Source organism: Actinomycetospora cinnamomea, from assembly GCF_003096675.1.
Lineage (GTDB): Bacteria > Actinomycetota > Actinomycetes > Mycobacteriales > Pseudonocardiaceae > Actinomycetospora > Actinomycetospora cinnamomea.
Window position 1 is genome coordinate 1 of record NZ_QEKW01000018.1, and the last position, 57,671, is coordinate 57,671.

Consider the following 57,671-nt stretch of genomic DNA (forward strand, 5'->3'; position numbering starts at 1 on the left):
CCAGCTTGTCGTGCCCACCCAGCACAATCCAGCCATCACCGGCCACCGAGCCGCGCAACGATCACCAACGTCAAGATCACGAAAGATCCGGGCTAGCCGCCGTAACGCCGGTGGCGGCGCGAGTAATCGCGCAGCGCCCGCAGGAAGTCGATGCGACGGAATTGTGGCCAGAGGGCCTCGGTGAAGTAGAACTCCGAGTGCACCGACTGCCACATCAGGAATCCGGACAGCCGTTGTTCTCCCGACGTGCGGATGACGAGATCCGGGTCCGGCTGGCCCGAGGTGTAGAGGTGCTCGGCGATGTGGTCGACGTCGAGGACCTCGGCGAGCTCCTCGATCGACGTGCCCGCCTCGGCGTGGCGCAGCAGCAGCTTGCGCACGGCGTCGGCGATCTCCTGGCGCCCGCCGTAGCCGATGGCGACGTTGACCTGCATGCCGTCGCGGCCCGCGGTGCTGCCCGCGGCGGCCTCGACGCGCTCGGCGATCCGCCGCGGCAGCGCGTCCGGGTTGCCGACGACCCGCAACCGCCACCGGCGGTCCGGGGCCGCGAGCTCCTCGACCGCCCCGGCGATGATCTCGAGGAGCTGGTCGAGCTCCGCGGCGGGCCGGTCGAGGTTGTCGGTCGAGAGCAGGAACAGGGTGACGACCTCGACCCCCGCCTCCTGGCTCCAGTCGAGCAGGTCGACGATCTTGGCCGCGCCCGCGCGGTGGCCCTCGCTGGGGTCGGCCAGCCCGACCTCCCGGGCCCAGCGCCGGTTGCCGTCGAGGATCACCCCGATGTGGCGGGGCGGCGCGCTCGTCGCGCCGCGGCGGCGCAGCCGCCGCTCGTAGAGCGAGTAGGCGACCCGGCGCAGATCGTCCCGGATTCTCACGGCGAACCACGCTAGCCGGTGGCCGGTCGGCGGCGGACCCCCGTGACGGGCCGGTGACGGTCCCGGGACGCCGGAGCGAACGCCGTCACGGTCGGCCGACGATCGCCCGAGCCCGACCTAGGGTGGGAGCCGTGACCCTCATCGACCCCCTCGCCGAGCCGGCTCCGGTCAAGCCGCGCCTGCGGGGCTGGCTTCACCTGTGGTCGTTCGTGGTGGCCGTCGCAGCCGGGATCACGCTGGTGTCACTGGCCGCGGCGACGGTGTCGGCGGAGGCCGCGGCGGCCGTCGCCGTGTACTCGCTGACCGTCTGCGGCGTGTTCGGGATCAGCGCGCTCTACCACCGCCGGACGTGGGTGACCGCACGCGCCCGGACGCTGATGAAGCGCCTCGACCACGCGATGATCTTCATCTTCATCGCGGGCACCTACACGCCGTTCGCGGTGCTCGCGATGCCGCCGCGGACCGGGGCGATCGTGCTGGCCGTCGTCTGGGCCGGCGCGCTCGGCGGGGTCGCGCTGAAGATGGCGTGGCCGCACGCCCCGCGGTGGGTCGGGGTGCCGTTCTACCTGGCCCTGGGGTGGGTCGCGGTGTTCGTGCTGCCCGACCTGCTCCACCGCGGGGGTGTGGCCGCCCTCGTGCTGCTGATCGTCGGCGGCGCCTTCTACAGCCTCGGCGCCGCGTTCTACGCCCTGCGCCGCCCGGTCGGCTGGCCGGCGACGTTCGGCTATCACGAGTTCTTCCACGCCGCGACGATCGTCGCCGCCGCGTGCCACCACGTGGCGATCTGGCTGGTGCTCTACGCCTGAGGGCGGCGCCCCGGATGATCGGCGGGATCAGCCCTGGGGCGGGACGCCGTCGCCGCTCCCCTGGTCCGGGGTGTCGGTGTCCGAGGCGCCGGACGTGTCGGTGTCGTCGAGCACCGGCCCGCGGGCCCGCAGGTCGTCCACGGCGCTCATGGCGCCCCGCAGCTCGTCCAGCCAGGTGCTCGCGTGCTCGCCGACCAGGGCCACGGCCCAGGCCAGGGCGTCCGAGCGCGACCGGGCGACGCCCGCGTCCACCAGGGTGTCGAGCACGAGCCGCTCGGGCTGGCGCAGCCGCGTCATCACGGGCACCGACAGCGTCGTGAACAGCTCCTCGACGTCGCCGATGCGGGCGCCCCAGGCGACCTTGCGCCCGTAGCGGTGCTCGGCCTGGCGCGCGACCTCCATGCGCTCGCCGCGCGTCTCCTCGCGGAAGCGCTCGATGCGCCCGTGCGCGGCCGCTGCGCGCGCCGCCTCGTCGGTGCCCTCGTCGAGGGTCGGCGCCGGGAGCTCGCCGACCACGAGGATCTCCTCCCGGTCGACGGTGACCGTCGGCGCGCCCGTGAACCAGCCGTCGGGCAGGCGCCCGGCGAGCCAGCCGGCGAGGTCGTCGGTGCCGGGCAGGTCGGTCGGGACGCGCCCGCCGCCACGCCGCCCCGGACCGCCGCGTCCCGGCCGTCCCCGGTGTCCACCACGTCCCACCATCATGGCCGTCTCCTTCGCGTGTTGCTGTGCTTACAGCATTACACGGTTGGTGGGTGCGTGGTGTTCACCCGCGGCGAAAGAGCCGCGTGATCAACGGGGAGTTCGCGCGCGTAGAGGCAGCGAACAGCACGTTCGCTGCATCAGGAGGGCTCAGCGGGCGAGGGCCGCCGCGAGGTCGTCGGTGGCCGTGCGGGGGCGGTCGCAGACGAAGCCGCGGCAGACGTAGGCGGCGGGGGCGCCGGCGACGAGCGGGCGCCCGGCGAGCAGCGGCACGCCCTCGGCGTCGGGCTCCCCCGCGACGACGACGGACCCGCCGGGGGCGTGCCGGCGCGCGGTCTCGGCGAGGCGCTCGCGGCCCGCCCGGCCCTCGGTGCCGTCGTCGGAGACGACGGCGACCTGCAGCGGGCCGTGCGCGGCGGTGTCGGCGACCGCGAGCCACCAGCCGGCGAACCGCGCGTGGCGGGCGAGCAGGCCGCCGACCGACGCGACCGCCGCCTCGGCGAGCTCGCGGTAGCGGCCCGACGCCTCGGGCTCGACGAGCACCGACGCGGTGAGCAGGGCGCCCGCGAGCAGCGAGGACCCGCACGGCGTGGCCCCGTCGGTGACCTCGCGGGGGCGGGTCACGAGGGCCTCGGCGTCGTCGGCGGTGTCCCAGAACCGCCCGGTTGGGGCGCCGTCGTCGTCGGTCTCGGCGAAGTGGGCGAGCGTGGTCTCGAGCAGGGTGCGGGCCTCGGCCAGCCAGCGGGCCTCGCCGGTGGCCTGGTGCAGGGCCAGCAACGCCTCCGCGAGGGCGGCGTGGTCCTCGAGCACCGCGGGCGCGTCGCCGACCACGCCGTCGCGGGAGGTCCGGCGCAGGCGCCCGTCGACGACGTGCACGCGCAGCAGCAGCGAGGCGGCGCGCCGGGCGGCGGCGAGCCACTCGCTGCGGCCCAGGGCCGCCGACGCCTCGACCAGCGCGGTGATGCCCAGGGCGTTCCAGGCGACCACGACCTTGTCGTCGCGCTCGGGCTGCGGGCGGCGCGCCCGCGCCGCGAGCAGGGCCTTGCGCACGGCCTGCCAGCGGCCCGCATCGTCGGGGTCGGCCGGCATCCGGAGCGTGGAGCGGTCGCCGGAGAAGGTGCCGACCGGGCCGACGCCCAGCAGCGCCGCCGCCCACGCCGCGTCGTCGGGGCCGAGGACCTCCGCGAGCTCGTCCGGGCTCCACACGTAGGTCGAGCCCTCCTCCCCGGCCGCGTCGGCGTCGAGCGCGGAGGCGAAGCCGCCGTCGGAGGTGCGCAGGTCGCGCAGGAGGAACGCCGCGGTCATGTCGGTGACGCGGGCGGCGGACCCGGAGCCGGTGAGCCGCGCGAGGTGGGCGTAGACGCGCAGGAGCTGCACGTTGTCGTAGAGCATCTTCTCGAAGTGCGGCACGGTCCACGTCGCGTCGACCGAGTAGCGGGCGAAGCCGCCCGCGAGCTGGTCGAACACCCCGCCGCGGGCCATCGCCTCGGCGGTGATCTCGGTCATCGCCAGCGCGTCGGAGTCGCCGGTGCGCTCGTGGTGGCGCAGCAGGAACTCCAGCACGGCCGACGGCGGGAACTTCGGCGCGCCCCCGAAACCGCCGTGCTCCTCGTCGAAGTCGCGTGTCAGCGCGACGACCGCGCCGGCCAGGGTGTCGTGGTCGACCCCCGCCGCGGGCAGCGAGCGCGACACCGACGACAGGCGCCGGGTGATCGAGCGGGCGGCGTCGCGCACGCGCTCGCCGTCGGAGGTCCACGCCCGGACCACGGCCCCGAGCAGCTGCGTGAACGAGGGCATCCCGCCGTACGGCCGGGCGGGGTAGTAGGTGCCGCAGTGGAACGGGTCGCCGTCGGCGGTGAGGAAGCAGGTCATCGGCCAGCCGCCCTGGCCGGTCATGGCCTGGGTGGCCTCCATGTAGACCGCGTCGACGTCCGGGCGCTCCTCGCGGTCGACCTTGATCGCCACGAAGTGCTCGTTGACGTACGCGGCGACCTCGGGATCCTCGAACGACTCGTGCGCCATGACGTGGCACCAGTGGCAGGCCGCGTAGCCCACCGACAGCAGCACCGGGACTTCCCGGCGCCGCGCCTCGGCGAACGCCGCCTGCGACCAGGGCTGCCAGTCGATGGGGTTGTCGGCGTGCTGTCGCAGGTAGGGGCTGGTGGAGCCGGCGAGCCGGTTGGCCATGACCGGATCGTCGCAGTCGGGAAAGGTCAGGGCGACCCGGCGCCCGGCGGTGCGTCCGTCCGGTCCACGCCCCGTTGCGCCGACCGCCCACCCGGCGTCTGATCGCCGTCCGCGGACGCGGCGTCCTCGTCGCTCGGGGTGCCGTCCGGCGTGTCGCCGGGGGTGTCGAACGACTCCGGCACGTTGCGCAGGCGCTTGGTCATCGACCGGATCAGCAGCGCCGTCGCCAGCCCGAGCAGCAGGATGACGACGAGCGCGATCGGCGACGTCTTGCCGAACTCCTCGCCGCGTTCGGCTCCGGGCGGCGCGGGGGGCGGCGCCGGCACCGACAGCGGCAGCAGCGTCCACCAGACGGCGAGCGGGGTCATGCGCCCACCCGCTCGCGCACGCCGGCGAACAGGTCGTCACCGGGCGCGGCGTTGGTCTCCTCGGTGTCGACGATCGAGCGCGCCAGCTCGTAGTCCTCGGTGGGCCACACGCGCTGCTGCAGCTCGAGCGGCACCGCGAACCACCGCGACGTGGGGTCGATCTGCGTGGCGTGCGCACGCAGGGCGTCGTCACGCACCGAGAACCACTCGCCGCAGGCCACCCGCGTGGTCACCCGCGCGCCGTTGTCCGGGCGCGAGTCGTCCCACTTCTCGAGCCACTCCGCGTAGGGCGACTCCATCCCGGCCTCGAGCATGGCCTCGTGGAAGGCGAGCACGCGCGCCTTGGAGAACCCGTGCGAGTAGTAGAGCTTGAGCGGCTGCCACGGCTCGCCGGCCTCGGGGAACCGGTCGGGGTCGCCCGCGGCCTCGAACGCGGCCACCGACACCTCGTGGCAACGGATGTGGTCGGGGTGCGGGTAGCCGCCGTTCTCGTCGTAGGTGACGAGGACGTGCGGGCGGAACTCGCGGACCACCCGGACCAGGGCCTCGGTGGGCACCTCGAGCGGCTCGAGCGCGAAGCAACCCGGCGGCAGCGGGGGCTTCGGGTCGCCCTCGGGCAGGCCCGAGTCGACGAAGCCGAGCCACCGGTGCGCGACGCCGAGGATCTCCGCGGCGCGGGCCATCTCGCGGCGGCGCGTGCCCGGCATGTCCGCGTGGACCTCGGGGATGTCCATCGCGGGGTTGAGGATGCTGCCCGCCTCCCCGCCCGTGCAGGTGACGACCATGACCTCGACGCCCTCGCTGACGTAGCGCGCGCAGGTGGCGGCACCCTTGCTGGACTCGTCGTCGGGGTGGGCGTGCACCGTCATGAGGCGCAGCGGCTGGTCGTGGTGGAGTGCGCTCATCGTCTGTCCGGAGCCGTCCTCGTGCGTCGTTCTCGGGTCGTCCTGGGTCCGTGCGCGGGTCGGTGCGCGGGGTCGTGCCGGGGAACCCTGCAGTGCAACGCCCCCGCCCTCCTCCATCATCCCCGCCACCCCCGACAGCCTGCCGCGGCCCGCCGCCGGCTCCCGGTCCGAGATCTCCGTCGGGGCGCCCTCCGGCGGAGAAAGCGCAGGTGGGCAAGGCCCTTCACCGCCACCTCATCCTGACCTCCGCACGCTCGGACGGGTTCCACACGGCCCTGCGCGTGTTACCGTGGGGCGACACGGCCCGCATGCCGCGGGCCGTGTTTTTCCGTCTGTGGCCCCCGGGCCGCCGACACCGCCCACCCCGGCGCGGTGTCACCAGTGCCCGCGAGGAGAGCAGGCCACCGACCCGCGCAGCGCGGGCCCGGACCTCCGAGGAGTTGATCACCGTGACCGAGACGCAGACGCAGGTGACCTGGCTGACCCAGGACGCGCACGACCGTCTGAAGGCCGAGCTCGACGACCTCGTCGCCCAGCGTCCCGTGATCGCGCAGAAGATCAACGCCGCGCGCGAGGAGGGCGACCTCAAGGAGAACGGCGGCTACCACGCCGCCCGCGAGGAGCAGGGCGTCATGGAGGCGCGCATCCGGCACCTCCAGGAGCTGCTGCACACCGCGAAGGTCGGCGAGACGCCAACCGAGAGCGGCACCGCCGTGCCCGGCACCGTGCTCACCGTGCGGTTCGAGGGCGACGACGACACCGAGACGTTCCTGCTGGGCTCCCGCGAGGAGGGCGCCCACGGCGAGCTCGAGGTCTACTCCCCCAACTCCCCGCTCGGCTCCGCGCTGCTCGGCGCGAAGGCCGGCGACACCGTGAGCTACGACCTCCCCGACGGCGGGTCCATGCAGGTCACGCTGATCTCGGCGGAGCCGTACCGCCCCTGAGGGGGTGACCGGGGGCGCTACTCCGCCGCCACGTCGTAGCCCGCCACCGCCAGTTCCGCGAGGATCGCCGCCCGGTGGTCGTGGCCCCGCGCCTCGAGCGTGAGGGCCACGTCCACCGTGCCGGGCACCGGTCCCGGTCCCGAGCCCGACGCGGTGAGCCGGCGGTGCTCGACGTCGACCACGTTCCCGCCCGCGCGTCCCACGAGCCTCAGGACGTCGGCGAGGTAGCCGGGTCGGTCGGGGAGCCGCACGCGCAGCGCGGCGTAGCGGCCGGCGGCCACGAGGCCCCGGCGTACCAGGTCGACCAGGAGCACCGGGTCGACGTTGCCGCCGGACACCACGGCCACGAGGGGAGCGGGCCAGCGTCCCGGGTACTCGGCCACCGCGGCCGCGGCCGCCGCTCCGGCCGGCTCGACCAGCAGCTTGTCGCGCTCGAGGCAACGGAGCACCCCGCGGGCCAGGGCCTCCTCGTCCACGGTGACGATCTCGTCCACCAGCGCCCGGACGTGCGCGAACGTCACGTCGCCCGGCCGGGAGACCGCGATGCCGTCGGCGATCGTCGCGCCCGCGACGCCCGTCGGGGCGCCCGCGGCCAGCGACGGCGGCCACGCGGCGAGCCCCGCGGCCTGCGCCCCGACCACCCGCACCCCGGCGGGGACGCACGCCGCGGCGATGCCCGCGAGCAGCCCGCCGCCGCCCGTGCACACCACCACGGTGGCGACCTCGGGCACCTGCTCGAGGATCTCCAGCCCCACCGTGCCCTGCCCGGCGACGATGTCCGGGTGGTCGAACGGGTGGATCAGCACCGCCCCGGTGCGCGCGGCGAAGTCGGTGGCGGCCGTGAACGTCTCGTCCAGCGAGTCGACGAGCTCCACCTGCGCGCCGTACTCGCGCGTGGCCTCCACCTTGGGCAGCGGCGCCCCGGCCGGCATGAACACCGTCGCCCGCGTGCCCAGCAGCTGCGCCGCCAGGGCCACGCCCTGCGCGTGGTTGCCGGCGCTGGCCGCGACGACGCCCGCGGCACGCTCGTCGGCGGTGAGCCGCTGGATGCGCCGGTACGCGCCGCGGATCTTGAAGCTGCCCGCGCGCTGGAGGTTCTCGCACTTGAGCAGGACGGGTCCGTTCACCGCCTCCTCGAGCACCCGCGACGGCGTCACCGGCGTCTCGCGGACCACCCCGGCCAGCGCCGCCCGGGCGGCCTCGATGTCGTCCCGTCCCACCAGCTCCACGCCCCCGATCCTGCCGTGCCTCCCCGACGAACGGACCGACGAGTGGGCCGATGAGCGGAACGGGGCGGGGTCGGCGGTGCGTGGCGCGACCGGTCGTCGCTCCGGCGCGGACGCCGGTCGCCCGATGGTGCGCGTCCCGGGTCGTCGCCGCGGACGCCGGTAGCCTCGTGGGGAGAGCGTGAGGTGAAGGGGTGGGAGTGGTGGTCACGGCCGGCCCGGAGTCGCGAGTGCCGCGCGGTTCGCGCGCTGCCCGCGCTCTCCCGCTCGTCCTCGCCGCGCTGCTGGCGGTCGCGGCGCTGGGCACCGTCGGCTCGGCGGGTTGCGACGACCCGGGCTACTACGTGAGCACCCCCGAGGGCGACGTCGCCCTCGTCGGCGGCTGCCTCGCACCCGGCGAGCTCGACCCGCTCGAGACCGACCCCGTCGCCCACGACCCGATGGCTCGCCGCGGGTAGTCCCGCCGCGCCAGGATCGCGGCGTGACCGCATCGACGTTCGACCCCCGCGCCCTGCTCGCCGAGAGCCGTCTCGGGGTCCTCGCCACGATCAGGACGAACGGGCTCCCCCAGCTCTCGCCCGTCATGCCCTTCTACGACCGCGACGCCGACACGCTCTCGGTGTCGATGACCGAGGGCCGCGCCAAGACCGCCAACCTGCGCCGCGACCCGCGTGCGGCGCTCGAGGTCACCAGCGCCGACGGCTGGTCCTGGGCCACCGCCGAGGGGCCGGTGACGCTGACCGGGCCGGGAGACGACCCGCACGGTCCCGAGGTGGAGGCCCTCGTCGCCTACTACCGCCGGGCGGCCGGCGAGCACCCCGACTGGGACGACTACCGGGCGACGATGGTGTCCGACCGCCGCGTGCTCATGGTCATGACCGTCGAGCACGTCTATGGCGCGCGGCTGGGCTGAGGGCCCTACCGCTGAGACCCCTACTTCAGGGCGTCGAGCGCCTGCCGCACGTCGTCGACGAGGTCCTCGACGTCCTCCAGGCCCACCGAGAGGCGCACGAGGTCGGCGGGCACCTCGAGCAGGGACCCGGCCGCCGAGGCGTGGGTCATGGCGCCCGGGTGCTCGACGAGCGACTCCACGCCGCCCAGCGACTCGGCGAGGGTGAACACCCGGGTGGCCGCACAGAACGCCCTCGCGGCCTCCTCGCCGCCGGCGACGCGCGCCGAGACCATGCCGCCGAATCGGCGCATCTGCTTGGCCGCCACCTCGTGCCCGGGGTGGTCGGCGCGGCCCGGGTAGAGCACGGCGGTGACCGCGGGGTGCGCGGCGAGGGCGTCGGCGACGCGCTCGGCGTTGTCGCTGTGGCGCTCCATGCGCACCGCGAGGGTCTTGAGCCCCCGTTGGGTGAGGAAGGCGTCGAACGGCGAGGGCACCGCGCCCATCCCGTTCTGCATGCGCCCGAGCGTCGCGTCGAGCTCGGCGTCGTCGGTGACCACGGCCCCGCCGACGACGTCGGAGTGACCGCCCAGGTACTTGGTCGTCGAGTGCACGACGGCGTGCGCGCCGAGCGCGATCGGCGTCTGCAGGTACGGCGAGGCGAAGGTGTTGTCCACGACCAGCAGGAGGTCGTGCTCGCGGGCCAGCCCGCCGAGCGCCGCGATGTCGGCGATGCCCAGCAGCGGGTTGGTCGGCGTCTCGCACCACAGCACGCGGGTGGTCGGCCGGACCGCCGCGCGCACGGCGTCCGGGTCGGCGGTGTCGACGGCGGTGTATTCGACACCCCAGTCGGCGTAGACCGTCGAGATCAGCCGGTAGGTGCCGCCGTAGGCGTCGAGCGGGATGAGCACGTGGTCGCCGGGGCGCAGGACGCCGCGCAGCAGCGCGTCCTCGGCCGCCATGCCGGACGCGAACGCCCGGGCGTGGCGCGCCCCCTCGAGCGAGGCGAGGGTGGTCTCCAGCGCGGTGCGCGTGGGGTTGCCGGTGCGCGCGTACTCGTAGCCCGCGCGCAGGCCGCCGACGCCGTCCTGGGCGAACGTCGAGGTGGCGAAGATGGGCACGACCACCGAGCCCGTCGTCGGGTCGGGCTCCTGGCCGTCGTGCAGGGCGCGGGTGGAGAAACCGCCGGATCCGCTCACCTCGCCCAGGGTACGAGCGGCTCACTGGCCCCCGTCGTGCCACCCGCCCGTGGCCAGGAACTCCAGGACGTCGGCCCGCGTGACGATGCCCGCCGGCCGCCCGTCGACGATGACGAGCGCGCCGTCGCCCCCGCGCAGCGCGTCCATCGCCTTCGACAGCGGCTCGGTGCCGCCGAGGGTGGGCAGCGGGTCGGACAGGTGCGCCTCGACGGGGTCGGTGAGCGCGGCCCTGCCGTTGAACAGCTTGTCGAGCAGGTCGCGGGTCGTCACCGCGCCCCGCACCTCGGCCGCCATCACCGGCGGCTCGGCCTTGACGATCGGCATCTGCGAGACCCCGAACTCGCGCATGATCGACACCGCGTCGGAGACCGTCTCGTTCGGGTGACCGTGCACGAGGTCGGGCATCGAGCCGTCCTTGCGACGCAGCACGTCACCGACGGTCCACTCGGCGTTGTTCGGGGTCAGGAAGCCGTACGAGGCCATCCAGCCGTCGTTGAACACGGTGGACAGGTAGCCGCGCCCGCCGTCGGGCAGCAGCACCACGACGACGTCGTCCGGACCCGCCTGCTCGGCGACCTTCGCCGCCGCGCACACCGCCATCCCGCAGGAACCGCCGACGAGCAGGGCCTCCTCGCGGGCCAGGCGGCGCGTCATGTGGAAGGAGTCGCCGTCGGGCACGGCGATGATCTCGTCGGGGACACCCCGGTCGTAGGTGGTGGGCCAGAAGTCCTCGCCGACGCCCTCGACGAGGTAGGGACGCCCGTCGCCGCCGGAGTAGACCGAGCCCACCGGGTCGGCACCGACGATGCGCACGCGTCCGTCCGAGACGTCCTTGAGGTAGTGCCCGGTACCCGAGATAGTGCCACCGGTGCCGACGCCGGCCACGAAGTGGGTGATGCGCCCCTCGGTCTGCTCCCAGATCTCCGGGCCGGTGGAGGCGACGTGCGACGCCGGGTTCGCCGGGTTGGCGTACTGGTTGGGCTTCCAGCCGCCGGGCGTCTCCCGGGCGAGGCGGTCGGAGACCGAGTAGTAGGAGTCGGGGTGCTCGGGGGCCACGGCGGCCGGGCACACCACCACCTCGGCGCCGTAGGCGCGCAGGGTGTCGCGCTTCGCCGGGCTGACCTTGTCGGGCACGACGAAGATGCAGTGGTAGCCCCGCTGCTGGGCGATGATCGAGAGCCCGATGCCCGTGTTGCCCGACGTCGGCTCGACGATCGTGCCGCCGGGCCGCAGCTCCCCCGAGGCCTCGGCCGCGTCGATCATCCGCTCGGCGATGCGGTCCTTCACGCTGCCGCCGGGGTTGAGGTACTCGACCTTGGCGAGCACCAGCGGGGCGTCGGGACCGGTCGGCACGACGTTGTTGAGCCGGACCAGCGGCGTGTTGCCGACGAGGTCGGCGACGTGCTCGACGTAGCGCATGCCACCATCCTCCGGCTTCGCGGCCCGCCGCGCCGCCCGCCCCCTCGCTCGTGCGGGGGATCACGTCGCCGGACGCACGGAGGGCGCGCGGTCGTGGCGTCGGTCGTAGTGTCGGTGCATGGTCGACCCTGGCCGCGAGGCCGTCATCGTGTCCGCCGTCCGCTCGCCGATCGGCCGCGCCCGCAAGGGCTCCCTGGCCACGCTGCGACCCGACGACCTCACCGCCCAGGTGGTGCGCGCCGCCCTCGACGCGGTGCCGGCCCTCGACCCCATGGAGGTCGAGGACCTGCTGCTCGGCTGCGGGCTGCCCGGCGGCGAGCAGGGCCACAACCTCGCGCGGATCGTGGCCGTCGAGCTCGGGATGGACACGCTGCCCGGCGCGACGATCACGCGCTACTGCTCGTCGTCGCTGCAGACCGCGCGGATGGCGGCGCACGCGATCCGCGCCGGGGAGGGCGACGTCTTCCTCGCCGGCGGCGTCGAGACCGTCTCGCGGTTCGACAAGGGCAACTCCGACTCGCTGCCCGACACCCACAACCCCCTCTTCGCCGACGCCGAGCACCGCACCGCCGAGGTGGCCGCGGCCGGCGCGTCCGAGTGGCACGACCCGCGCGACGACGGCCTGCTGCCCGACCCCTACATCGCCATGGGCCAGACCGCCGAGAACGTCGCGCTGCGCGAGGGCGTGAGCCGCGAGGAGATGGACCGGTACGCGCTGCGCTGCCAGCAGCTCGCCGCCGAGGGCTGGCAGAACGGGTTCTGGGAGCGCGAGATCACACCGGTCACGCTGGCCGACGGCTCGGTCGTGTCCCGCGACGACAGCCCGCGCCCCGACACCACGTTCGAGGGGCTGCAGTCCCTCAAGCCCGTGTTCCGCCCCGACGGCCGGATCACCGCCGGCAACGCGTGCCCGCTCAACGACGGCGCCGCGGCCCTGGTGATCATGTCCGCCGAGCGCGCCGAGGCGCTCGGCATCACCCCGCTCGCACGCATCGTCTCCACCGCCGTCAGCGCCCTGTCCCCGGAAATCATGGGGCTCGGGCCGATCGAGGCGTCCGCCCGCGCCCTGGCCCGGGCGGGGCTCACCGTGCACGACGTCGACCTGGTGGAGATCAACGAGGCCTTCGCCGCCCAGGTCATCCCCTCGGCCCGCGGGCTGGGCATGGACGAGGACGAGATGGAGGGCAAGCTGAACCGCCACGGCGGCTCGATCGCCGTCGGCCACCCGTTCGGCATGACGGGCGCGCGCATCGCCACGACGCTGATCAACGGCCTGCGCACCCGCGACGCCACCCTGGGCCTCGAGAGCATGTGCGTCGGCGGCGGGCAGGGCATGGCGATGGTGCTCGAGCGCCTGAGCTGACCCACCCCGCACCCGGCGGGGTCGCGTGGCTCGGCGGGGTGGTGGGAGCGAGGGTCACCTCCGCTCCGTGGGACGCACCCAGGGACGCCCTCGCGGCGCGGCCCGCGCTCGGCGTCGGCGCGAGCGTGTGGAGCGAGGGTCACCTCCGGTGCGTGGGACGCACCCAGGGACGCCCTCGCTGCACCGTCGGGGCAGGGCGAGGGAGCGCGACGGAACCGTCAGGACCGGGGCGCCGTCGAACCCCGTGTGAGCCGTCGTCGCAACATCGACTGGGTCGCCGTCCAGCAAGCGGCCCTCCACGACCAGATCCGTCACGCCGATCTCCTCGAGCTCGGGGTCCTGTCGAGCACCATCGCCCGCAAGGTGCAGGCGAAGGTCTGGGGCCGGAGCGCGTTCGGCGTGATCTCCCTGAGCGGTCCGCCGCGCACGCGGGACCAGGAGCTGGCCGCCGCCGTGCTGTACGGCGGACCCGGCGCCGTCCTGTCGGGCGCGGCCGCGGCGCGCCTCCACGGACTCGAGCGTCTGCCCCAGGAGGCCGAGGGCACCGCGCTGGTGCTCGTCGAGCACGGGCGCCACCGCGTGTCGCGCGGTCCGATCACCGTCGAACGCACCCACCGGGTCCCCGAGGCCCAGCTCGTCAGGGATCTGCCGGTGGCGCCCCTCCCCCGTGCCGTGGTCGACGCCGCACGCCGTCTCGGCGACACCGACGCCATCCGCGCCCTGCTCGCCGAGGCGGTCCAGCGCCGCCTCACGACCCCGCGGGAACTGCGATCCGAGCTCGAGGAGGGCTGTGGGCGCGGGACGGCGCGGGTACGCCCGGTGCTCACCGAGATCGAGGACGGGGTGCGCTCGGTCCCCGAGGCGTGGGCGCGGACTCTCGCCGCCTCGATCCCCGACCTGCCGCCGATGATGTGGAACCGACGGATCGTCACCGCGGACAGGGCGTGGCTCGCCGACCCCGACGGCTGGCTGGACGACGTCGGGCTCGCCTGGGAGATCCACTCCTTCCGCCACCACGCCGACCCCGAGGCGTTCGACGCGACGATGCGGCGCCAGGCACGGATGACGGGCCACGACGTGCACGTCGTGGCCCACACCCCGCGCCAGCTCCGCGACGACCGTGCGCAGGTCGCGCGGATCTCCTCGCCGCTTACGCGGCGGCGTCTGGCCGGCCGCGCCCCGCCGTCCGCGTGCTCCGGACCGCGTGACGCACCGAGTGAGGGGAGCGAGGGCGTCCCTCGCTGCTTCCCACGCACTCAGGGCGTCCCTCGCTCATCCGGCGCGCCGCCTCGCGCACGCAGCCGAGGCGTCCCTTGCTGCCTCCCACGCAGCCAGGGCGTCCCTCGCTGCTCGACCGCGCACCCGGCACCGCGCACCCGGCACCGCGCCGCGCACCCCCGAACACACGACGACCCCTCCCGGCGCTGCCGGGAGGGGTCGTCGGTCGGGTGTCAGCTCACTCGCGGAAGTAACTGAGCAGGCGCAGGATCTCGATGTAGAGCCAGACCAGCGTGGTCATGAAGCCGAAGGCGAGGTACCAGGCGAACCGCGCGGGGACGCCGGCCTTGACCGCCTGGTCGGCCTGGTCGAAGTCGAGCAGCAGCATGAACGCGCCGATCGCGATGCAGACCAGGCTGAAGACGATCGCCAGGGCGCCGCCGTCACGCAGGCCCATGCCGCCGGGGATGAAGAAGCCCGCGACGAGGTTGACCAGCATGAGGATCACGACGCCGATGGCGGCACCGATGACCATCTTGGTCAGCCGGGGCGTCACGCGGATGGCGCCGGTCTTGTACACGACGAGCATGCCGATGAACACGCCGAGCGTGGCCAGGACGGCCTGCGCGCCGATGCCGGCGAAGCTGGAGCCGCCCGGCGAGGTGGCCAGGCCCTGGAAGAGCGCGGTGATCGCACCCAGGGCCATGCCCTCGGCCGCGGAGTAGCCCAGCACCAGCCACTTGTTGGTGCTCTGCTTGAAGATGATGACCAGGGCGAGGACGAGGCCGACGACGAAGCCGACCAGGCCGAGCGCGAGGAACCCGCTCCACGCCGTGAGCACACCCGCCACGAGGGCGAGCGCGATGTTGATGGCGGTCTTCTGGACCACGTCGTCGACGGTGAGCGGCCGGTCGTCCGTCGCCGATGTGGCCGGCGGAGTGCCGCCTCCGCCGAACATGCCTCCGGCACCGGCCATGCCGGCCGGGGCGTCGCCGAACCGCGCGTACCCACCCGGTGAGGTGGGCAGGTTGCGGAACGCCGGGTTGCTGCTGGTGCGCACCTCTCGTCCTCCTCCGTAGCGGAGCCTGACCCGATGGCGGATGTCATCGGCCGGGTCGACCGCGGACTGCTCGTCCACCCGGTGCAACGACCGGCAGGGCGGATCGGTTCCCGCCTGGGTAAAAGCGACTTTACCGGGTTGTGCCGGCGACCGAGCGTGTCCGGTCCGCCCCGTGCTGGGGCTCCTCGGCCACCCTATCCCCCCGATCGGCGGCTCCCGCGGCGTCGGACGTGTCGTCGCGCGAGCAACGGGAACCCGTCCCGGGCAACCCGAACGACCCACCCTCAGGAGGGGCGTCGAGCATGGACTTCGGCAAGATCACGGACAAGGCCAAGGAATGGGCCGGCAAGAACCCGGACAAGGCCGACTCCTACGTCGAGAAGGGCGAGGACTTCGCCAACTCGCGCTTCGCCGGCCAGGAGGGGCAGGTCGACCAGGCCGGCCAGAAGGTCAAGGACTTCCTGCACGACGACCAGCAGCAGCCGGCGGGCCAGGAGGCCCCGCCGCCCCCGCCCGGCGAGGAGCCCCCGCCGCCGCGCCCGTGACCCACGGGGAACATGACCACTCGGCCCGGCCCGTCATCCGACGGCGCCGGGCCGTGGTGCGTCCGCCGCCGCGGCGGAGGGTGAGAAAAGAAGGGGCGGAGAAGGGGCCCTCAGGCGCCGGAGAGCTCGCCGTCGAGGCGGATGGCGAGCAGCACCGCGTCGTCGCGCAGCCCCTCGACGCCGAGCACGCCGAGAAGCTGGTCGCAGAGCTCCTCGACCGGTAGATCGGGCGCCTGACCCGCGAGGGTGTCGGCGATGAGCTGCGTCCGCTCGTCCGGGTCGGTGCCCGGCGCCTCGATGAGCCCGTCGGTGTGCAGGACCAGCAGGTCGCCGGAACCGCACTCCACCGTCGTCTCGTCCCGGGTGATCGCGCGCGTCGCGCCGATCAGCGGCGAGAGGCTGCCCGTCAGCAGCTCGACCGTGCCGTCGGCCGCCCGGCGCAGCAGCGGCGGCGGGTGGCCCGCGTTGGAGTAGCGCAGCATCCACCCGCCGTGCTCGCCGCGCTCGAGGCGCGCGTACACCGCGGTGGCCATCGCCGCCATGCCCAGCCCCTGGACGACGTCGTCGCACCGGTCGACGACGTCGGCCGGCCCGAGGCCCTCCCACGCGTAGGAGCGCAGCACCCCGCGCAGCTCCCCCATCGCCGCGGCGGCCCGCAGGTCGTGCCCCACGACGTCGCCGACGGCCAGACCCACCGCGCCGTCGGGCAGCGGGAGCATGTCGTACCAGTCGCCGCCGACCTGCGCGCCGTCGGTGGCCGCGAGGTAGCGGGACGCGATCGACATGCCCGACATGGCGGGCACCGCGGGCAGCAGGCTGCGCTGCAGCGTCTCGGCCGCCCCGTGCTCGCGGGCGTAGAGCCGCGCATTGTCGACGGCGAGACCGGCGCGGGCGGCGAGGTCGGCGGCCAGGTAGAGGTCGCGCTGCGAGTAGCGGCGCCCGTACGGGAGCTCGGTGCCCAGCGTGAGCGCGCCGAGCACCTGCCCGCGGGCGCGCAGCGGGACCACGATCGCCGACCGCGGCCGCAGCGCCTCGTAGCGGTGCAGCAGGTCGGGCTGCTCCGCGATGCCCGCGGGCCGCACGGGCAGCTCGGGCAGCAGCGACGGGGCGCCGGCGGTGAGCGCCTGGCCGATCGGGTCGCGGCCGTCCTCGGTGGGGCTCACCCACCGGCCCAGCGCGCGGACCTCGTCGAGCTTCGACTCGTCGCGGTGGTTGACCGCAGCCCGGCGCACCGAGCTGTTGTCCTCGACCTCGTCGAGCAGGTCGACGCAGCAGAAGTCGGCCATCGCCGGGACGACGATGCGCGCGAGCGCCGAGGCCACGCCGTTGGTGTCCAGGCTCGCCGACATCGCCGAGGTCGACTCGGTGAGCAGGCGCAGCTGCTCGCGGGTCTCCTCCGCGGCGGCGAGCGCGGCACGACGCTCGTTCTCGACCATGACGCGCTCGGTGACGTCGGACTGCACGCCGACGAAGTTGACGACGCGACCGTCCCCGTCGAGCACCGGGGTGATCGACACCTGGTTCCAGAACGCGGTGCCGTCGCGGCGGTAGTTGAGCAGCACCTCGGTGATCGGGCGCTCCTCGGCCAGCGCGGTGCGGATGCGCGAGATCGACGCCGGGTCGGTGTTCGGGCCCTGCAGGAAGCGGCAGTTGCGCCCGAGGACCTCGTCGAGCTCGTAGCCGGTGAGGCGGGAGAACGCGGGGTTGACCCACACCAGTGGGTTCTGCTCCCGCGAGGGGTCGGAGATCGTGAACGACAGCTCGGTGGCCACGACGGCGCGGTCACGCACCATCTCGAGGTGCCGCTGCGCGCCGGCGCCGGAGAGCTGGAGGAACACGACGAGCGCGAGCCGCCGCTGGTCGGCGTTGACGGCCTCCGACAGCGGGAAGCCGGTGACCCACAACAGACGGCCCTCGGCCTCCTCGCGCTCCTCCTCGCTGGCCTCCGAGCCGCGGCGCGCGGCATCGGCGACCGCGACCGGCTCACCGGAGACCGGGATGCCCTGCGCGACCCGCGACAGCGGCGAGGCGGTGTCGCGCATCGGGCGCCCGGACAGGTCGGTGAGGCCCGCCGCCTCGCTCCAGGCGTCGACGTCGATGGGCAGCGTGGCGCGACCGCCGGTGAGCGCCTGGGCGGAGTCGTTGGCGTAGGTGACCAGGCCCTCGCCGAGGTCGATGAGCGCGACGGCGGCCGGGGCGGTGTGCAGGACCTGCGGCAGGTCGGCCTGGGCGGCCGCGTCGGGATCGACGACGGCGTCGCGCACGCGCTGCGCCTGGGCGGCGTAGTCGCTGTCCAGCTCTGGGGCCTCGGTCGCCACCTCGCCGTGGTCGCCGTTCGTCCTGCCCGTCACCTGACGGAGCCTATCGGCCCCGGGGCGTCATCGACCCGGGTGTGACCCCCCGGCGGGGCGACGGAAGCGGAGCGGCAGCTCCGGTCGGACGACGTGGGGGACGCCGAAGCGCCCGTTCGGGGGGACCTGCTCACACCAGGAAGACCTCACGGGGACCGGGGGCCGAGCCGTCGGGCAGTTCGCGGTCGCGTCCGGGACGGCCACCGAACGCCGCGCTGGCGGCGAGCTTACGGGCCTGGACCGTCTCCGACAGCGCGAGCTGCCGCGCACGCCGCCACGGCACCTCGGCCGACTCCGGACCCGCCCAGCTCCAGGCCTGGTCCAGCCAGCGGACGAGGCGGACGCGGTAGGCCGCGCACACGACCTCCGCGGCACGCCCCGCGGCCTCGTGGTCGTCGTCGCCGTCCCCCGACCAGGGCGCGAGCACGCACAGCCCGTGCGGGTCCTCGACGAACCCGACGATCTCGCTCAGCGCCCCGACCACGTCGGCCTCGCGCAGCGCGAGGCCCCCGTCGGGCAGCCCCAGGCGGTGCCGGCGGACCTCGACCACGCCCAGCGCGCGGTACGCCGCGGCGAGCGCGGCCTCCTCGGCGTCCGCGGGGCACACCGGCTCGACGGCGCCGCGCGGGTCGTCCTCGGCTCCCTCGGCACCGTCGGGGTCGTCGGAGTCGTCGGCGTCGTCGGAGTCGTCGGTGGCGCCGGCACCCTCGAGCCGGGCCAGCACCGAGGCGAGCGTCTCGGGGTCGGTGAGGTCCTCGGGGCGGACCACGAGGTCGGCGGGCCGCTCGTCGGACGTCGTGTCCGGGAGCGCGAGGCCCTCCGGCGGCGTGCAGGTGCGCCCGGGCCCGTCGGTGAGCGCGAGGACGTCCACCGAGGCGTGGCGGGCGGCCAGGCGGCGCAGCAGCCCACCCGCGGCGCGGATCTCGTCGCGGGGGTGCGGCGCGACGACGACCAGCCGCCGGCACGCGCGCAGCGTCAGCGGGCGCAGCCCCTCCAGCTCGCGCCACGGCGGGCGCGGGCCCGGAGCCGGGATGCGGCCCGACAGGTCGCCGAGATCAGCCACGGCGCTCACCTCCCCTGCCACGAGTGTGGACGATCTCCTCGCCCGTTCGGAGCAGCACCTCGGGGCGCGCGTCGAGCGGTCAGGTCGGGGCGCCCAAACGATCGCTCCCGCCGTGTCGTGACCGTGGCGCCACCCCGGCGTGACCGCTCTCCGCGGGAACGCTGCGACGGGCGGGTGACGCGGAGGCGACCGGCAGGGGTGCGGGGGGTGACGACGATACGGCGCGCGGGTCACGTCGCCCGGGACGGGCCGGACGGTGGTCGCGGGTGCCCCCGGTGGGGTTCGAACCCACACTGCGGCGATTTTAAGTCGCCTGCCTCTGCCGATTGGGCTACAGGGGCCGAGCGTCGAAGCCGAGCCTAGCCGTCGGGCGGTGCCGCGGAGGCCGGTTCGAGACCGGCGGCCCGCGCCGCGCGGGCCAGGACGTCCTCGAGCATCGCCGGCGTGAGGCGGCCGGTGAAGGTGTTCTGCTGGCTGACGTGATAGCAGCCGAAGAGCGCCAGCGGCCGGGCTGCGCCCCCTCCGGCGGGCTCCAGCACCACGTGCGCCGCGTGCCCGAACGCCGGGCGGGGCCGCGGCACGACCCACCCCGGGTGCCCGCCCGCGGGGTCCGGGGTCTCGAGGACGGGCAGCAACGCCTGCCACCCGAACCCGCCGAGCACGACCACGGCGCGCAGCGTGCCGCGCAGCAGCGCCAGCTCACGGGCGAGCCACGGCCGGCAGCGGTCGCGCTCGGCCGGGGTGGGCCTGTTCTCCGGCGGCGCGCACCGCACGGGCGCGGTGATCCGCGTGCCGTAGAGCTCCAGGCCGTCGCCGATCGCCACGGACGTGGGCTGCGAGGCGAGACCGACGGCGTGCAGCGCGGCGTAGAGGACGTCGCCGCTGCGGTCGCCGGTGAACATGCGCCCGGTCCGGTTGGCGCCGTGGGCCGCGGGCGCCAGGCCGACGATCAGCAGGCGGGCGTCGGTCGCCCCGAACCCCGGTACCGGCCGGCCCCAGTAGGTCTCGTCGCGGAACGCGGCCCGCTTCGTGGCCGCGACCTCCTCCCGCCAGGCCACCAGCCGTGGGCAGGCGCGGCACTCCGCGACGGCGGCGTCGAGCGACGGGAGGTCCTCGACGCGGGCCGGATCGACGGGCGGATCAACCCCGCCAGGCACCGAGCGCCTCCCGCGCGGCGAGGACGGCGACGACCGCGGAGACCGCCGGGGCGGCCACCGAGGGCACCGCCCCGGCGCCCGCGACGAGGTCGACGACGGACGCCGCCAGCAGCACCGCGACGAGCGCGACGACGAGCACGCGGGGCACGGGACCGCGGGCGTCCGGGTCGCGGTCGGCGCGCTCCGCGCGGCTGTCGGCGGCCACGAGCAGCGGCAGCGCGACCGCCGCCGCGAGCCCGAGCGCGGCGCCGACGAGGGCGCCGGCCGGACGGCCGGGCGCGAGGGCCAGGGTCACGGCGTCGACGGCGCTGTAGACCGCGAGGACCACGAACGAGACGGTCATCGCCCGCACCGCGCGCCGCTCGCGGCGAGCGGGGTCGCCGGCGAACTGCCATCGCACCGGCAGCGCCGCCCCGAGCGAGACCGCGAGGTGCGCGGCGAGGGCGGCGACCCCGGGCAGGGTCGGCCCGCCGCCGGTCCACCACGTCGCGACCGCGAGCACCATCGTGTGGATCACCGTGGCCGCGACCAGGGCCCGCACCCGCCGCGCCAGCACGAGCGCGGCCAGTGGCAGGCCGGCCGGCACCGCTCCCGTCGACACGGCCGACGACCCCCGGCTCACCACGCCCTCACCTCCGGCCTCACCACCGCGCGGCCAGGGCCCGCGCGATCCCGTCGAGGATGTCGTGCTCGCTCACCACGAGCTCGGTGACGTCGGTGCGCTCCGCGAGCTCCTCGGCCAGCACGCGCATCACCAGCGACCCGCCGCCGATGACGTCGACCCGGCCGGGGTGCATCGGCCCGAGGGCGGCCCTCTCGTCGCGCGGCATGCCCTCGAGACGCCGCGCGGTCGCCCGGACGTCGTCGAGGCCCAGGCGGGAGAGGTGGATGCGCTCGGGGTCGTAGGTGCGCAGGTCCATGGCGACGGCCGCGAGCGTGGTCGCCGTGCCGGCCACGGCCACCCAGGTCTGGACGTCGGTGACGACGACGTCGGCGAACGCGGGCGCCAGCGTCGCGCGCGTGAACTCCTCGGCCTCGGTGACCTGCTCCGCGGTCGGCGGGTCGTCGTGCAGGAACTTCTCGGTCAGCCGCACGCAGCCCACGTCGACCGACCGCGCACCCACGACCTCGGCGCGCACCGCGTCCCAGGTCCCGGTCACGAGCTCGGTCGATCCGCCGCCGACGTCGGCGACCACGAACGGGCCCTCGTCGGGGTCGAGGTCGGCCACGGCACCGGCGAAGGACAGGCGGGCCTCCTCGTCGCCCGTGATCACCTCGGCGTCCACCCCGACGATCTCGCGGACCGCACCGAAGAAGTCCTCGCGGTTCTCCGCGTCGCGGGTGGCCGACGTCGCGCACACGCGCACGGTGTCGGGGCCGACGGCGACGCCGTGGCGGCGCAGCATCTCGGCGTAGGCCGCGAGGGCCTCGCGGGTGCGGGTGACGGACTCCGGCGCCAGGCGCCCCGTGGCGTCCACGCCCTGCCCGAGGCGGTTGATCCGCATCTCGCGGTGCACGTCGCGCAGCCAGGCCGACCCGTCCTCGCGGACGGTGACGTCGGCCACGAGCAGACGGATCGAGTTGGTCCCGCAGTCGACCGCCGCGACGCGTGGCATGCCGCCCCCCTGCCCTGCCGGCTCCCGGGATCCCCGGGCTGACACCCGCGACGCTAGCGAGGCGGGACACGACGTGCCGGGCGCGGGGCCCTCCGGCTCGGTCGCCGGGCCGTCCCCGGCGGGTGGGGACGCCCGGCGACCGGACCACGGACGGGGCCCGCGCCGCGGACCGCTCGGCCGCGGCGGGCGCTCCGCCCGGCGTGCGGCGGGCCGTCCGCTCCACCGCACCGCCGGTCGGGGGAACCGGCGCGACCATCCTGGGCTCCGCGCGGCGACGACACCAAGCCCCGGCGGGGGTCGTGCCCGGGCCGGGTCGCGGGTTCACCGGACCCGGGACCGGCGCGCGACGGTGCGTGCCGGACGGCGGCTCGCCTCCCGTCGCCCGGTGGGGCACCGGGGGTCAGCCCGTCGGGTCGTGGGCGGGGGTGTCGTCGGCCGGCGCGACGCACGGCCCCGCGTGCCACCAGTGGTCGAGCCGGGCGAGGGTCTCGTCGCCGATCGGGTTGACGCCCGCACCCCGCGCGAGGGTGTGGGCGACGTGCACGTGCAGGCACTTCACGCGCCCGGGCATGCCGCCGGCGCTGACCTCGGTGCCCAGCGGGTCGATCGCGTCGCGGTCGGCCAGGTATGCGGCGTGCGCCGCCGCGTAGCGCGCGGCGAGGTCCGGGTCGGTGCCGAGGCGCTCGGTCTGCTCGCGCATGAGGCCCTCGGCCTCGAGCCGCCCGATCCGTGAGGTCAGGCGCGGGCACGTCGCGTAGTACAGCGTCGGGAACGGCGTGCCGTCCTCGAGCCGTGGCGAGGTCTCGACGACGTCGGGCAGCCCGCAGGGACAGCGGTGCGCCACGCGCCGCAGCCCGCGGGGACGCCGGCCGAGCTGGGCGGCGACGGCCGCGGCGTCGGCGTCGTGCACGTCGGTGGTGCTCGGGCCGGGCGGGGTGGCGCTCACGGAGCGGTGCCCAGCGTCGACCGGGCGACGCGCTCGTACCAGGGCAGCTCGGCCTCCGCGGGCGGCAGGCCCGCGCGCGGCCCGGTCTCGCGCGGGTCGCGCGCGGCGTCGGCGTCGCCGGGCAGCTGCACGCGATAGGGGACCTCGCCGGGCCGGGCGTAGCCGAGGCGCTCGCGGGCCAGCGCCTCGATGTGGGCGGGGTCGCGCAGGGCGGCCCGCTCCTCGGTGAGGACCGCGACCTCGCGCGCCAGGCGGTCCTGCTCCGCGGCGACGGCGGCGAGCTCGTGGCGCTGGGTGACGTAGTTGCGCAGCGGCACGGCGACGGTCAGCGCGAGCGCGCACACCACGACGGCGAGCACGGCCGCCCGGCGGGCGGTCGAGAGGCCCAGCGCGCCCCCGGTGGCCTGGGCGGCCCGGCGGGCGCGGGCCGCGGCGGCCGCGGGACCCGACGGCACGCGCAGGGGGTGGCGGCGGCGCACGACGCGCTGCGGGTCGCGGCGGGGTCCCTGGCGCGCCCGGGTGCGGCCGCGCGGCGCCGCCGGGGCGCCCGCGCCGCCCCGGCCGCGCCCGGTCCCGCGGCGGCGGCCGCGGGACGAGGCGGCCGAGCCCCCCGCCGCCGACCCCGCGGTGTCGCGGTCGGGGAGGTCGCGGGTGGGCTCGGCGGCGGCCACGCGGCTCAGGCGTCCGGGTCGAAGCGCGGGAAGGCCAGGTCGCCGGCGTAGCGCGCGGCGTCCCCGAGGGCCTCCTCGATGCGCAGCAGCTGGTTGTACTTGGCGACGCGCTCGGACCGGGCGGTGGCGCCGGTCTTGATCTGCCCGCAGTTGGTGGCGACGGCGAGGTCGGCGATCGTCGTGTCCTCGGTCTCGCCGGAGCGGTGGCTCATCATGCAGCGGTAGCCGTACTGCTGGGCGAGGCTGACCGCGTCGAGGGTCTCCGAGAGCGTCCCGATCTGGTTGACCTTCACCAGCAGGGCGTTGCCCGCGCGGCGCTCGATGCCCTCCTCGAGGCGCTCGATGTTGGTGACGAACAGGTCGTCGCCGACGATCTGGATGCGGTCCCCGATGTCGCCGGTGAGCTTGGTCCAGCCCTCCCAGTCGTTCTCCGAGAGCGGGTCCTCGATCGACACCAGCGGGTAGGCGTCGAGCAGCTCGCCGTAGTAGGAGCTCATCTGCGCGGCGCTGCGCGTCTCGCCCTCGAAGGTGTAGACGCCGTTCGAGAAGAACTCGCTGGCCGCCACGTCGAGGGCGAGCACGACGTCGCGGCCCGGCGTGTACCCCGCGTCGCGGACGGCGACCATGATCAGGTCGAGGGCCTCGCGGTTGTTCGGCAGCGACGGCGCGAAGCCGCCCTCGTCGCCCAGGCCCGTCGACAACCCCTGCTTCTTGAGCACCTTCTTCAGCGCCTGGTACACCTCCGCGCCCCAGCGCAGGGCCTCGCGGAAGGACTCCGCGCCGATCGGCGCGATCATGAACTCCTGGATGTCGACGCCCGAGTCGGCGTGGGCGCCGCCGTTGAGGATGTTCATCATCGGCACGGGCAGCACGTGCGCGTTGGGGCCGCCGACGTAGCGGAACAGGTCGAGCTCGGCGGACTCGGCGGCGGCGCGGGCGACCGCGAGGCTCACACCCAGCAGCGCGTTGGCGCCCAGGCGGGACTTGTCCGGCGTGCCGTCGAGGTCGATGAGCTTCTGGTCGACGACGCGCTGCTCGGCGGCGTCGATGCCGACCAGGCCGGGCCCGATCTCGTCCAGGACGCCCGCGACGGCCCGCTCGACACCCTTGCCCAGGTAGCGCGAGTCGTCGCCGTCGCGCAGCTCGACGGCCTCGTGCTCGCCGGTCGACGCGCCGGAGGGCACCGCGGCGCGGGTCAGCGTGCCGTCGTCGAGCGCCACCTCGACCTCGACCGTGGGCGTGCCCCGCGAGTCGAGGATCTCCCGTGCGCCGACCTGCTCGATGACCGCCACGGACCTTGCCTCCGATTGCTGCTGGGAGCCGTCTGCCTCGCCGCCCGTGCCCCGTCCGGGGCACGCCACGTCGCCCGCATCGTAGACGCCGGGGTCCGGCGCACCGGCGCGCCACGCACGGTCGGTGTCCCACGCCCGATGGGCTCCGTCTCCCGCCCTCGCGCCGTTCCGTGACGCGGCCTACGGTGACGGGGATGTCCGCCGCACAGCCCGACCCCGCCGACCAGGACGGCCCCCGGGCGGTGTCGGCGGGCTCGTCGGTCGAGGCCTTCCGCCGCGCCGAGGACCTCCTCGAGAACCGGCGCCCCCTCGACGCCCTCAAGGCCCTCGCCCCGCTGCTCGAGGCCGAGCAGGAGGCGGCGTCGGTGCACCTGCTGGCCGCGCGCGCCTACCTGGCGTCCGCGCAGTTCCGGCGCGCCGAGGAGGGCTTCCTGCGCGTGCTGGAGCTCGACCCGGCCGACCACTACGCCCGCTTCGCCCTCGGCCGCACGCTGCAGCGCCAGAGCCGCCTCGCCGAGGCGCGGGCGCAGCTGCGCATGGCCGCGGCGATGGACCCGCGCCCGGAGTACCAGGAGGCGCTCGGCGAGGTCAGCGCCAACATCGCGGTGCGCTCGGACCGCGCCGGCGGTGCGTCCTAGAGCTCCACGGACCCAGCCGCCGGCCCAGCCGCCGACCCAGCCGCCTCCTACGCCTGCGACGCGCCCGCGTACGAGTCCGCCGCCGCGTAGACACGGCGGCCGTACTCGTCGGAGTTGTTGTACGACAGCACCGCCGCGCGCCAGCCCGGACCGGTGGCGAGGTCGCGGCCGCCGGCGCACAGGTACCGCCCGGCGGCGAGCGCGGCGTCGTCGATGTTGTTCGGGTCGGCGACCCCGTCGCCGTTGCCGTCCGAGCGCCACCGCGCCCACGTCGACGGGATGAACTGCAGGGGGCCCACCGCACGGTCGAGGGCCGTGTCGCCGTCGAGGACGCCGCCGTCGGTGTCGCCGATGGTGCGGTTGCCGCCGGTGCCGTCGAGGGGCACGCCGATGATCGGCGGCGTCACCTTGCCGGTGTCCGCGATCGTCGCGCCGCGGTAGCGGCCGTGGTTGGACTCGATGCGGGCCAGCCCCGCGATCGTGACCCACGAGAGGTTGCACTCGGGCTGCTCGCTCTTCACGGCGAGGTCGGCCATCCCGTAGGCCTGCAGGGCGCGGGCGGGGACGTCGACCCGCTCGGAGATCCCGCTCGCCCAGCTCGCGAGCGTCGCCCGCGGCCCGCCCCCGGCCGGGGCGGGCGCCCCGGGCAGCTGCGCGAGCGCGGGCGGGGCGAGCGCGCTGGGCTGCGCGACCGTGCCGAGCTGCACGGGGGCCGGCTCCACCTCGAGGGCGGGGATCTCCTCGGCGCCCGCGTCCTGGCGCCCGAACTGGTGGCGCTGGCTCACGACCACGACCGTGGCGACGGCCGCGAGCAGCAGCAGGAGGACCAGGCCGAGGCGCCCGACGAGCGCGAGCCGGCGCGGAGGGGGCGCCACCTCCGCGTCGCGTCCGCTGCGGACCGTCGATCGACGGGGGCCCGGGACACGATCGCGGGAACCCGGCGTCGGGTCGGTCGGCGCGCTCATCGGGGGGCAGGTTACGCGGCGGTACACGACGGGCCGCGGCCAGTGGGAGACCGGCGCGCCACCGGTCGGGATCAGGTGCGCAGCAGGTCCTGCCCCAGGAAGTCCCCTGGTCCGCGGACCCCGGGCAGGGCGAAGAAGAACCCGCCCCCCTCGGCCATGACGTACTCCTCGAGGGGCTCGCCGTCGAGGCGTCCCTGGACCGCGAGGAATCCGGCCTCCAGGCTGCGCTGGTAGCAGACGAACGCGAGTCCCTGGTCGAGGGCCCCGGCCCCGTCGAAGCCGCGGGTGTAGGAGAAGCCGCGGCGCAGCAGGAGGCTGCCCGCGGTCTCGGGTGTCCTCGGGTTGGCCAGGCGGATGTGGGCGTCGAGGGGCGTGATCCGACCGTCGGGGTCGGCGCGGTAGTCCGGCTCGTCGATCTCCGAGGCCCGCCCGAGCGGCGCGCCGCTGAGCTTGTGCCGCCCGATCAGGGCCTCCTGCTCGGCGAGCGGGGTCCGGTCCCAGAACTCCACGAACATCCGGATGACGCGGACGACGAGGTACGACCCGCCCGCGGTCCAGGCCGGCTCGGGGTCGCCCGCCGCGACCCACACGTAGCGGTCCATCAGCGCGGCGTTCGAGGACGTCAGGTTCGCGGTCCCGTCGATGAAGCCGAGGAGGTTGCGCGGCGAGCCGGTCGTCGACTCCCCCGGCGCCGAGCCGCGCCCGAACCCGTCGAGCACCCACCGCAGGGTCAGCGTGCGCCGCGTCCGGCGCATCAGCTGGCGCAGGGCGAACACGACCGTGTCCGGGTGCCGGGCCTGCACGCTGACGAGGACGTCACCGTGGCTGCGGGCCGGGTCGAGGCGGTCATTGGCCAGGAACGGCATCGTCACCAGTTCCCGGGGGCGCAGGGCGGCCAGGCCGTACCGGTGGTCGAACAGCGAGGCCCCCACCCCGACCACGATCGAGAGATCGTCGGGCGGGGGCTCGGCACCCAGGAGACCCGAGTCCTCGGGGGGCAGCGCCGGATCCCGGACCCGGGGCGGTCGCCCGGACATGAGCCCGTCGATCTCGTCGGTCAGTTCCCGCAGCATCTCCTCGAGGGCGCCGCGGTCGGGCGCGAGGCTGGTGAACGAGGCCAGCAGGCCCGAGGCCGGGACCGGCAGGGACGTGATGCCGGTCTGGGTGTGCCCGTGGAAGGGGACGCGATCGGCCGGGCCCCCGCCCGGTGCCGACCCCGACGAGGACGAGGCGCACCCGGCGAGCAGCGCGCCGCCGCCGAGCGCGGCGCCGGTGGTGAACAGCCGGCGGCGCGACAGCCCGCCACGGTCGCCGGAGGTCACTGGAGGCCCAACACCCCCGGGACCATGGCGACGTCCTCCGACAGTCCGGCGAGCTGGACCTTGAAGGTGTCGACCTGCTGGGTCGTCACCGTCGGCGCCGGGCACAGCGGCGACGGGTACTCGTCGTTCTCCTGGCAGTACGGCACGAACGACCCGTCGGGCCGTCGCAGCGACGCGAGGCCCGCGTCGACGTCGGCGAAGCCCTGGTCGATCGCGGGGAGCACGGCGGGCCGGGAGGCCTGCAACGCCGGCCGCAGGAACCCGATGACCGCGACCGAACCGTCGATGTTGGCCTGGAAATCGGAGAGGTCGGTCTTGGAGTACCGGTCCTCCTCGCCGGTGATCTTGCCCTGGGACACCTCCTCGATCAGCTCCGCGGAGCCCCGGGCCATGTCGAGCGCCGGGATGCGCAAGGTCCGGATCTGCTGGTCGAGGGTCTGCAGGTCGGCGTCGAGCTGGTCGGCGAACGGGACGGCGGCGGCGGTCTGCCCCTGCTCCCAGAGGATGTACTCGATGCGGTGCCACCCGGTGAACTCCGGGTCCTCCACCCCGGCGAAGTCGTCGACCCGGGCGTCGACGGCGCCGTCGATCTCCTCCACGAGGCCGGCGATCGGCTCGATGCGCTCCCAGCCGACGCGCGAGGGCGCGAACGCCGCCTTGGCGGCCTCCAGGTCGCCCGCCCGGACCGCGTCGGTGAGGACACGGGTGCCCGCGACCGTGTCGGCGACCTGCTGCCGGACGTAGTCCTCGTACTGCGCGACCGCCTGGTCGATCATCTGCGTCCGGTCCGGCGCCGCCGGTGCCGCGGCGGGCGCCGCGGGAGCGGGCGGGGCCGGCGGCGCACCCCCGCACGCCGCGAGGACGACGACCGCCGCTCCGAGGACGCCGACGAGCGGCAGGACCTGGCGGGAACCGGTGCTGGGCACGTCGCGCCCCTTCCTGTGTGAAGTTAGGCTCACCTTACATCTGGCCCGCCTGATGACAAGCCGTCCGCGATCGCGAGGATGAGGACCCGTGACACCGGCACGCGGCACCGGCCGCGCCGCGCCCGCGGCCGCGGTCGCCGGGCTCGTCGCCGTGCTGTGCGCGCTGCTGCTGCCCTTCGCCCCGGTGTCGGTGAACGAGCCCACCGTGCGCTGGCCGGTCGACCCGTCGAGACCGGAGTCGACGTTGCTCACCCTGACCGCCTACCGGCCGCTCGCGCTCGACCTGCGGTTCAGCTGCGACGTCGCCCGCCAGGCCGGGGCCGAGGGGTCCGGCGTCGTCGTCTCGACCGCGCTGCCGGGCTCGCCGGAGGCGGGCGTCACCGGGCTGCTCGTCACCGCCGCCGACGGTCGGGTCGCCGTGCGTGCCCTCGACCGCGTGCTGGTCGACGAGCCGCTGCCCACCGGGCCCTGCGCGTACCGGGTCACCGGCCGCAGCGCCGGTCGCCCCACCGACGTGCGCCCGTCCGGCCCCGGCGGTGGGGCGCGTGCCCCGGGCGCGTTCGCCGGACCCGGCGACGCGGAGCTCGTGGTCACCCGCGACGGGCGCGAGCTCGCCCGCGCCGCCGACGACCAGCTCCCCGACGTCGACGTCCTGGTCACCTCGGTCACCACGCTGCCTCCCGACGCCGCCGGGGACCTCGCGGTCCGGCTCCGGGTCGACGACGAGTTCACCAGCAGCCCGACCCCGCTCAAGAACGTGCTGACCGCGGTGCTCGTGCTCGCCCTGCTGGCCGCGGCCGGCCTCCTCGTGGCCGCCGACCGCACCTCGCCCGAGGCCACCCCGCGGCGCTCCCGGCGTCCCCGGTGGCCGGGGCGGCCCCGGGTCGTCGACCTCGCCGTGCCGGCCGTGCTGGCGGTGTGGACGTTCGTGGCGCCGGCCACCGACGACGACGGGTACTTCGCCACGCAGGCCCGCAACGCGGTGCTCTCCGGCGAGGTCGGCAACTACTACCAGTTCTACGACCAGAGCTTCGTCCCGTTCACCTGGGTCTCCCAGGGCCTGGGCGCCTGGCAGCAGCTCGCCGGGTTCGGTCCGGTCCCGCAGCGGGTCCCGGCGCTGGTCCTCGGTGTGCTCACCTGGCTGGTGCTGCGCCGCGTCGCCGCGCCGGCCTTCGAGCAGCCGGCGGGGCCGGCGGCTCCGGGTGAGCCGGACGGGCCGGTGGGACGGTGGCGGGCCCGCGCCGGGCCCGTCGTGCTCGGGGTGGTCTTCCTGGCGTGGTGGGTCCCCTACGACATGGGTGTGCGCCCGGAGGCCGTGGTCGCCCTGTGCGGCGTCGCCGCGATGCACGCCGTGCTGGTCACCGGGCGCGACCACCGGCTGGCACCGGCCTGGGTGGCGTGCGCGCTCGCCGGGGTGGGGTTCACCGCCCACACGACCGGGGTCACCATGGTCGCGCCGCTGCTCGCCGGCCTGCCCGCCCTGTGGCCGGTGCTGCGCGTGCCCGGCGCGCGCGTGGCCACGGCCGGCCGGGTCGTCGCCGTGGCCTCGGGGGCGATGATCGCTCCGCTGCTCGGGTTCGCCGACGGGGCGCTGCGCGACTTCCGGCGCGGGCAGGCGCTCTTCCTGTCGGTGCTGGAGCAGGACGGGTGGACCGCGGAGTTCGAGCGGTACGCGTACCTGCTCGACGAGGGTGCGATGGGCAACTTCGCCAAGCGGGCCGCGGTGCTGGCGTGCCTGGTCGCGCTCGCGTGGTACGCCGTGCTCGCGGTCGCCGCCCGGGCGAGGCACCGTCCGCTGCCGGCCCCGCTGACGCTCGCCGCGACCACCACGGCGCTGTCCTTCGTGGCGCTGGCCGCGACCCCGTCGAAGTGGACCCACCACTTCGGCGCCCTCGCCGGGGTCGGTCCGGCGTTCCTCGGCGTCCTGCTGGTGACGGCCGTGCCGCTGACCCGGCGCGTGCTGGACGGGGCGAGACCACCGGGTGGTGTCGTCGCCGCGGCCGCCGGCTCCGTCGTGGCGGCGATCGCGCTGGCCTGGCACGGCCCGAACTCCTGGCCGTACGCCTGGCTCGACGGCGTGCGCACCCCCCACCAGCCCCCCTCGATCCGCAACGTCGGGCTGGACAGCCCGCTGCTGTGGGCCCTCGCCGTCGGGCTGGTGGCGCTCGTGCTGGCGTGGCGGTCCCGCGGGAGCGGTGTCGACGCCGCCCGGCGGCACGCACTGTGGGCCCTGCCGATCGTGGTCGTGGTCTCCCTCGCCGCGACCACCGCCTACACCGTCGGGAGCTTCGGTGTCGCCGCCGTCCGCGGTGTCCCCCCCGGCTCGATGTGGGCCCGGACGACGGCCGACCCGCTCGGGTCGGGCTGTGGCGCGACCTCGACCATCCGCGTCCTCGATCCCTTCACCGCCCGACCCCTGGCGCCCGCGGGCCTGCCCGCCCCGTCACCACCGGCGGGTTTCGTGCCCGACGCCGGGTACTACGCGAACAACCGCCCGCAGGGCAGCGTCACCGCGGGCTGGGGCAGCCTCGCCGGCGACGACGCCGGCCCCGCCGGGCAGGACACCGCCGAGCAGAGCACCGGGGAGATGTCCACCGGGTGGTACGCCCTCCCGGACGCACCCGGGGACGGGTCCACCGTCATCGTGACCGCGGCCGGGACGCTCGCCGCCGGCAACGAGCTGGTCGCGGAGTACGGGCGACGGACGGGTGCGTCCCCGGCCCCCACCGGCGAGCAGGCGCTCGCCGACACCCTGCGCAGCCCGTCGTGGCGGACTTTGACGCTGGCGCCGCCCCCCGGGAGCGACGTCGTCCGACTGCACGCCGTGGACCGCACGGGCGATCTCCACGGCTGGCTGGCGTTCACCGCGCCGGCGCTGGCCCGGCCGGTCGACCTCCGGACCCACCTGCGGGACGGGTTCGGCGCCGACGCCCCCGTCGCCCTCGGCTGGCACCTGGCCTTCGCCCATCCGTGCCTGCGGCCGCCCGCTGTCGTCGACGGCATCACCGAGCCACCGGTCGCGGCGATCCTGCGGGTCGACGGGCCTCGCGCCGCCCTCGACGACATCGCGTGGCAGCCCGCCCGGGGCGGGGTGTTCGGGCAGGTCGCGCGCAGCCGTTCCGTGCTCGCCCTCGCGACCGTCGGCCCGGTCGACCCGGACGTGCGGGTGTACGTGTTCGGCACCCCCCTCGCCCGGGACGCCTACACCCTGACGACCGAGCAGCGGACCGTGCCCGGGGCCCGCGTCGCGATCAGCGCGCCCCCGGCGCCGAGGTGAGGGTGTCCTCACATGCCCGCTACCCTTCCGGTCGTGCCACGCCCCCCGCTCCGTGCCGCACCCCCGGGATGAGCGTCTCCCCCGCGGCGACGAACGACGGGCGCCTGCGGGCGCCCGTGCGCGCCGGGCTGCTGGGCAAGGCGGCCGAGGCGGTCACCCTCCTGCTGCTGGCCGTCGTCGTGCCGCGCACCCTCGGTCCGGCCGACTACGGCCGGTTCTCGGTGGCCCTGACGGTGGTCGCGGTCGGCTCGGTCGCGATGACGTTGGGGGGCGCCACCCTGCTCGCCCGCTACGTCCCGGCCGCGGCGGCGCCGGAACGCCCGGCGCTGGCCCGGGCGCTGACCCTGCGGCTGGCCCGTCACCGGGCGTGGGCGTGGGCGGCGCTGGCGGTGGTCGCCGCGGCGCTCGCGGTCGCGGACCCGGCGACGTTCCCGCCGCTGGTGACGGCGTTCGTCCTCCTCGCCCTCGCCCTCAACGTCGCGGCCACGCTCGCGCTGCAGGCCGATCTCGGGCTCGGCCGCACCGGACCGTGGTGCGCGCGCTATCCGGTGCAGAACGCCGCGCTCGTGGTGGCGGTGATCGTGCTCCACGACGCCGCGGGCTCGACCGGGGCGGCCGGGGCGATCCTCGTGGCGGCCGTGGTGGGCGCCGGCCTCGCGGCCGTCGCGTCCCGTCCCCTCCTCACGGCGCGGCGGCACCCCGTGGTGGCGTGGCCCGAGGGCGCACCACGCTTCGGGCTCCTCCAGGCCGGGAGCGGGGTGCTGGTCCAGCTCACACAGCGGGGCGGGATCGTCGTGGTGGCGGTCGTCGGCGGGGCCGGGGCGCAGACCGGGTTCGCGGCCCTGGCGCTGGGCGTCGCGCTCGCCGCCACCTATGCGGTGGTGCAGGTCTTCACCGTCTCGTTGCCGACGCTCGCCCGCCGCGACGACGACACGCTCGACGCGGCCGAGGAGGCCGAGGGCGCCGAGGGGGCCGAGGGGGCCGAGGCCGCCCTGCGCCGCCTCGCCGGACGGCTGCTGGTCGTCGTGCTGGCCGGCGCCGCCGTCGCGGCGCCCCTGCTCGACGTCGTGACCCCGGCGGTGTTCGGCGCCGGGTTCGCGGCGGCGTCCGCGGCCTTCGTCCCGGCCCTGGCTCTGGTCGTCCTCGCCCCGGTGAACGCCCTCGCCGTGCAGGCCGCGGCGCTGCGGCTGCGACCCCGGGCGACCCTGCAGACGGCCCTGGGCGGGTTCGTGGTCTTCGGGGCGGCGGCCGCCCTGGCCGTGCCCGCCTGGGGGGCGGCGGGCGCGACGTCCGCGGCCCTGTTGGGGGCCGCCGGGTCGGTCGCGGTCGCGCTCCGGGTCCTGCCCGGCGCCGTGGGGACCCGGCTCGCCGTGGCCTCGCCGGCCGGCGCCGCGGCCGTCGTCGCGCTCGGGGTGCTGACGTGACCGGCCCGCGCATCTCGGTCGTGGTCCCGACCCGTGACCGGCCCGACCGCCTCGCGGTCTGCCTCGCCGCGCTGGAGGACCAGGACGCGACCGACCTCGAGATCGTGGTCGTCGACGACGCCTCGCGCGACGCCCGCGCCGTCGCGGACGTCGTGGCACGCGCCCCCCGCGCGCGGCTCGTGGCCGGCGCGGGCCGGGGTCCGGCGGCCGCCCGCAACGCCGGGGTCCGTGCCGCCCGGGCGCCGGTGGTCTGCTTCACCGACGACGACTGCGAACCCGTGCCCGGGTGGGCGCGGGCCCTCGCGGCACGGATCGCCGACGGCGCCGAGGCGGCGGCGGGACCGACCCGCAACGGCCGCCCCGACAGCGTGCTGGCCGCCGCCTCCCAGACGATCGCGAGCCACCTCGCCGAGGCGGGCGTCGACCCCGTCACGCAGCGGATGCGGTTCGCCCCCACCAGCAACCTCGCGTGCCGCGCCGACGTCTGTCGCGCCGTGCCGTTCGACGAGCGCTACCCGCTGGCCGCGGGCGAGGACCGGGACTGGTGCGAGCGCCTCACCGGGGCGGGCCACGCGCTGGTCTTCGTGCCCTCCGCCCTCGTCCGCCACCACCAGGTGCTCTCGCCCACCGGGTTCTGGCGCCAGCAGGTGCGCTACGGCCGCGGCGGCTACCGCTTCCACACCGACGCCCGCCGCCACGACCGGCCCGGACGCGGCGGCCCCCGCCTCGAGTCCCCCGGGTTCTACACCGGGCTGCTGCGCCGCGGCTTCGCCGCGGGGCCCCGGGCCGGGCTGCTGGTCGGCGTGGCCCAGGTGGCGACGGCCTGGGGCATGGGGCTGGAGGCCGCCGGATCGATCATCCCGGGCCGGCGCACGGGCCCGGCGGCCTGACCGGTCAGGTCCGGCGCTCCAGCAGCGGCTCCCCGGGCAGGTTCGTCGGGTCGACGCCTGCCAGGGCGGCCGCGGTCGCGGCGATGTCGGCCAGCCGCGGCGGCCGGGACGTCGTGCGCGCCTGCGAGGCGCCCGGGACCACCAGCGCCCAGGCGTCGCCGGCGGTGTGGTTGCCGGAGCGGCCGCTGCCCCCGCCGCGCCGGTGCACCGTGCCGAACCGCTCGGAGACGACGGCGTCGAGCCGGGTGGCGGGCCGGTCGCTCCACCGCACGATCAGGTCGGGCAACCGGTCGGAGTGCGCGCCCGTCTCGAAGGTGTCCGCGACGCGCTCCACGGCGGCGACCGACGGGGTGCCGTCGGGGTCGCGGAAGGTGGCCAGCCCCTCGGCGATCAGGTCCATCAGCGCCTCGGCGTCCCGCGGGGCGACGATGCCGTCGCGTTCACGTCCGGCCAGGTTGAGGCGGATGTAGCCCTGGTTGTCGGCGGGCTGGGCGAAGGCCTGGGTGGTGCTCCAGTCCCGCCCGCGCAGCTCGAGGCGCTCGGTGAGCATCAGCGCGACCCGGTCGGGCAGGGCGGCCGCGACCCGCGCGCGCAATCCCGTGGGCACGGCCGCGCGCAGCTTCCACACCGCGCCGGACCCGGGAGCGGGCCGGTCGCCGCCGGCTGAGCCGGCTGAACCGCCCGCACCGCCGTCGAGGACCGCGTCGAGCATCTCCGGCATCAGGTCGGCCCGGCTGGTGTTGACGTCCATGCCGACCGGCGAGGTGACGATGACGTCGGTGCCTTCTCCGAGGGCGGCCAGCACGCGACCGAGCGCGGCGTCGACGCTCTGGTACACCTCCTCCAGGGCGCCGGAGAGCACGTGGCGGGTGGCGTCGTCGGCGCGGTCGTCGAGCTGGGAGAGGTCCCAGAACTGGTGACCGGCGACGTGACCGGCGCTGAAGGTCAGCCAGGTCAGGTCGAAGCGGTCCTGGGCCAGCAGCAGCGTGGCCGCGTCCGCCGCCCGCCCGGAGGCGGCGAGCAGGTCGCGCCGCAGGCGCAGCAGGTCGCGGGGGGAGCTGCGCCCGAAGACCTCCTCGACCGCGGCCGCCGGCCCGAACAGCTGCTCGAGCCGACCGCGGGCGTCCGGCGGGGACGACCACGGCTGCAGCACGACCCGGTCGGTGAACTGCCAGCCGCTGACCACCGTGCCCGCGGGCGGGACCAGCGGCGGCCGGCTCTCGTAGGGGTCGAGCGCGAGGGTCCGCGCCCCCGGCCGCTCCCAGACCGGGGGTGGCGCCTCGAACGCGGTGGTGTAGCGCACGCGCTGCTCCGAGGCCGACCACTGGAACGGGTAGAACAGCCCGTGGTCGGCGAGCTCGGTGCCGCTGTAGAGGGTGTGGAACGCGCCGGCGGCGAAGTGGGTGGCCGGGGTCCGGAGCTCGTGCCACACCCCGCGCTCGCGCAGCCCCGCCAGGGCGGGGAGGCGGCCCTGGGCCAGCATCCGGTCGAGCACCGCGAGGCTCGGGGAGTCGAACTGCAGTACGGCGAGCATGCCTACCCTTCCGTCGCCACGCCGTCCGCGCACGCCCGCACGGCGTCGATCGTGGTCATCACCGCGAGCCCGTCGGCGGCCCGGCCCAGCGTGGGTTCGGGGTCGCCCCGCACGATCCGGGCGAACGCCTCCACCTGGGCGGTCAGCGAGGCGACCAGCGGGTGCGGCCCGGACGACGGGGCGAGGCGGCCGCCCACCGCGGCGACCAGCCCGCCCCGGCGGCGGCGCGCGAGACGGCGGCCGTCCGGTCCGCGGACCTCGACGCGCTCGCGGTAGGGCCGGTCGGTGGCGCAGCGGATGTGCGCGCGGGCGGCCCCGAGGGCGAGCTCGAACTCGGCCCGCTCCGGCGTGACCGTGGCCGCGACGACGTCGGTGACCTCGGCCCGGGTGATCCAACGGGCCAGGTCGACCAGGTGCGGGCCGAGGTCGAGCAGCGCGTCGTCGGCGACGGCGTGCGCTCCCCACCCGGCCCGGCGGTAGCCGATCTCGAGGGACAACCGCACCGGTTCCCCGGGGGGTGTCGCCGACCGCAGCTCCTCGGTGCCGGTCTCGAAGCGCCGGTTGAACGCGATGCGGGGCGCGGGTGCGAGCGCGGCCAGCTCCGCCGCCCCGGCGCGGTCGGGGGCCGGCGGCTTCTCGACCAGCGCGGGCAGGCCGGCGGCCGCCGCGACGCGGGCGTCGGCCAGGTGGGCCGCCGCCGGGGTCGCGAGCACGAGCCCGTCCGGCCCGGCCCCGGCGGCGTCGAGCGCGGCGAGCAGCTCGGCGGCGCCCGCCGCGGTGGGCACGGTGGGCTCGCCGCCGGCGAGCGCGGCCACCGCACGGCGGCGGGCCGGGTCCGGGTCGGCCAGGCCGACGAGGGTGGCCCCGGCGGCCGCCTCCAGGGCGGGGACGTAGCCGACCTCGGCGAGGCGGCCGGCCCCGATCAGCGCGAGGCGCACCGGCGCGGTCACCGCGCCCCCTCTGCTGCCCGCTCCCGCTGCGATCGGCGCCGGTCCCGGAGGTGGACCACCACCCCGGCCGGCACCGACGCGACCGCGGTGAGGTGGTGCACCGCGTGCAGCCCGACGCCGACGACGGCCTCCCGGGCCCCGCGGCGGCGGGCGAGGAGGGCGTAGAAGTCGCGGTTGAGGCCGACCAGGACTCCGACCGCGCCCGCCGCGACCCGCGGGCGCCGCGCCGCCAGGGCGGACACGGCGAGCGTGCAGGCCAGCGCGCTGAGCCGGTGCCGCCAGCCGAGGTTCAGTGCCGTCGAGGCGCGCCCGGCCCGCAGCTGCCCGGACCTCAGCAACAGGGCCACCCACGGCACCCCGCGGCGGGCGAAGTCGGTGGCGACCATCGTCCGCAGGGTCCACGCCTTGAGGTGCGTGCCCTGGATCGCGGGGTCGAGCTCGATCCGGGCGCCGGCCGCCACCAACCGGGCACCGAGGTCGACGTCCTCGACCGAGGGGTGCGGGAACCGGTCGCCGTCGAAGCCGCCGACGGCCAGGAAGGCGTCCCGCCGCACCGCGCCCAGGCCCGACCAGAACGTCTCCGCCGGGCCCCCGGCCTGGTGGTGGACGTGGTGGTGCAGCAGGTTGCGGAAGGCGGCGACGGTGCCGCCGGCCGACGGGCTGTCGTCGTAGGACCCGAACACGGCGGTCAGCTCGGGTCGCGCGCGGAAGCGCTCCCCGATGCGCCGGAGGGCGTCGGCGTGGATCTCCACGTCGGCGTCGACGAACACCACGACATCGCCGGCCGCGCGCCGGGCCCCGAGGTTGCGGGCCGCGCAGACCGGCAGCCTGTGGGCGTGCTCCCCGTCGTCCCGGCCGTCCACCACGACGACCTCGTCGGCGCCGGCACGCTCGATCGCCGCGACCGCGCGGGGCAGCGTCGCCGGCCGGTCGGTCGCCGGCACGACCACGGACAGGGTGGGCATCGGCACGGACCCTAGTGCCACGCCCGTGGCGCCCCGGAACGGGTAGGTGAGGCACACCTTGGTCGCCGGCGGCACGCCCCCGGGATCAGGGGGCCGGGCAGCCGACCGCGAGCACGGTCCAGCGCTCGGTCGTCGCCAGGACCCGCGCGTCGAGACCACCGGCGGCCGGATCCCCGGTGCGCAGGATCACGACGCCCGGCCGACCGCCCGACGAGTAGCCCACGGAGGCCAGCGGGACGTCGAGGGTCCACGACAGTCCCGGCCGGGCCTGCAGGTCGATCGGTCTCGTGGCGTCGATGGCCAGGGTCCCGCATCGGAGCAGGGCGTCGCGGCCGCCGGCGAGTGCGACGGCACGGTCCAGGTCCTCCTCGAGGCGCGCGCGTTCCCCGGCCTCGGCGACCTGCCGCGGCAACCAGCCGACCCGCGGCAGCGCGAACGGCACCATCGCGGCGATCAGGAGCACCGCCACCGCCAGCCGGAGGCCCCGGTGGCCGATCGCGGCCAGCGAGCAGGCGATCCCGGTGCCCGCCAGGACGCACAGCACCGCGCCGGGTGGGGCGAGGAAACGGCTCAGCGCGGCGTAGCCGAGCAGGCTCGCCATCGCGGCCACCATCGCGATCCAGACCAGCGCCGCGACCGCCAGCACCACGGGCGTCCACGCCCGGCGGCGGACCGACCAGGACACCCCCACCGCCGCCGCCACCCAGACCGGCACCAGCACCACGCCGCCCAGCTGGGTGCTGGTGGCCACCAGCCGTTCCGCCGCATCACCCTCGAGGACCTGCGCCCGGGTCGCCCCGCTCCAGGGGTCGCCGGAGATCAACCAGTCCCCGCCGAGCCACAGCACGGGCGCCGTGGCGACGACGGCCACCAGCAGCGGGAGGAGCACCGGCCAACGGTCGCGGTGCGCGACCAGCAGCCACACCGAGTAGAGCACCAGGAAGGGCCAGGCCTCCGGCCGCAGCAGGCACGCCGCCGCGCCGAGCGCCACGGCGACGCCGGGCCGGCGGTCGAGATGGCAGAGCACCGCCCCCAGGCACAGCGCGACCAGCAGCGGCTCGACGTTGCCCTGCAGGACGAGCCGGATCCAGCGGGACTCGGCGTCCGGGCCGAGCAGCAGCGCCAGCACGGCGACCAGGCCCGCGACGGGCCCGACGAACCGCGCGGACCCGTCCGGCCCGAGCCCGGCGGCCGTCCGGGCGGCGAGCCGGTAGGTCAGGCCCATCGCGACGAGACCACCCGCGCGGGCCAGTACCAGCCACAGCTCCGGTGCGGCATCACCCGCGTAGGACAGCGGGGTGGTGACCAGGACCGGCAGCGGCTTCCAGGTCGGTCCCCCCGCCGTGCTCACCGTCCCGCGCGTGGCCTCGCGCCCCCACACGAGCCAGGCCCACGGGTCGTATCCGAGCGCCGCCGGCACCCCGAGGGAGGCGGCGGCGAGCGCCACGCTCCCGGCGAGCAGCAGCAGCGTGGCCACCCGGGGCCGGCGGAACGCCACCCGGTGGGCGACCGGGGCGGGGGTCGCGCCGGTCCGCGAGAGGGACGTCACAGGTCGTCCGGGGTCACAGGTCGTCCGAGTCGGGCGTCTAGGACGGCCCGAGCACGGTCACCGGGCCCCGCACCGCCACGCGCACACGGTCTCCCGTCCGCCAGGCCGCCGAGCCGGGGTTGCGGCTCCGCAGGCGCAGGCCGCCCGCCAGCTCGAGACGCACGAGCTGGTCGTGGCCGAAGTAGGAGCGACCGAGGACGACCGCCTCCGCCGCGTTCCCCGGCGGGGCACCGGCCTCGTCCGGGCCGATGACCAGACCCTCGGGGCGCAGCACGATCTCGACCGGGCCGCGCAGCGCCGTGTCGGCCGGGAACCGGCCCAGCGGGCACTCGGCGACCCCGTCGGCGGCCGTCCCGGACACGACGTCGGCATCGCCGAGGAACTCCGCCACCCACCGGGTCGCGGGGTCGCCGTACACCGTCTGCGGGGGACCGACCTGCTCGATCCGCCCGTCGCGCATCACGGCCACCACGTCGGCGAGCGACAGCGCCTCCTGCTGGTTGTGCGTCACGAGCAGGGCGCTCGCGCCCGCGGCGCGCAGGACGCCCGCGACCTCCTCGCGCAGCTCCGCGCGGAGGCCCTCGTCCAGCGCGGCGAACGGCTCGTCGAGCAGCACCACGTGGGGCTCCGTGGCCAGCGCGCGGGCGAGGGCGATCCGCTGGCGCTCGCCCCCGGACAGCTCGTGGGGGAAGGCCCCGGCGCGGTCCGCGAGCCCGACGAGCTCGAGGCACTCCTCGACGCGGCCGGCGCGCGGCCCACCGAACTCGAGGTTCGCCCGCACCGACAGGTGGGGGAAGAGAGCCCCGTCCTGGAACACCATGCCGATGCGACGCTTGTCGGGCTCCACCCAGACGCCCTCGCCGGCGACCGCGAGCCCCCCGATGGCGACGGAGCCGGCGTCGGGCACCTCGAAACCGGCGATCAGGCGCAGGAGCGTGGTCTTGCCCGATCCGCTCGGCCCGACCAGCGCGACCAGCTCGCCCGACCCGACCCGCAGCGACGCCCCGGCCACCGCCGGGTGACCGCCGAACGCCTTCTCGAGGTCCACGGCGTCGATCGTGGAGGCCCTCATGGTTTGGCTACCCTAGCCTATGCTGACGGCAGGTCGCGGCGTCCCGCTCGGGACCGCCGCCCGACGAGCGCCGTCCCCCGGGAGATCCACCGATGCGAGACACCCTCCTCCGCCCCCGGGTGCTGGTGCCTGCGGTCGCCCTCGCGGCCGTGGCCGTGGTCGTGGTGGTCGTGGCCGTGGTCGGCGTCGGCGGGGAGGACCCGGCGCCCGCGACGGCGTCGCCGACACCGGCCGGCGGGGAGACGCCCGAGGTGGTCACCGCGGGGGTCCCGTTCGCCGACCGCCTGGTCGTCTACAACGGACGCTCGCACTACGGCGACGAGCAGGTGTTCCGCGAGTTCGAGGCGCGGACCGGGGTCCGCATCGAGCTGCGCGGAGGCACCGCCGGAGAGCTCGGCGAGCGGCTGGCCCAGGAGGGCGCGGACACCCCGGCGGACCTGCTGATCACCACCGATCTGGCCAACCTGTGGCGGGCCGAGCAGCAGGGCCTGCTCCAGCCGGTGACCAGCGAGACGCTGCGCACCCAGGTGCCCGAGAGGCTGCACGCCGACGACGGCGCCTGGTGGGCGGTCTCCACCCGGCTCCGGGTGCCCCTGGTGGCCACCGAGCGCGTCCGGCCCGAGGCCGTGACCGGCTACGAGAGCCTGGGCGACCCGGCCTTCGCCGGGCGCACCTGCCTGCGCACGTCCAACAGCGAGTACAACCAGTCGCTGGTCGCCGACATGATCGCCAAGCGGGGGCCCCAGGCCACCGAGGCCCTCCTGCGCTCCTGGATGGCCAACGACCCCGACATCCTGGGCTCCGACGGCGAGATGCTCGCGGCGATGGCGGCCGGCGACTGCGACGTCGGCCTCGCCAACCACTACTACCTGGGGCGGGCCCTGAAGGACGACCCGTCCTTCCCCGTCGCCCCCGCCTGGCCGGACCAGGGAGGGGCGGGCGCCCACGCCAACGTCTCCGGGGTGGGCGTGGTGCGCGGCTCGGACGCGGTGCCGACCGCCGTGGCGCTGATGGAGTGGCTCACCTCGCCGCCCGCCCAGGAGCAGATCGTGTCGCGCAGCGAGTTCGCCGCGAACCCGCAGGTGCCCCCGCCGGCCCACATCGCGTCGTGGGCCGACGTGCGGATCGACCCGATCGCGGTCGAGGAGGCCGGGCCGCTGCTGGACGAGGCGGTCGCGATGATGCTGGCCGTCGGATGGCGGTGACGACGCCGCCCCCCATCGCGTCGACGGCGCCACCGCCCCGGCCGCGCCGGCGCACGCCGAGATGGGCGGTGCTGGGCGTGCTCACGGCGCTGGCGGTGGCCGGGCCGCTGGTCGCGCTGCCGCTGAGCTTCCTCGCCGGGGACGACGGTGTGGACCGGATCGCCCTCGCGCTGCTGCCCGGGGCCCTGGGACGCAGCGTGCTGCTCGGGGTCGGGGTCGCGATCGGCACGCTCGTCGTCGGTGGCGGGCTCGCGGTGCTCGTCTCGTTCTGGGACTTCCCCGGCCGGCGGTGGCTCGACTGGGCCCTCGTCCTGCCGCTGGCCATGCCCGGGTACGTCCTGGTGTTCGTGCTGGTCGGGCAGCTCGGGTACGCGAACCCGCTGCAGAGCAGCCTGTTCGGGGCCGGGCTGGACGTGCCGGGCCTGCGCGGGCCGGCCGGGGCGATCGCGGTCCTCACCGCGGTGCTCTACCCCTACGTCTACGTCCTCGGACGCAGCGCGTTCCTCGGCCAGTCGCGGCAGTCGATGGAGGCGGCCCGCAGCCTCGGTCGCAGCCACGGGCAGGCCGTCCGCTCGGTGGCCCTGCCCCTGGCCCGCCCGGCCCTGGCCGCCGGTGCCGCGCTCGCGGTGATGGAGGCCCTGGCCGACTTCGGGGCGGTGAGCCTCCTGGGCTACCAGGCGCTGACCGACGCGATCTACCGGCTCTGGTTCGGGGCGTTCGACCGGGCCGCCGCGTTGCAGCTGGCGACGGTGCTCGTCGGGCTGGCCCTGCTCATGGTGGTCGTCGAGCGCCTGCTGCGCGGCCGGGCCCGCTACCACCAGGCGCTCGCCCGCGGCGACACCGTCACGCCCCGCCGACTGCGCGGCGCCCGCGCCGCCGTGGCGACCGCGGTGCCCTGTCTCCTGCTCGCCGTCGTGTTCGCCGTCCCGGTCGCCCAGCTGCTGGCCTGGTCGGTCGAGACGGTGCTGGCGGACCGGGTCGGCGCGGGCCTCGCCGAGGCCGCGCTCAACACGTTGCTGCTCGGGCTGGCGGCCGCGTTCCTCGCCGTGATCACGTCGACCGTCATCGTGTACGGCCAGCGGGTCGCGCCCTCCCGGCTCGGGACGGCCGCCGCCCGCCTGGCCTCGGTGGGCTACGCCGTCCCGGGCACGGTCATCGCGGTGGCCATCTACGTGCCGCTGGTGTGGGTCGATCGCCGGCTCATCGACCTCGCCCAGGGCACGTTCGGCACCACCCTCGGGCTCGTGTTCACCGGCACCGCTCTCGGGCTGCTGCTGGCCTACCTCGTCCGGTTCCACGCGCAGGCGTTCTTCGCCGTCGATGCGCGGATGGGGCGCGTCCACCCCGATCTCGACGACGCCGCCCGGTCGCTGGGCGCGGACCGGGGGCGGGTGCTCGCCGAAGTGCACCTCCCCCTGCTGCTGCCCGGGCTGCTCACCGCGGCGCTGCTCGTCATGGTGGAGGTCATGAAGGAGCTCCCGGCGACGGCCCTGCTCCGCCCGCTCGGAGGCGACACGCTGGCGATCATGGCGTGGGAGGCGACGAAGGACTCCCGGTTCGACACCGCGGCGCTGCCGTCGCTGCTGATCGTCGCCGTGGGCCTCGTCCCGGTCCTGCTGCTCATCCGGCTCTGGGGTCGCTCCGGCCCGGCCGCGGCCACCGGTCGGGTACCGCCCGGGTAGGCCGGCGCGGCAGGATCGGGGCGTCCCGTCCGGTGCGCGCGTGCTGCTCGGCCGCGCCCTCCTCGTGGTAGTCGGCCTCCACGTTCACCGCCCAGATGTCGTGGCCGGCCCCGAACAGGACGTTCTCCACCGCCAGCGCGGCGGTGAGCATCGAGTGGTCCTGGTTGTTGTAGCGGTGCTGACCGTTGCGCCCGATCGGGTGCACGTTGGTGGCGTGCTCGTCCAGCCAGGCACGCAGGACCGCGACGTTGGCCCGGTACTCGTGGTCGTAGACGGGGTAGGCCTTCGGCATCCGCACCACGTAGCCGGCCTCGACCCCCTCGGGGTCGACGAGCCCCAGCTCGGCCAGCTCGCGGGTTCCGAGGGCCACCAGATCGGCGTCCGGAAGCTCCCAGAGGTCGTCGCCCTCGAACACGAAGTACTCGAGGCCCAGGCAGGTCCGGCCGGGCTTGACCATCGACTCCGACCAGGCGCCGAAGTTCTGGATGCGGCCGACCCGCACCTGCGGGGCGTGCACGTAGATCCAGTTGTCCGGGAAGGCGGACCGCTCGGGCACCACCAGGGCCACGGTCAGGAAGTCCCGGAAACCGAGGGCGTCGGCGGCCGCGCGCACCCGGGGTGGCGGCGGGGGGTCCATCGCGCGCACCAGATCGGGCAGCGGCATCGACGAGAACACCTCGCCGCACCGGTAGGTGGTCACGGCGCCGTCGTCCGTGGAGGCCTCGACGCCGTGGACCCGGCCGTCGCGGTGCCGGATCCTCGTCACGGTCTGCTCCAGCGCGACCTTGCTGCCGGCGGCCTCGACCAGTTCGCGGCACCGCTCCCACATCATCCCCGGTCCATGACGGGGATAGTGGAACTCCTCGATCAGCGAGGTGATCGCGGTGTCACGCCGCCCGGGTCGCAGCCCGCTCCACACCGCGGTCGCCAGCGACACGTCCTTGATCCGCTGGGAGGCCCAGTCCGCCGCGATGTCGGTGGCCGGTACCCCCCACACCTTCTCGTTGTACGTCTTGAAGAAGTGCCGGTAGAGCCGTCGCCCGAACCGCGCCGCCACCCAGCCCTCCAGGTGGGACTGGTCGGCCGGCGGCCGGATCCGGGCCCGCACGTAGGACAGCGTGCAGAGCAGTGCCTCGACCGGCCCCAGCGTGCGGAGCGCCCCGACCGGACGCAGGGGGTAGTCGTAGAAGCGGTCCCGGTAGAGGATGCGGCTCTGCCGCGGGCGGAGCAGGAAGTCGCGCTCGCCCAGGATCTCGTGCCACAGCGCCCGGACGCGCGGCACCTTGGTGAAGAAGCGGTGGCCCCCGATGTCGAAGCGCCAGCCGTCGCGCTCGACGGTGCGGCTGATCCCGCCGACGACGTCGTCGGCCTCGAGCACCGTGGCGGGGCGCTCGTGGCGGCCGAGCTCGTAGGCGGCCGTGAGCCCCGCGGGACCGGCACCGATGATCAGGATCCCGGTACCGGGCTGCGTGCCCTCGGGCTCAGATCGCACGGGGTGCCACCGACCGCTCGGGACCCGCCCGGAGCCACTCGATCGTCCGGCGCAGCCCCTCACCCAGGCCGACCGCCGGCTCCCAGCCGAGCTCCCGCCGGGCGAGCGTGATGTCGGGGCGGCGTACCGTCGGGTCGTCCTCCGGGCGCGGGACGAACCGGAGGGTGCCCGGCACGCCGACGAGGTCGAGGATCCCGCGGGCCAGGTCCTCGATGGAGACCTCGTGCGGGTTGCCGATGTTGACCGGACCGGCCAGGGGCGAGTGCAGCAGCCGCACGCAGCCCTCGACGAGGTCGTCGACGTACTGGATGGACCGGGTCTGGCGGCCGTCGCCGGCCACGGTCAACGGCTCGCCCGCCAGCGCCTGGCGGATGAAGGTGGGCACGGCGCGCCCGTCGTCGGGCCGCATCCGCGGGCCGTGCGTGTTGAAGATGCGCACGATCGCGGTGTCCACCGCCTGGGACCGCCGGTAGGCCATGGTCATCGCCTCGGCGAACCGCTTCGCCTCGTCGTAGACCCCGCGCGGGCCGACCGGGTTGACGTGTCCCCAGTAGCTCTCCGGCTGCGGGTGGACCTGGGGGTCCCCGTAGGCCTCCGAGGTGGAGGCGAGCAGGTACCGCGCCTTCTTCTCCTTGGCCAGCCCCAGGGTGTGCAGCGTCCCGATCGACCCCACCTTGAGGGTCTCGATCGGCATCCGCAGGTAGTCGATCGGCGAGGCCGGGGACGCGAAGTGGAGCACGACGTCGACGTCGCCGACGACGTGCACGAAGTCGGTGACGTCGGCGCGGACGAACCGGAACGGCCCGATCTCGGCGAGGTGCTCGACGTTGCGGGGCGAGCCGGTGCTCAGGTCGTCCAGGCACAGCACGCTGTAGCCCTCGCGGATCAGCCGCTCACACAGGTGCGAGCCGAGGAACCCCGCCCCTCCGGTGACGACCGCTCGTGGCCGTGGCACGCCCCCCTCACCCGACCGTGGAGGACGGGCGCGGACCGCGGCACGACCGCGTCCGCGGCGTCCCGGAGCGACGTGACATCAAGGGACCCACTTCCGCGAGGCGCCGGTTTGTCCAGTAAAGGTAGCCTATCCTCGCCTCGAGGTGCCCTCCCGGCTCCGATCACCGGGTGCGGATCGCGGGCCAGTGCCGGCGCCAGGCGTCCGCGTCCATGTTCGCCGGATCCTCCCCCACCGCGCGCGCCGCGTCCTCGGCGGCGCGGACCCCCGCGGCGAGCGCGTCGGCGGCGGCCCGCAGGGCACCTTCGGGGTCACCGTCGTGAGCGCGCACGCCGTCGTACAGCGCCGCTCCGGGCGCCCCGGCCGGGACCGCCGCGCCCAGGAGCTCCTCGGGGACCCCGGCCTTCCGCGCCCGGGACAGGTACTTCGCGACGAGCGCCGCGGCCGGCTGCGACCGCGCGACGCCCTCGAGCGCCGAGGCCCGGCGCTTCTCCACGGCCTTGAGCTCCTCCCAGCGCACCTGCTGCTCCCCGGGGGTCATCGCGGCCCCGTGGATCACCTCGCCGTCGGAGAAGACGTGGGGGTGGCGCCCGACGAGCTTGGCGACGAGCGCCTCGGCCACCTCGTCGATCCCGAACGGGTCCGCGGCGTCCTCGGTCGCGATCCGGGCGTGGAAGAGCACCTGGAGCAGGACGTCGCCGAGCTCCTCGCGCACGGCGACGCGGTCGCCGTCGGCCACCGCGTCGTAGAGCTCGTAGGTCTCCTCGACGAGGTAGCGCAGCAGCGACGCCGACGTCTGCGCGGCGTCCCACGGGCACCCGCCCGGCGAGCGCAGCCGGTCCATCACCCGCACGGCGTCGAGGAGCGCGGCGCCGGGGGTCGTCGGGGCCGGGACCAGCTCGACGACCGTGCCGGCCGCGACCGGGGCGTCGGGCCCCACGGCGCCGAGGTCCCGGGTGAACGCGGCCGCGACGTCGGCGGGGAGGTCGGGGTGCAGGCGCACCTGGTCGGCGGCCGCGACCGCCCGCACCGCCGCGGCGGGCAGCACCGCGCCGAGCCGGGGGTCGACGGGGACGGTCTCGCTCACGGCGCGGTGGTGCGCACCGGCAGGACGACGCCGGCGGCCGCTTCGTCCTCGACCACGTCGAGCTGTGTCGGGTCCCAGGCGCCGTAGCGGGGGCTCACCGTCACGCCGAGCTCGAGCGCCAGCGGCTGGAGCTGGCGCAGCCCGAACCCGAACATCGTGTTCTCGTCGACGGCCGCGGCCGGGACGACGCCGGGCCCGGGCGGCGGGGCGTCGAGACGCCGCTCGCGCACATGGATCACCGTCCACGGGCCCTGGGCCGGGTCCTGGCCGCCGGCCTGCGACCCCGATCCGGCCGGTGCGAGCGCCACCGTGCCCGCCGGCAGCCCGAACAGCACGGACGACGCCGTCTGGCCCACTCCCCCGCCCTGGTCGGTGCCCGGGCGCAGCGACAGCCCCGTGGCGCCGGCACCCGCGCCCTGGGCCCCGAAGAGGGCCGCGGCGCGCGCCGGGTCGGCGGCGACCTGTGCGGCCAGGGCCTCCGCCGACGCGCGGTCGGGTGTCGCGGCGTAGTCGACGGTGACCGACAGCCGGTCGAACACCCGCCGCCCGATCTCGGTCGCGGCGATCTGGTCGGCCACCAGCTCGCGGATGGTCGCCGCGTCGAACCCGCTGCCGCGCGCGGCCGCCTCGGCCCCGCCGGCCCGTGCCAGCGCCGCGTCCACCTGCTGGGGCGCCACGACGACACCGTCGCGGCGCGACTGCTCGGCGATCAGCTCGTGCAGCACCCGCACCGTCACCAGCCGCCGCGACTCCTGCGCGAGCAGCTCGGGCGGGATCGGCGCCCCGGGCGGGACGCCCTGCGCCGCTCCCTGCTGGTCGACCGCGACCCGCAGGTCCGGCACCGCGGTCCGCAGCCCGGCCTGGATCTCGTCGACCGTGATCACCTGGTCGCCGACGATCGCCGCCGCGCCCGTGCGGTCCGGGCCCGACCCGCACCCGGCGAGGACGAGCAGGGCGACGAGGGTCGACGCGAGGAGCAGGGGCAGACGTCGCACGTCGGTCACCTTCTCACCCGGCGGTGCGGGGGCCTCGGGCGCCCGGGTGGGTCGAGGCGGTCCCGCCGCCGCCCTGGCAGCGAGGGCGTCCCTCGCTGCCTCCCACGCAGCCAGGGCGCCCCTCGCAGCGCCGCCTCCCCTCCCTCACCTCGGAGCGAGGGCGTCCCTCGCTGCCTCCCACGCAGCCAAGGCGCCCCTCGCTCCCTAACGCCGACCCGACGCCGCTGATGGTCAGGTGGTGGCCGCCGCGACCGGGCGCTCGCCGAAGAGCTGGGTGAACAGCTGCTCGCACCACGCCAGGAGCTCCAGGTCGCGCAGGGGCGCGGCCCCCATGCGCACGGGGCCCTTCCCGTCGGAGCCGGCCGTGGGCCGGGGCAGCGAGAGCGTCCGGGACGCCGCCTTGTACTGCGCGCGCGGGTGCAGGCGCTTGAGCCGCATCTGGGCCGAGTCGGGCAGGTCGACCGGCGCGAGGCGGATCTGGTTGCCCTGGCCGGCGACCTCGGTGATGCCGTGGCGCCGGCACGCCTGCCGGAACGCGGCGACCGCGAGCAGGTTGGTCACCGGCACCGGGGGTTCGCCGTAGCGGTCGACCAGCTCCTCGCGCACCGCGTCCAGCGCCGGGCCGTCGGACGCCTCCGCGATCTTGCGGTAGACGTCGAGGCGCAGGCGTTCGGTGTCGACGTAGTCGTGCGGCACGTGGGCGTCGATCGGCAGGTCGACGCGCACCTCCGCCAGGGCCTGGTCCTCGTCCGCCCCGCCCGCGCCCGCGTGCGCCTTGAACGCCTCGACGGCCTCGCCGACCAGGCGCACGTAGAGGTCGAAGCCCACGCCCGCGATGTGGCCGGACTGCTCGGCGCCCAGGATGTTGCCCGCGCCCCGGATCTCCAGGTCCTTCATGGCCACCGCGGTGCCCGCGCCCAGCTCGGAGTGCTGCGCGACCGTGGCGAGGCGGTCGTGCGCGGTCTCGGTGAGCGGCTGGTCGGCCGGGTAGAGGAAGTACGCGTAGCCCCGTTCACGTCCCCGGCCGACGCGCCCGCGCAGCTGGTGGAGCTGGGAGAGCCCGAGGGTGTCGGCGCGCTCGACGATCAGGGTGTTGGCGTTGGAGATGTCCAGGCCGTTCTCGACGATCGTCGTGCAGACGAGCACGTCGTGCTCGCGCTGCCAGAACTCGTTGACCGTGCGCTCGAGGCGCTCCTCGGCCATCTGCCCGTGCGCGGTGACGACGCGGGCCTCCGGCACGAGGCGGCGCAGGCGGGCGGCCGCGTCGTCGATCGACTGCACCCGGTTGTGGATGTAGAAGACCTGGCCGTCGCGCAGCAGCTCGCGGCGCACCGCGGCCGCGACCTGCTTCTCGTCGTGGGCGCCGACGTAGGTCAGCGTCGGGTGGCGCTCCTCGGGCGGGGTGAGGATGGTCGACATCTCACGGATGCCCGCGAGGCTCATCTCCAGCGTGCGCGGGATGGGCGTCGCCGACATCGACAGGACGTCGACGTGGGCGCGCAGCCCGGTGATGTGCTCCTTGTGCTCGACGCCGAAGCGCTGCTCCTCGTCGATCACCACCAGGCCGAGGTCCTTCCACGACACCCCGGTCTGCAGCAGCCGGTGGGTGCCGACGGCGACGTCGACGCTCCCGTCGGCGAGCCCCCGCAGGATCCCGTCGACCTCCTTGGCCGGCGTGAACCGCGACAGCCCCTTCACCGTGATCGGGAAGTTGCGCATCCGATCGGTGAACGTCTGCAGGTGCTGCTGGGCGAGCAGCGTCGTCGGCACGAGCACCGCGACCTGCTTGCCGTCCTGCACCGCCTTGAACGCCGCCCGCACCGCGATCTCGGTCTTGCCGTAGCCGACGTCGCCGGAGATCACGCGGTCCATCGGGACCGCCTTCTCCATGTCGGCCTTGACCTCGTCGATCGCCGACGCCTGGTCCGGCGTCTCGGTGTACGGGAACGCGTCCTCCATCTCCCGCTGCCACGGGGTGTCGGCGCCGAACGCGTGCCCGGGCGCCGACTGGCGCGCGGCGTAGAGCTGCACCAGCGAGGCGGCGATGTCGCGGACCGCCTTGCGCGCCTTCGACTTGGTCTTCGACCAGTCCGACCCGCCCAGCTTGTTCAGCGTCGGCAGCTCGCCACCCACGTAGCGGCTGACCTGGTCGAGCTGGTCGGTGGGCACGAACAGCCGGTCTCCGTTGTTGCTGCTCTGGCCCCGCTTGGACGACGCGTACTCCAGCACCAGGTACTCGCGCGTGGTGCGCGCCGGGCCCGTCCCGGTGGTGCGCTGGGTCATCTCGACGAACTTGCCGATGCCGTGCTGGGCGTGGACGACGAAGTCGCCGGGCTGCAGGGTCAGCGGGTCGACCGCGTTGCGCCGCTTGACGGGGGCGCGCTTGGTGGCGCCCTCGGTGCCCGGGCGGGCGCCGGTGAGGTCGGACTCGGTGACGATCACCAGGGAGGTGCCGCCCGCGGTGACGCCGTCGACGAGGCACCCGCGCGTGATGGTCACGACGCCCGCCTCGGGCGCGGCGAGCAGCCCCTCGGCGGCGAGCCGGACGGGGACCTCGTGCTCGCGCAGCTGCTCGGCGGCGCGCTGAGCCGTGCCCGCCGCGGGCACGACGAGCACGCCGGCCCCGCCCGACGCCGCGAGCGCGCGCAGGTCGGCCGCGGCGCGCGGGATGTCGCCGCGGTAGGCCTCGACCGCGGTGAACCCGGGCCGCAGCACACGCGCGCCCCTATCGGCGTGCTCCCCTAGATGGGTGTGGGAGTCGTCCTCGACGTCGGGGTCGGTCGCCAGGGAGGAGAGCGTCCACCACGGCCGGCCGGCCTTGGCCGCGACGGCGCGCACATCGCCGAGGTCGCGGTACGCCGACGCGCCGAGGTCGATCGGCGCGCGGCCGTCGGTGCCGTCGGCGGCCGCGAGCCATGACGCCTCGAGGAACTCCTGGCCGGTGCGCACGAGGTCGGCCGCGCGGGTGAGGACGCGCTCGGGGTGGCAGATCAGGACGTGGCCGCCGGCGGGCAGCAGCTCGGGCAGCAGCTCCAGCTCGGGCGTGCCGTCCGTGTCGTCGGGACCGCCGAGCAGCGCGGGGATCAGCGACTCCATGCCCTCGGACGGGATGCCCTCGGCCACGCGGCCGAGCAGCTCGGCCAGCGCCTTGTCCCTCGGGTGCTCCACCGCGAGCTCCGCGGCCCGCGCCCGCACCGCCTCGGTGAGCAGCAGCTCGCGGCAGGGCGGCGCGACGACCTCGGCCGGGCGGGCATCAGCTCCCTCGCCGGGCAGCGAGCGCTGGTCGGCGACGGAGAAGCAGCGCAGCTCGGCGACCTCGTCGCCCCAGAACTCCACGCGCACCGGCGCCGCCGCGGTCGGCGGGAAGACGTCGACGATGCCGCCGCGCACCGCGAACTCGCCGCGCTTCTCGACCATCTCCACCCGCGCGTACGCGAGGTCGACCAGGCGGGCGGTGAGCGACTCGAGCTCGTACTCGACGCCCTCCGCGAGGCGCACCGGCTCGAGGTCGCCCAGGCCGGGCACCACGGGCTGGATGAGGCTGCGCGTCGCCGCGGTGACCACGCGCAGCGGGACGTCGGGGGTGTCCTCGGCCTCGGGGTGCGCCAGCCGGCGGAACACCGCCACCCGGCGTCCGACGGTGTCCGCCCGCGGGGACAGCCGCTCGTGGGGCAGGGTCTCCCAGCTCGGCAGGTACGCCACGGCGTCGGGGCCGACGAGCTCGCCGATCGCGACGGCCAGCTCCTCCGCCTCGCGCTCGGTGGCCGTGACCACCAGCAGCGGGACCCCGGCGCCCCCGGTCTCCCCGTCCGGGTCCGCGGCCAGCGTCGCGGCGAGGAAGGGCCGCAACCCCGTCGGACCCTCGACCGCGGCGTCGCGACCGGCGGCCGCGACGACCTCGCGCAGGCCGGGGTCGGCCAGCACCGACGGCAGCAGGGCGGCGAGGGGCGCGGCGGACACCGCGGACACGGACAGGGGGGCGGACACGGGCGCGGACACGGCGGACGCAGCGGGCGACAACGCGGGGAGACCCTTCGACGGGCGTCGGACGGCGACCGAGAGCGGCCCCGCCGGGAATGGCTCCAGGATACGTGCAGGGACCGACAGCGGGCCGGGGACCGGTACGGCGACGGACACGTCACGTCGGCCGGGGGAAGAGGCGCCGGCGCCCCGCAGCCGGCGACCTCCCGGGTGCCGTCGTCCGTGCGTGCCCCCCGGAAGCGCACGGGCGACCGACGCCCGGCAAAAAAGTACCGTGCGGTCCGTTCGACGGACAACCGCGGTCCCCGCCGGGCGGCGTGTCCCCCGGACGGGTGGCGCCGCCTCCCCCGTCCGGACCGGGGGCCCACGAAGATCGGACACGACGGACGGCATCATCTCCCCGTGACCTCGCGTCGATCACGCCCGGCCCGTGCCCTGCTCGCCCTGGCCGCGCTGGCGGCGCTGGCCCTCACCGCGTGCAGCGAACGACCCGACCAGGGAAGCGTCGCCGCCCCGTCCGAGGGCGGCGGGGCACGCGCCGCGACCCCCGCCCCCACCACCACGCCGGCCGGCTCGTCGCTGCGGGTGGAGACGGTGGCCGAGGGGTTCTCGAATCCCTGGGACGTGGCCTTCGTCGGCGGCGACCGGATGCTCGTGACCGAGCGCGACGGCTCCCTCTCTCTGGTGCAGGGGCTCGGACCCGGCGCCCGGGTGACGCCCGTGGGCGCCGACCTGGACGACGTGTACGCCCGCGGCGAGGGCGGCCTGATGGGCATCGCCGCGGCCCCGGACGTCGCCACGTCGGGCACGTTCGTCACCTGCCAGACCCACCAGCAGGACGGCCGGCCCGTGGACGTGCGCGTCGTGGCGTGGCGACTCTCCCCCGACGGCACGCAGGCCGAGCGCGTGCGCGACCCGCTGGTGGGCGGGTTGCCGCTGAACCCCTCGGGTCGGCACTCGGGCTGCCGGCCCACCTACGCGCCCGACGGCATGCTGCTGATCGGCACCGGCGACACCGCTCGCGCCACGATCCCGCAGGACCGCGGCTCGCTGGGCGGCAAGGTCCTGCGCGTCGACCCCGCCACCGGCGGTCCGGCGCCCGGCAACCCGTTCGCCGCCTCCGCGAGCGCCGCGGAGCGGCTGGTCCTGAGCTACGGCCACCGCAACGTCCAGGGCGTCACGATCCAGCCCGGCACCGGACGGCCGTGGAGCTCCGAGCACGGCCCCGACGTGGACGACGAGGTCAACGTCGTCGTGCCGGGCGGCAACTACGGGTGGGACCCGGCCCGGGGCGGCGAGTCACCCGGCGGGTACGACGAGGACGTGCCCATGACCGACCTCGACCGCTACCCGGACGCCGTGACCGCCGCGTGGAGCTCCGGCGACGAGACCGAGGCGATCAGCGGGGCGACCTTCCTCGACGGCCCGGCCTGGGGTGACATGGCCGGCCTGCTCGCCGTGTCGGTCCAGAAGAACGAGAAGCTCTTCCTCATGCGGCCCGGCACGGGCCCCGACGACGACCGCATCGTCGGCGTCACCGTGCCGCCCGAGCTCGACGGCGAGTTCGGACGCCTGCGCGGGGCGCGCCTCGGACCGGACGGCGCCCTGTACCTGACCAGCGACAACGGCTCCGACGACGTCATCCTGCGCGTGACCCGGGCGTGAGCGACCGGCACGGCCCGGCCGGGCACCCGCCGGGGGGCCACCGTCCCCCGCCGGGCGGGCCGGGGCCGCTCGGGTGGGGGCCGGGCGGGCCGGGCGGGTGGGGGCCGCCGGCGGCTCCGGGTCCCCCGGGCCGGCCGCGCCACCCACCGGCCGCGTGGCCCCCGCCGGGCCCGCCCGCCCCGCCCGTGCGCCGTCCTCCACCCACGCAGCAGCTCGACGCACCCGGTCGCGGGCCCGCCCGCGCGCCGGCCGAGCCGCGGCGGGCGCCACGCCCCGCCGCCCGGCGCCGCGGGGAGCGCCCGAGCACGGCGGCCCTCGGGGCCGCCGTCGTGCTGGCGGTGCCCGCGGCCGTCGTCACGTTCTCCGACCTGCTGGGCATCGATCACCGCACCCCGTTCGTGCAGTCGATCGCCTTCCGGCCACAGCTCGCCGCCGGCCTGGTGGCGCTGGCCGTGCTCGCGGCCCTCGCCGGTGGGCGGGCGCTGCGCCCGGCGGCGGTGGCGCTCGGCCTCGTCGGTGCGCTCGGGCTGGCGATGGTGCTGCCGCGGGCGGTCGGATCGTCCGAGACCGGGGCCACGGGCGGCCCCGAGCTGACCGTCTTCACCGCCAGCGCCTACCTCAGCCGCGCCGACCCGGAGGCGCTCGCCGAGATCGTCCTTTCGCGCACCCCTGACGTCGTCGTGCTGCCCGAGGCGCGCGGCACCCTGCGCGACCGCCTCCAGCAGGCCCTCGTCGACGAGTCCGGCGGGGAGGGCGGCACGAGCGGCTACCGCGTGTACGCCGCCGACGCGCGCAGCGACGACAGCCCCATGACGGTGTTCGTGCGCCGCGAGCTGGGCCGGCCCACCGTGACACCGGACCGGGAGACCGAGTTCCCCTCGCTCGTCGTCGACCTCCGCGACGTCGACGGCCGCGACGTGCGGGTCGTGGCGACGCACCCGCAGTCCCCGAAGCCCGGCGACACCAACGCCTGGGCCCGCGACATCGCCGCGCTCGCGCGCTGGTGCACCGGCGACCGGCCGACCGTGGTGGCCGGCGACCTCAACGCGACGCTGGACCACGCCGAGTTCCGCACGGCGACCGCGGGCTGCACCGACGCCGCCGAGGACGTCGGCGAGGGGCTCACCGGGACCTGGCCGGCGGCGGTGCCGCGCCTGCTCGGGGTGCAGATCGACCACGTGCTCACCTCGGGTGGTCCCCGCGCCCGCGAGGTCGAGGTGGTCGACGTCGAGGGCAGCGACCACCGCGGCGTGCTGGCGCGGGTGGGGCTCGGCTGAGGTCACCGACGGGGCCGCGGCGACCGCGGGTGCGGGCGGCGGACGCCCGCACCCGCCCCGCCTCGGCTCAGGGGCGGCGTACGCGGGGCGCCGGCACGATCCCGCGGCCGGGACGGACCCCGCCGGGCGCCGTCCGGGGCGCGTCCACGCGACGCTGCGCCGGGAAGCCCGGGGCGTGGTCGTCCTCGAGCCCGCGGTGCCAGGCCTCGTCGAGCGCGGTGCGGGCGCCCTCGCGGACGGTGCGCAGCACCTCGTGCATCGACAGGGCGACCGGGCGCGGGATCAGCGGTGAGTCGGCGAGGCGGGTGAGCGGCTCGAGGCGCGTCACCGCCTCGTGCAGCATCGCCGCCGCGGCCACGGGACCGCCCGGAGGCTGGGCGACGATCCGGTCGCCCAGCAGGGTCTGCCACTGGCGCACGCGCTCGGCGAAGGCCGTCGACAGCCGCTCGAGCAGCCGCGCCTCCACGTAGGACCCGAAGCCTCCCCGCACCGGCCCGAGCCCGTCGGTCGGCGGGTCCTCGCCCCGGCGGAACGCCTCCAGCCAGCTGACCCAGGCAGCATAGCCACCGCGCGGCGGGGCGCTCACCGGTGCTGCCCGCTGCGGGATCGGGTCTGTGTCCTGCTCACGTCGGCCGCCTCCGTCACCAGCCGGTCCCCCCGGTCGTGGTGGTCGTGTCGTCGGGCGCGACGCTGCGCCCGCGTACGGCCCGCTAGTCGTTCACCGGACAGCTACCGTTTCGCTCCGGGACACCTGCCGCGCAGGTTCGCCCGTTCGGAGCAGCGGCCGGGTGCGCGACCGGGCGCTCAGGCGCGGACGACGAGCGTCTTCGCGGCCATGTCACCGAGGCGCTGGTGCCGCTCCGAGGTCGACATGATGATCAGTCCGACGATGCCGGCGAAGAGACCGTCCACGACGAGGAGCAGCCAGCGCACCGTGCACTGCCCGAGCGTGGGCGCCCCGCCGTCCTCCTCGCGCACGATCCGCAGGCTCAGCCACCCCATCGCCGGCGTCTGGCCCTGGTGGGTCGACGGCCAGTACGCGTAGACGAGGAACGAGGAGCCGAACCCGACGAGGAACATCAGCACGTAGCCGATGCCGATGATCGTCAACATGGTGTCCGGGTCGCCCGTCGCGGAGCCGATGCCGATGACGAGGAACATCAGCACGAGCGTCGGGACGGCCGCGAGCAGCCCGTCGAGGAGGTACTGGCCGACGCGCGAGCCGACGACCTCGGTCGGGTCGCCGCCCGGCACGCCGTACCCGGGCCCGTAGCCCGGTCCGTACCCCGGCTGCCCGTAGGGCTGGCCGTATCCCGGCTGCCCGTACGCGGGCTGGCCGTACGCGGGCTGGCCGTACCCGGGCTGGCCGTACACGGGCTGGCCGTACGCCGGCTGGCCGGATCCCGGCTGTCCGTACCCGGGCTGTCCGTACCCGGCCTGGCCGTACGCCGGCTGTCCGTGGCCCTGGCCGTACGCCGGCTGTCCGTGGCCGGGCTGTCCGTACCCGGGCTGGCCGGGACCGGCCTGTCCCGGCCCGGCGTCCGGCGTGGCGGCGGCCGACGGGTCGCCGAAGCCGGACTGCTGCTGATAGCCGCCCGGCGACGCGCCGAAACCGGACTGCTGCTCGTATCCGCCGGGGTTGCTCACGCTCTGTTCTCCCGAGGTCGACGACGAGAGCGTTGCGCTCCCCGATGGCTGCTCACCGTGATGACGGGACGGCTCCGAAACGCGGAGGCCGGTGGTCACCCGCACCCGGCCACGCCTCGGGGGCCGGGTCCCCACCACCCACGAGGCGGCAGCATGCCAGCGAGCGGTCACCGCGGGGAGTACCGACCGGGCAGTCGGGGGCGTTCCGTCACCCACCTGGCCTGACGGACGTGCTCACGCAGCGGTGCCGGGACCGCATCACCCCGTTGCTCGTCACACCTCGCCCGCACGGAGCATGACACCCGAGGGCTCTCGCGCGTTGGGTGGAGGTCAGGTCACGACATCGCAACGTTCCCGGGAGGAGGTCACCGGATGGCCGTCCCGCCCCGACCCGCCGGCGCCGGGTTCCCGGCGACGCTCGCGGCCGTGCCGAGCCCGCGGCCCGCGCTGGCGGACCCCGCCGCGCCCGCCCACGCCGCCGCCGCGGACGCCCCCTCCGAACGTGACGAGCTCGCCGGCGTCGCCTGGATCGTCCGCGAGGTGACGCACGTCCCCGGCGTGCTGCGCTGGCGCGAGGGGCGCCTCAGCTTCGAGTCCACCCGCGGCGTGCTCTTCGACGGCACCCCCGACGAGCTGGTCCTCGAGGTCGGCCGGTCCTCCCGGGTCGGCCTGCGGGTCACCGTCGGCCCCGAACGGCTGTGTGTGCGCGTCGTCCGGCCGGCCGGCGGTGTCGCCCCGTGCCGCGAGCTCGTGCGACGGGCCGTCGACGCCGGGACGGTGACCGAGGGGGACGCCGCCTCCTGGGACCTCTGGCGCCCCAGCCTCGCCGCGGGGTCCACCGCCCCCGCGCGGCCCCGGACGCGGGTACGCCGGGCCTTCGGCGGGTTCGGCGTCGTCGCCCCCTCCTGACGGGGCTCAGCGACCGGCCCGGGGCGTGGAGTGCGCGCGCGGGCTCTGCTCCGGCCGCTCGTCCTCGCCGGCCCGGGCCCGGCGCGCCCGCGGCTCCCGGTCGGCGAGCACGGCCGGCACGTCCTCGTCGTCGCGCCCGTCCTCCGGTGCCGGGCCGGTCTCACCGGGAGCCGGCCCGGCGAGCGCGTCGAGCGGTGTCGCCGGGGAGAGCGGGTCCGCCGGTTCGGTCGGCCGCGGCACCCGCGGCGCTCCGGGCGGCATCACCGGCGCGCGGGGCGGCCCCGCGGCGGGAGCAGCCGCCGGACCCACGGCTCCAGGTGGCACCGGTCCGGGTGGCACGGGTCCGGGTGGGACGACACCGGGCGGGCGAGCAGGACCAGGACCGGGACCAGGGCCGCCGGGCCGGGCGCCGGGCGGGACGGGACCGGGCGGCACGGCACCGGGCGGCACGGCACCGGGCGGCACGGCACC

General features: G+C 76.1%; 49 protein-coding genes and 1 tRNA gene (1 of these 50 running past the window's edge). 16 read left to right on the forward strand and 34 right to left on the reverse strand.

The window, feature by feature from the left end:
• Positions 1-92: 92 nt before the first annotated feature.
• Positions 93-854 carry an isoprenyl transferase gene (locus C8D89_RS23815; RefSeq protein ID WP_116710699.1) on the reverse strand — a complete coding sequence of 254 codons (762 nt, stop codon included), beginning with the start codon at positions 852-854 and terminating at the stop codon, positions 93-95.
• Positions 855-1,003: 149 nt separating this feature from the next.
• Here C8D89_RS23815 and trhA point away from each other — a divergent pair, with 149 nt between their 5' ends.
• The gene (gene trhA / locus C8D89_RS23820; protein WP_116710633.1) at positions 1,004-1,678 is read left to right on the forward strand and encodes a PAQR family membrane homeostasis protein TrhA; all 675 of its coding nucleotides are present in this window, start codon (positions 1,004-1,006) and stop codon (positions 1,676-1,678) included.
• 27 nt (positions 1,679-1,705) lie between these two features.
• Here the strand turns inward: trhA and C8D89_RS23825 are convergent, their stop codons facing one another.
• The 4 genes from C8D89_RS23825 to mca all read right to left on the reverse strand — a co-directional run bounded on the left by C8D89_RS23825 (position 1,706) and on the right by mca (position 5,837).
• Complete coding sequence (locus C8D89_RS23825) at positions 1,706-2,377, reverse strand: hypothetical protein (RefSeq protein WP_243418340.1); 672 nt, start codon at positions 2,375-2,377, stop codon at positions 1,706-1,708.
• A 150-nt stretch (positions 2,378-2,527) separates the two neighbouring features.
• Positions 2,528-4,564 (reverse strand): thioredoxin domain-containing protein, encoded by a 2,037-nt coding sequence (locus tag C8D89_RS23830; protein ID WP_116710634.1) that lies wholly within the window; start codon positions 4,562-4,564, stop codon positions 2,528-2,530.
• A gap of 26 nt (positions 4,565-4,590) precedes the next feature.
• On the reverse strand, positions 4,591-4,932 hold the full coding sequence (locus C8D89_RS23835; protein WP_116710635.1) for a hypothetical protein: 342 nt from the start codon (positions 4,930-4,932) through the stop codon (positions 4,591-4,593).
• Positions 4,929-5,837 carry a mycothiol conjugate amidase Mca gene (mca, locus tag C8D89_RS23840; RefSeq protein ID WP_116710636.1) on the reverse strand — a complete coding sequence of 303 codons (909 nt, stop codon included), beginning with the start codon at positions 5,835-5,837 and terminating at the stop codon, positions 4,929-4,931. Before mca ends, C8D89_RS23835 begins: the two co-directional genes overlap by 4 nt.
• 449 nt (positions 5,838-6,286) lie before the next feature.
• Between mca and greA the strand changes: the two genes are divergently transcribed.
• The gene (gene greA, locus C8D89_RS23845) at positions 6,287-6,781 is read left to right on the forward strand and encodes a transcription elongation factor GreA (RefSeq protein WP_116710637.1); all 495 of its coding nucleotides are present in this window, start codon (positions 6,287-6,289) and stop codon (positions 6,779-6,781) included.
• A 17-nt stretch (positions 6,782-6,798) separates the two neighbouring features.
• Here the strand turns inward: greA and C8D89_RS23850 are convergent, their stop codons facing one another.
• Entirely contained in the window at positions 6,799-8,010 is a 1,212-nt protein-coding gene (locus tag C8D89_RS23850) for a threonine ammonia-lyase (RefSeq protein WP_116710638.1), read from the reverse strand.
• A 191-nt stretch (positions 8,011-8,201) separates the two neighbouring features.
• Here C8D89_RS23850 and C8D89_RS23855 point away from each other — a divergent pair, with 191 nt between their 5' ends.
• Together C8D89_RS23855 and C8D89_RS23860 are read left to right on the forward strand one after the other, a co-directional pair.
• A complete protein-coding gene (locus C8D89_RS23855) occupies positions 8,202-8,465 on the forward strand; it encodes a hypothetical protein (RefSeq protein WP_243418334.1) in 264 nt (87 codons plus the stop codon).
• Between the two features lie 23 nt (positions 8,466-8,488).
• Complete coding sequence (locus C8D89_RS23860) at positions 8,489-8,920, forward strand: PPOX class F420-dependent oxidoreductase (protein WP_116710639.1); 432 nt, start codon at positions 8,489-8,491, stop codon at positions 8,918-8,920.
• Between the two features lie 20 nt (positions 8,921-8,940).
• Here the strand turns inward: C8D89_RS23860 and C8D89_RS23865 are convergent, their stop codons facing one another.
• Together C8D89_RS23865 and C8D89_RS23870 are read right to left on the reverse strand one after the other, a co-directional pair.
• Positions 8,941-10,095 (reverse strand): cystathionine gamma-synthase, encoded by a 1,155-nt coding sequence (locus C8D89_RS23865; RefSeq protein ID WP_116710640.1) that lies wholly within the window; start codon positions 10,093-10,095, stop codon positions 8,941-8,943.
• A 21-nt stretch (positions 10,096-10,116) separates the two neighbouring features.
• Entirely contained in the window at positions 10,117-11,514 is a 1,398-nt protein-coding gene (locus C8D89_RS23870; RefSeq protein WP_116710641.1) for a cystathionine beta-synthase, read from the reverse strand.
• Positions 11,515-11,632: 118 nt separating this feature from the next.
• On the opposite strand from C8D89_RS23870, the gene C8D89_RS23875 reads away from it, so the two are divergent.
• Both C8D89_RS23875 and C8D89_RS23880 read left to right on the forward strand, forming a co-directional pair.
• A complete protein-coding gene (locus tag C8D89_RS23875) occupies positions 11,633-12,877 on the forward strand; it encodes an acetyl-CoA C-acetyltransferase (RefSeq protein WP_116710642.1) in 1,245 nt (414 codons plus the stop codon).
• Between the two features lie 246 nt (positions 12,878-13,123).
• The gene (locus C8D89_RS23880) at positions 13,124-14,353 is read left to right on the forward strand and encodes a hypothetical protein (RefSeq protein ID WP_116710643.1); all 1,230 of its coding nucleotides are present in this window, start codon (positions 13,124-13,126) and stop codon (positions 14,351-14,353) included.
• Here the strand turns inward: C8D89_RS23880 and C8D89_RS23885 are convergent.
• Positions 14,334-15,155 carry a Bax inhibitor-1/YccA family protein gene (locus C8D89_RS23885; protein ID WP_116710644.1) on the reverse strand — a complete coding sequence of 274 codons (822 nt, stop codon included), beginning with the start codon at positions 15,153-15,155 and terminating at the stop codon, positions 14,334-14,336. The two genes, C8D89_RS23880 and C8D89_RS23885, sit on opposite strands and share 20 nt — an antisense overlap.
• A 302-nt stretch (positions 15,156-15,457) precedes the next feature.
• Between C8D89_RS23885 and C8D89_RS23890 the strand changes: the two genes are divergently transcribed.
• The gene (locus tag C8D89_RS23890; protein ID WP_116710645.1) at positions 15,458-15,700 is read left to right on the forward strand and encodes an antitoxin; all 243 of its coding nucleotides are present in this window, start codon (positions 15,458-15,460) and stop codon (positions 15,698-15,700) included.
• Positions 15,701-15,810: 110 nt separating this feature from the next.
• Here C8D89_RS23890 and C8D89_RS23895 read toward each other — a convergent pair whose 3' ends face one another.
• The 9 genes from C8D89_RS23895 to eno all read right to left on the reverse strand — a co-directional run bounded on the left by C8D89_RS23895 (position 15,811) and on the right by eno (position 24,796).
• Positions 15,811-18,051 (reverse strand): SpoIIE family protein phosphatase, encoded by a 2,241-nt coding sequence (locus C8D89_RS23895; protein ID WP_116710646.1) that lies wholly within the window; start codon positions 18,049-18,051, stop codon positions 15,811-15,813.
• A 130-nt stretch (positions 18,052-18,181) separates the two neighbouring features.
• Positions 18,182-19,114 (reverse strand): PIG-L deacetylase family protein, encoded by a 933-nt coding sequence (locus C8D89_RS23900; protein ID WP_165825906.1) that lies wholly within the window; start codon positions 19,112-19,114, stop codon positions 18,182-18,184.
• A 267-nt stretch (positions 19,115-19,381) separates the two neighbouring features.
• Positions 19,382-19,455 (reverse strand) — tRNA-Leu (locus C8D89_RS23905).
• 18 nt (positions 19,456-19,473) lie between these two features.
• Positions 19,474-20,271: a uracil-DNA glycosylase gene (locus C8D89_RS23910; protein WP_116710648.1), complete on the reverse strand. Its 798-nt coding sequence runs from the start codon at positions 20,269-20,271 to the stop codon at positions 19,474-19,476.
• Complete coding sequence (locus C8D89_RS23915) at positions 20,255-20,896, reverse strand: hypothetical protein (RefSeq protein ID WP_116710649.1); 642 nt, start codon at positions 20,894-20,896, stop codon at positions 20,255-20,257. Before C8D89_RS23915 ends, C8D89_RS23910 begins: the two co-directional genes overlap by 17 nt.
• A gap of 16 nt (positions 20,897-20,912) precedes the next feature.
• Positions 20,913-21,887, reverse strand: a complete 975-nt coding sequence (locus C8D89_RS23920; protein WP_116710650.1) for a Ppx/GppA phosphatase family protein — start codon at positions 21,885-21,887, stop codon at positions 20,913-20,915.
• A 400-nt stretch (positions 21,888-22,287) separates the two neighbouring features.
• On the reverse strand, positions 22,288-22,833 hold the full coding sequence (locus C8D89_RS23925) for a DUF501 domain-containing protein (protein WP_116710651.1): 546 nt from the start codon (positions 22,831-22,833) through the stop codon (positions 22,288-22,290).
• Positions 22,830-23,504, reverse strand: a complete 675-nt coding sequence (locus tag C8D89_RS23930) for an FtsB family cell division protein (protein WP_116710652.1) — start codon at positions 23,502-23,504, stop codon at positions 22,830-22,832. Before C8D89_RS23930 ends, C8D89_RS23925 begins: the two co-directional genes overlap by 4 nt.
• A gap of 5 nt (positions 23,505-23,509) precedes the next feature.
• Positions 23,510-24,796, reverse strand: coding sequence for a phosphopyruvate hydratase (gene eno / locus C8D89_RS23935; RefSeq protein WP_116710653.1), 1,287 nt, complete (start codon positions 24,794-24,796; stop codon positions 23,510-23,512).
• Between the two features lie 194 nt (positions 24,797-24,990).
• Here eno and C8D89_RS23940 point away from each other — a divergent pair, with 194 nt between their 5' ends.
• Positions 24,991-25,434 (forward strand): tetratricopeptide repeat protein, encoded by a 444-nt coding sequence (locus C8D89_RS23940; RefSeq protein WP_116710654.1) that lies wholly within the window; start codon positions 24,991-24,993, stop codon positions 25,432-25,434.
• Between the two features lie 47 nt (positions 25,435-25,481).
• Here C8D89_RS23940 and C8D89_RS23945 read toward each other — a convergent pair whose 3' ends face one another.
• The 3 genes from C8D89_RS23945 to C8D89_RS23955 all read right to left on the reverse strand — a co-directional run bounded on the left by C8D89_RS23945 (position 25,482) and on the right by C8D89_RS23955 (position 28,647).
• Positions 25,482-26,399 carry a lytic transglycosylase domain-containing protein gene (locus tag C8D89_RS23945; protein WP_243418335.1) on the reverse strand — a complete coding sequence of 306 codons (918 nt, stop codon included), beginning with the start codon at positions 26,397-26,399 and terminating at the stop codon, positions 25,482-25,484.
• Between the two features lie 71 nt (positions 26,400-26,470).
• Complete coding sequence (locus tag C8D89_RS23950) at positions 26,471-27,721, reverse strand: Dyp-type peroxidase (RefSeq protein WP_116710656.1); 1,251 nt, start codon at positions 27,719-27,721, stop codon at positions 26,471-26,473.
• Complete coding sequence (locus C8D89_RS23955) at positions 27,718-28,647, reverse strand: EfeM/EfeO family lipoprotein (RefSeq protein WP_207787393.1); 930 nt, start codon at positions 28,645-28,647, stop codon at positions 27,718-27,720. The genes C8D89_RS23950 and C8D89_RS23955 overlap by 4 nt, the downstream gene beginning before the upstream one ends.
• 88 nt (positions 28,648-28,735) lie before the next feature.
• On the opposite strand from C8D89_RS23955, the gene C8D89_RS23960 reads away from it, so the two are divergent.
• From C8D89_RS23960 to C8D89_RS23970, 3 genes are all read left to right on the forward strand, one after another.
• Entirely contained in the window at positions 28,736-31,924 is a 3,189-nt protein-coding gene (locus C8D89_RS23960; protein WP_116710657.1) for an arabinosyltransferase domain-containing protein, read from the forward strand.
• A gap of 68 nt (positions 31,925-31,992) precedes the next feature.
• Positions 31,993-33,348 carry an oligosaccharide flippase family protein gene (locus tag C8D89_RS23965; RefSeq protein WP_116710658.1) on the forward strand — a complete coding sequence of 452 codons (1,356 nt, stop codon included), beginning with the start codon at positions 31,993-31,995 and terminating at the stop codon, positions 33,346-33,348.
• Positions 33,345-34,238, forward strand: a complete 894-nt coding sequence (locus C8D89_RS23970; protein WP_165825907.1) for a glycosyltransferase family 2 protein — start codon at positions 33,345-33,347, stop codon at positions 34,236-34,238. The genes C8D89_RS23965 and C8D89_RS23970 overlap by 4 nt, the downstream gene beginning before the upstream one ends.
• A gap of 4 nt (positions 34,239-34,242) precedes the next feature.
• Here the strand turns inward: C8D89_RS23970 and C8D89_RS23975 are convergent, their stop codons facing one another.
• The 5 genes from C8D89_RS23975 to C8D89_RS23995 all read right to left on the reverse strand — a co-directional run bounded on the left by C8D89_RS23975 (position 34,243) and on the right by C8D89_RS23995 (position 40,308).
• The gene (locus C8D89_RS23975) at positions 34,243-35,772 is read right to left on the reverse strand and encodes an alkaline phosphatase family protein (RefSeq protein ID WP_116710659.1); all 1,530 of its coding nucleotides are present in this window, start codon (positions 35,770-35,772) and stop codon (positions 34,243-34,245) included.
• A 2-nt stretch (positions 35,773-35,774) separates the two neighbouring features.
• A complete protein-coding gene (locus C8D89_RS23980) occupies positions 35,775-36,722 on the reverse strand; it encodes a Gfo/Idh/MocA family oxidoreductase (protein ID WP_165825908.1) in 948 nt (315 codons plus the stop codon).
• Positions 36,719-37,687, reverse strand: a complete 969-nt coding sequence (locus C8D89_RS23985; protein WP_133252046.1) for a glycosyltransferase family 2 protein — start codon at positions 37,685-37,687, stop codon at positions 36,719-36,721. The genes C8D89_RS23980 and C8D89_RS23985 overlap by 4 nt, the downstream gene beginning before the upstream one ends.
• A gap of 85 nt (positions 37,688-37,772) precedes the next feature.
• Positions 37,773-39,236 (reverse strand): hypothetical protein, encoded by a 1,464-nt coding sequence (locus C8D89_RS23990; protein ID WP_116710662.1) that lies wholly within the window; start codon positions 39,234-39,236, stop codon positions 37,773-37,775.
• A gap of 37 nt (positions 39,237-39,273) precedes the next feature.
• Positions 39,274-40,308 carry an ABC transporter ATP-binding protein gene (locus C8D89_RS23995; protein ID WP_116710663.1) on the reverse strand — a complete coding sequence of 345 codons (1,035 nt, stop codon included), beginning with the start codon at positions 40,306-40,308 and terminating at the stop codon, positions 39,274-39,276.
• A 92-nt stretch (positions 40,309-40,400) separates the two neighbouring features.
• Here C8D89_RS23995 and C8D89_RS24000 point away from each other — a divergent pair, with 92 nt between their 5' ends.
• Positions 40,401-41,513: an extracellular solute-binding protein gene (locus C8D89_RS24000; protein ID WP_116710664.1), complete on the forward strand. Its 1,113-nt coding sequence runs from the start codon at positions 40,401-40,403 to the stop codon at positions 41,511-41,513.
• A gap of 77 nt (positions 41,514-41,590) precedes the next feature.
• Positions 41,591-43,195, forward strand: coding sequence for an ABC transporter permease (locus C8D89_RS24005; RefSeq protein ID WP_165825909.1), 1,605 nt, complete (start codon positions 41,591-41,593; stop codon positions 43,193-43,195).
• On the opposite strand, the gene C8D89_RS24010 is transcribed toward C8D89_RS24005, so the two are convergent.
• The 5 genes from C8D89_RS24010 to mfd all read right to left on the reverse strand — a co-directional run bounded on the left by C8D89_RS24010 (position 43,134) and on the right by mfd (position 51,681).
• Positions 43,134-44,687 (reverse strand): NAD(P)/FAD-dependent oxidoreductase, encoded by a 1,554-nt coding sequence (locus C8D89_RS24010; protein WP_116710666.1) that lies wholly within the window; start codon positions 44,685-44,687, stop codon positions 43,134-43,136. The two genes, C8D89_RS24005 and C8D89_RS24010, sit on opposite strands and share 62 nt — an antisense overlap.
• A complete protein-coding gene (locus C8D89_RS24015; protein WP_116710667.1) occupies positions 44,677-45,642 on the reverse strand; it encodes a UDP-glucuronic acid decarboxylase family protein in 966 nt (321 codons plus the stop codon). Before C8D89_RS24015 ends, C8D89_RS24010 begins: the two co-directional genes overlap by 11 nt.
• A gap of 160 nt (positions 45,643-45,802) precedes the next feature.
• Positions 45,803-46,726, reverse strand: a complete 924-nt coding sequence (locus C8D89_RS24020; RefSeq protein WP_165825910.1) for a nucleoside triphosphate pyrophosphohydrolase — start codon at positions 46,724-46,726, stop codon at positions 45,803-45,805.
• The gene (locus C8D89_RS24025) at positions 46,723-47,721 is read right to left on the reverse strand and encodes a hypothetical protein (protein WP_133252047.1); all 999 of its coding nucleotides are present in this window, start codon (positions 47,719-47,721) and stop codon (positions 46,723-46,725) included. Before C8D89_RS24025 ends, C8D89_RS24020 begins: the two co-directional genes overlap by 4 nt.
• Positions 47,722-47,952: 231 nt before the next feature.
• Positions 47,953-51,681 carry a transcription-repair coupling factor gene (gene mfd / locus C8D89_RS24030; RefSeq protein ID WP_116710704.1) on the reverse strand — a complete coding sequence of 1,243 codons (3,729 nt, stop codon included), beginning with the start codon at positions 51,679-51,681 and terminating at the stop codon, positions 47,953-47,955.
• Between the two features lie 423 nt (positions 51,682-52,104).
• Here mfd and C8D89_RS24035 point away from each other — a divergent pair, with 423 nt between their 5' ends.
• A complete protein-coding gene (locus C8D89_RS24035; protein WP_116710669.1) occupies positions 52,105-53,367 on the forward strand; it encodes a PQQ-dependent sugar dehydrogenase in 1,263 nt (420 codons plus the stop codon).
• Between the two features lie 185 nt (positions 53,368-53,552).
• On the forward strand, positions 53,553-54,644 hold the full coding sequence (locus C8D89_RS24040; RefSeq protein WP_116710670.1) for an endonuclease/exonuclease/phosphatase family protein: 1,092 nt from the start codon (positions 53,553-53,555) through the stop codon (positions 54,642-54,644).
• A gap of 67 nt (positions 54,645-54,711) precedes the next feature.
• Here C8D89_RS24040 and C8D89_RS24045 read toward each other — a convergent pair whose 3' ends face one another.
• Positions 54,712-55,230 (reverse strand): hypothetical protein, encoded by a 519-nt coding sequence (locus C8D89_RS24045; RefSeq protein WP_116710671.1) that lies wholly within the window; start codon positions 55,228-55,230, stop codon positions 54,712-54,714.
• A gap of 218 nt (positions 55,231-55,448) precedes the next feature.
• On the reverse strand, positions 55,449-56,291 hold the full coding sequence (locus tag C8D89_RS24050; RefSeq protein WP_165825911.1) for an RDD family protein: 843 nt from the start codon (positions 56,289-56,291) through the stop codon (positions 55,449-55,451).
• A gap of 372 nt (positions 56,292-56,663) precedes the next feature.
• Between C8D89_RS24050 and C8D89_RS24055 the strand changes: the two genes are divergently transcribed.
• Positions 56,664-57,200: a hypothetical protein gene (locus C8D89_RS24055; protein WP_116710673.1), complete on the forward strand. Its 537-nt coding sequence runs from the start codon at positions 56,664-56,666 to the stop codon at positions 57,198-57,200.
• Positions 57,201-57,206: 6 nt separating this feature from the next.
• Here C8D89_RS24055 and C8D89_RS24060 read toward each other — a convergent pair whose 3' ends face one another.
• Positions 57,207-57,671: the 3' portion of an arsenate reductase/protein-tyrosine-phosphatase family protein gene (locus tag C8D89_RS24060; protein WP_116710674.1), read on the reverse strand. 765 nt of this gene lie beyond the right edge of the window; only the last 465 of its 1,230 coding nucleotides appear in the window; the start codon falls outside the window, past its right edge; the stop codon is at positions 57,207-57,209.

Coding starts and splice junctions, on each gene's coding strand:
- C8D89_RS23825 (WP_243418340.1), bottom strand. CDS start 2,377: ATGGTGGGACGTGGTGGACACCGGGGACGGCCGGGACGCGGCGGTCCG.
- C8D89_RS23830 (WP_116710634.1), bottom strand. CDS start 4,564: ATGGCCAACCGGCTCGCCGGCTCCACCAGCCCCTACCTGCGACAGCAC.
- C8D89_RS23835 (WP_116710635.1), bottom strand. CDS start 4,932: ATGACCCCGCTCGCCGTCTGGTGGACGCTGCTGCCGCTGTCGGTGCCG.
- mca (WP_116710636.1), bottom strand. CDS start 5,837: ATGAGCGCACTCCACCACGACCAGCCGCTGCGCCTCATGACGGTGCAC.
- C8D89_RS23870 (WP_116710641.1), bottom strand. CDS start 11,514: ATGCGCTACGTCGAGCACGTCGCCGACCTCGTCGGCAACACGCCGCTG.
- C8D89_RS23875 (WP_116710642.1), top strand. CDS start 11,633: ATGGTCGACCCTGGCCGCGAGGCCGTCATCGTGTCCGCCGTCCGCTCG.
- C8D89_RS23890 (WP_116710645.1), top strand. CDS start 15,458: ATGGACTTCGGCAAGATCACGGACAAGGCCAAGGAATGGGCCGGCAAG.
- C8D89_RS23920 (WP_116710650.1), bottom strand. CDS start 21,887: ATGCCACGCGTCGCGGCGGTCGACTGCGGGACCAACTCGATCCGTCTG.
- C8D89_RS23940 (WP_116710654.1), top strand. CDS start 24,991: ATGTCCGCCGCACAGCCCGACCCCGCCGACCAGGACGGCCCCCGGGCG.
- C8D89_RS23945 (WP_243418335.1), bottom strand. CDS start 26,399: ATGAGCGCGCCGACCGACCCGACGCCGGGTTCCCGCGATCGTGTCCCG.
- C8D89_RS23965 (WP_116710658.1), top strand. CDS start 31,993: ATGAGCGTCTCCCCCGCGGCGACGAACGACGGGCGCCTGCGGGCGCCC.
- C8D89_RS23975 (WP_116710659.1), bottom strand. CDS start 35,772: ATGCTCGCCGTACTGCAGTTCGACTCCCCGAGCCTCGCGGTGCTCGAC.
- C8D89_RS23985 (WP_133252046.1), bottom strand. CDS start 37,687: ATGCCCACCCTGTCCGTGGTCGTGCCGGCGACCGACCGGCCGGCGACG.
- C8D89_RS23995 (WP_116710663.1), bottom strand. CDS start 40,308: ATGAGGGCCTCCACGATCGACGCCGTGGACCTCGAGAAGGCGTTCGGC.
- C8D89_RS24000 (WP_116710664.1), top strand. CDS start 40,401: ATGCGAGACACCCTCCTCCGCCCCCGGGTGCTGGTGCCTGCGGTCGCC.
- C8D89_RS24055 (WP_116710673.1), top strand. CDS start 56,664: ATGGCCGTCCCGCCCCGACCCGCCGGCGCCGGGTTCCCGGCGACGCTC.